This window comes from Paraburkholderia sp. JHI2823, from assembly GCF_038900695.1.
Lineage (GTDB): Bacteria > Pseudomonadota > Gammaproteobacteria > Burkholderiales > Burkholderiaceae > Paraburkholderia > Paraburkholderia mimosarum.
In genome coordinates this window covers 57,672-109,884 of sequence record NZ_JAYMRY010000028.1, presented here as the reverse complement: position 1 = coordinate 109,884, position 52,213 = coordinate 57,672, and the positions used below count along the sequence as shown (strand labels likewise).

42 protein-coding genes (1 of these 42 running past the window's edge) are annotated in these 52,213 nt (G+C 66.5%); 17 read left to right on the top strand and 25 right to left on the bottom strand.

Annotated elements, in window-relative coordinates; translation table 11 throughout:
* Positions 1-550 precede the first annotated feature (550 nt).
* Both VSR34_RS26025 and VSR34_RS26020 read left to right on the top strand, forming a co-directional pair.
* Positions 551-904 carry a BON domain-containing protein gene (locus VSR34_RS26025; RefSeq protein ID WP_342963975.1) on the top strand — a complete coding sequence of 118 codons (354 nt, stop codon included), beginning with the start codon at positions 551-553 and terminating at the stop codon, positions 902-904.
* A 320-nt stretch (positions 905-1,224) separates the two neighbouring features.
* Positions 1,225-1,485, top strand: a complete 261-nt coding sequence (locus tag VSR34_RS26020) for a hypothetical protein (RefSeq protein ID WP_028209568.1) — start codon at positions 1,225-1,227, stop codon at positions 1,483-1,485.
* Positions 1,486-1,548: 63 nt separating this feature from the next.
* Here the strand turns inward: VSR34_RS26020 and VSR34_RS26015 are convergent, their stop codons facing one another.
* On the bottom strand, positions 1,549-2,337 hold the full coding sequence (locus tag VSR34_RS26015; RefSeq protein WP_342963974.1) for a sulfite exporter TauE/SafE family protein: 789 nt from the start codon (positions 2,335-2,337) through the stop codon (positions 1,549-1,551).
* Between the two features lie 325 nt (positions 2,338-2,662).
* Between VSR34_RS26015 and rarD the strand changes: the two genes are divergently transcribed.
* The 4 genes from rarD to VSR34_RS25995 all read left to right on the top strand — a co-directional run bounded on the left by rarD (position 2,663) and on the right by VSR34_RS25995 (position 6,250).
* Entirely contained in the window at positions 2,663-3,550 is an 888-nt protein-coding gene (gene rarD, locus VSR34_RS26010) for an EamA family transporter RarD (RefSeq protein ID WP_342963973.1), read from the top strand.
* Positions 3,551-3,834: 284 nt separating this feature from the next.
* Positions 3,835-4,566: a class I SAM-dependent methyltransferase gene (locus VSR34_RS26005; RefSeq protein ID WP_342963972.1), complete on the top strand. Its 732-nt coding sequence runs from the start codon at positions 3,835-3,837 to the stop codon at positions 4,564-4,566.
* Between the two features lie 256 nt (positions 4,567-4,822).
* Positions 4,823-5,203 (top strand): DUF5594 family protein, encoded by a 381-nt coding sequence (locus VSR34_RS26000; protein WP_342963971.1) that lies wholly within the window; start codon positions 4,823-4,825, stop codon positions 5,201-5,203.
* Positions 5,204-5,281: 78 nt separating this feature from the next.
* Complete coding sequence (locus VSR34_RS25995) at positions 5,282-6,250, top strand: zinc-binding alcohol dehydrogenase family protein (RefSeq protein ID WP_342963970.1); 969 nt, start codon at positions 5,282-5,284, stop codon at positions 6,248-6,250.
* Between the two features lie 63 nt (positions 6,251-6,313).
* On the opposite strand, the gene VSR34_RS25990 is transcribed toward VSR34_RS25995, so the two are convergent.
* On the bottom strand, positions 6,314-6,769 hold the full coding sequence (locus VSR34_RS25990; protein ID WP_342963969.1) for a host attachment protein: 456 nt from the start codon (positions 6,767-6,769) through the stop codon (positions 6,314-6,316).
* 315 nt (positions 6,770-7,084) lie between these two features.
* Here VSR34_RS25990 and VSR34_RS25985 point away from each other — a divergent pair, with 315 nt between their 5' ends.
* Positions 7,085-7,777, top strand: a complete 693-nt coding sequence (locus VSR34_RS25985) for a pyridoxamine 5'-phosphate oxidase family protein (RefSeq protein ID WP_342963968.1) — start codon at positions 7,085-7,087, stop codon at positions 7,775-7,777.
* A gap of 46 nt (positions 7,778-7,823) precedes the next feature.
* Here VSR34_RS25985 and VSR34_RS25980 read toward each other — a convergent pair whose 3' ends face one another.
* Positions 7,824-8,927, bottom strand: coding sequence for a glycosyltransferase (locus tag VSR34_RS25980; protein ID WP_028209574.1), 1,104 nt, complete (start codon positions 8,925-8,927; stop codon positions 7,824-7,826).
* Between the two features lie 191 nt (positions 8,928-9,118).
* Here VSR34_RS25980 and VSR34_RS25975 point away from each other — a divergent pair, with 191 nt between their 5' ends.
* The gene (locus VSR34_RS25975) at positions 9,119-10,264 is read left to right on the top strand and encodes an acyltransferase (protein ID WP_342963967.1); all 1,146 of its coding nucleotides are present in this window, start codon (positions 9,119-9,121) and stop codon (positions 10,262-10,264) included.
* Positions 10,265-10,565: 301 nt separating this feature from the next.
* On the opposite strand, the gene VSR34_RS25970 is transcribed toward VSR34_RS25975, so the two are convergent.
* The 6 genes from VSR34_RS25970 to VSR34_RS25945 form a co-directional block, all read right to left on the bottom strand.
* The gene (locus VSR34_RS25970) at positions 10,566-11,996 is read right to left on the bottom strand and encodes a UbiA family prenyltransferase (protein ID WP_342963966.1); all 1,431 of its coding nucleotides are present in this window, start codon (positions 11,994-11,996) and stop codon (positions 10,566-10,568) included.
* Between the two features lie 169 nt (positions 11,997-12,165).
* Positions 12,166-12,591 carry a GtrA family protein gene (locus tag VSR34_RS25965; protein ID WP_342963965.1) on the bottom strand — a complete coding sequence of 142 codons (426 nt, stop codon included), beginning with the start codon at positions 12,589-12,591 and terminating at the stop codon, positions 12,166-12,168.
* Positions 12,588-13,331 (bottom strand): SDR family oxidoreductase, encoded by a 744-nt coding sequence (locus VSR34_RS25960; RefSeq protein WP_342963964.1) that lies wholly within the window; start codon positions 13,329-13,331, stop codon positions 12,588-12,590. The genes VSR34_RS25965 and VSR34_RS25960 overlap by 4 nt, the downstream gene beginning before the upstream one ends.
* Complete coding sequence (locus VSR34_RS25955) at positions 13,331-14,650, bottom strand: FAD-binding oxidoreductase (protein ID WP_342963963.1); 1,320 nt, start codon at positions 14,648-14,650, stop codon at positions 13,331-13,333. Before VSR34_RS25955 ends, VSR34_RS25960 begins: the two co-directional genes overlap by 1 nt.
* Before the next feature lie 104 nt (positions 14,651-14,754).
* A complete protein-coding gene (locus tag VSR34_RS25950; RefSeq protein WP_342963962.1) occupies positions 14,755-15,945 on the bottom strand; it encodes a glycosyltransferase family 4 protein in 1,191 nt (396 codons plus the stop codon).
* A gap of 426 nt (positions 15,946-16,371) precedes the next feature.
* Positions 16,372-17,538, bottom strand: a complete 1,167-nt coding sequence (locus VSR34_RS25945; protein ID WP_342963961.1) for a glycosyltransferase family 4 protein — start codon at positions 17,536-17,538, stop codon at positions 16,372-16,374.
* Between the two features lie 197 nt (positions 17,539-17,735).
* Between VSR34_RS25945 and VSR34_RS25940 the strand changes: the two genes are divergently transcribed.
* Positions 17,736-18,968, top strand: coding sequence for a glycosyltransferase family 4 protein (locus VSR34_RS25940; protein WP_342963960.1), 1,233 nt, complete (start codon positions 17,736-17,738; stop codon positions 18,966-18,968).
* 96 nt (positions 18,969-19,064) lie between these two features.
* Here the strand turns inward: VSR34_RS25940 and VSR34_RS25935 are convergent, their stop codons facing one another.
* Positions 19,065-20,222 carry a glycosyltransferase family 4 protein gene (locus tag VSR34_RS25935; RefSeq protein WP_342963959.1) on the bottom strand — a complete coding sequence of 386 codons (1,158 nt, stop codon included), beginning with the start codon at positions 20,220-20,222 and terminating at the stop codon, positions 19,065-19,067.
* A 299-nt stretch (positions 20,223-20,521) separates the two neighbouring features.
* Between VSR34_RS25935 and VSR34_RS25930 the strand changes: the two genes are divergently transcribed.
* Positions 20,522-21,682, top strand: a complete 1,161-nt coding sequence (locus VSR34_RS25930; protein WP_342963958.1) for a hypothetical protein — start codon at positions 20,522-20,524, stop codon at positions 21,680-21,682.
* An 85-nt stretch (positions 21,683-21,767) separates the two neighbouring features.
* Here VSR34_RS25930 and VSR34_RS25925 read toward each other — a convergent pair whose 3' ends face one another.
* From VSR34_RS25925 to VSR34_RS25865, 13 genes are all read right to left on the bottom strand, one after another.
* On the bottom strand, positions 21,768-23,480 hold the full coding sequence (locus tag VSR34_RS25925) for a hypothetical protein (RefSeq protein ID WP_342963957.1): 1,713 nt from the start codon (positions 23,478-23,480) through the stop codon (positions 21,768-21,770).
* Between the two features lie 279 nt (positions 23,481-23,759).
* The gene (locus tag VSR34_RS25920) at positions 23,760-24,932 is read right to left on the bottom strand and encodes a hypothetical protein (RefSeq protein WP_342963956.1); all 1,173 of its coding nucleotides are present in this window, start codon (positions 24,930-24,932) and stop codon (positions 23,760-23,762) included.
* 57 nt (positions 24,933-24,989) lie between these two features.
* Positions 24,990-27,392, bottom strand: coding sequence for a polysaccharide biosynthesis tyrosine autokinase (locus VSR34_RS25915; RefSeq protein ID WP_342963955.1), 2,403 nt, complete (start codon positions 27,390-27,392; stop codon positions 24,990-24,992).
* A 25-nt stretch (positions 27,393-27,417) separates the two neighbouring features.
* Positions 27,418-28,683 carry a polysaccharide biosynthesis/export family protein gene (locus VSR34_RS25910; RefSeq protein ID WP_342963954.1) on the bottom strand — a complete coding sequence of 422 codons (1,266 nt, stop codon included), beginning with the start codon at positions 28,681-28,683 and terminating at the stop codon, positions 27,418-27,420.
* 38 nt (positions 28,684-28,721) lie between these two features.
* Positions 28,722-29,666, bottom strand: coding sequence for a glycosyltransferase (locus tag VSR34_RS25905; RefSeq protein WP_342963953.1), 945 nt, complete (start codon positions 29,664-29,666; stop codon positions 28,722-28,724).
* 31 nt (positions 29,667-29,697) lie between these two features.
* Positions 29,698-31,083 (bottom strand): undecaprenyl-phosphate glucose phosphotransferase, encoded by a 1,386-nt coding sequence (locus VSR34_RS25900; RefSeq protein ID WP_342963952.1) that lies wholly within the window; start codon positions 31,081-31,083, stop codon positions 29,698-29,700.
* Between the two features lie 27 nt (positions 31,084-31,110).
* Positions 31,111-31,845, bottom strand: coding sequence for a Crp/Fnr family transcriptional regulator (locus VSR34_RS25895; RefSeq protein WP_342963951.1), 735 nt, complete (start codon positions 31,843-31,845; stop codon positions 31,111-31,113).
* Positions 31,846-32,785: 940 nt separating this feature from the next.
* On the bottom strand, positions 32,786-33,877 hold the full coding sequence (locus VSR34_RS25890; protein ID WP_342963950.1) for an acyltransferase: 1,092 nt from the start codon (positions 33,875-33,877) through the stop codon (positions 32,786-32,788).
* Positions 33,878-33,905: 28 nt separating this feature from the next.
* The gene (locus tag VSR34_RS25885; protein ID WP_342963949.1) at positions 33,906-36,431 is read right to left on the bottom strand and encodes a glycoside hydrolase family 2 protein; all 2,526 of its coding nucleotides are present in this window, start codon (positions 36,429-36,431) and stop codon (positions 33,906-33,908) included.
* 93 nt (positions 36,432-36,524) lie between these two features.
* Positions 36,525-37,571: a DUF1839 family protein gene (locus tag VSR34_RS25880; RefSeq protein ID WP_342963948.1), complete on the bottom strand. Its 1,047-nt coding sequence runs from the start codon at positions 37,569-37,571 to the stop codon at positions 36,525-36,527.
* Complete coding sequence (locus VSR34_RS25875; protein ID WP_342963947.1) at positions 37,568-38,611, bottom strand: amino acid--[acyl-carrier-protein] ligase; 1,044 nt, start codon at positions 38,609-38,611, stop codon at positions 37,568-37,570. Before VSR34_RS25875 ends, VSR34_RS25880 begins: the two co-directional genes overlap by 4 nt.
* Before the next feature lies 1 nt (position 38,612).
* Positions 38,613-39,881 carry an acyl-CoA dehydrogenase family protein gene (locus VSR34_RS25870; protein ID WP_342963946.1) on the bottom strand — a complete coding sequence of 423 codons (1,269 nt, stop codon included), beginning with the start codon at positions 39,879-39,881 and terminating at the stop codon, positions 38,613-38,615.
* Entirely contained in the window at positions 39,878-40,129 is a 252-nt protein-coding gene (locus VSR34_RS25865; RefSeq protein WP_158757133.1) for an acyl carrier protein, read from the bottom strand. Before VSR34_RS25865 ends, VSR34_RS25870 begins: the two co-directional genes overlap by 4 nt.
* 251 nt (positions 40,130-40,380) lie before the next feature.
* Here VSR34_RS25865 and VSR34_RS25860 point away from each other — a divergent pair, with 251 nt between their 5' ends.
* The 6 genes from VSR34_RS25860 to VSR34_RS25835 all read left to right on the top strand — a co-directional run bounded on the left by VSR34_RS25860 (position 40,381) and on the right by VSR34_RS25835 (position 47,074).
* Entirely contained in the window at positions 40,381-40,914 is a 534-nt protein-coding gene (locus VSR34_RS25860; protein ID WP_342963945.1) for a GNAT family N-acetyltransferase, read from the top strand.
* A 9-nt stretch (positions 40,915-40,923) separates the two neighbouring features.
* A complete protein-coding gene (locus tag VSR34_RS25855; protein WP_342963944.1) occupies positions 40,924-42,483 on the top strand; it encodes a hypothetical protein in 1,560 nt (519 codons plus the stop codon).
* Positions 42,484-42,506: 23 nt separating this feature from the next.
* The gene (locus tag VSR34_RS25850; protein ID WP_342963981.1) at positions 42,507-43,685 is read left to right on the top strand and encodes a glycosyltransferase family 4 protein; all 1,179 of its coding nucleotides are present in this window, start codon (positions 42,507-42,509) and stop codon (positions 43,683-43,685) included.
* Entirely contained in the window at positions 43,682-44,836 is a 1,155-nt protein-coding gene (locus tag VSR34_RS25845; protein ID WP_342963943.1) for a glycosyltransferase family 4 protein, read from the top strand. Before VSR34_RS25850 ends, VSR34_RS25845 begins: the two co-directional genes overlap by 4 nt.
* A 178-nt stretch (positions 44,837-45,014) precedes the next feature.
* The gene (locus tag VSR34_RS25840) at positions 45,015-46,136 is read left to right on the top strand and encodes a glycosyltransferase family 4 protein (protein ID WP_342963942.1); all 1,122 of its coding nucleotides are present in this window, start codon (positions 45,015-45,017) and stop codon (positions 46,134-46,136) included.
* Positions 46,133-47,074 carry a glycosyltransferase family A protein gene (locus VSR34_RS25835; protein ID WP_342963941.1) on the top strand — a complete coding sequence of 314 codons (942 nt, stop codon included), beginning with the start codon at positions 46,133-46,135 and terminating at the stop codon, positions 47,072-47,074. Before VSR34_RS25840 ends, VSR34_RS25835 begins: the two co-directional genes overlap by 4 nt.
* Before the next feature lie 84 nt (positions 47,075-47,158).
* Here VSR34_RS25835 and VSR34_RS25830 read toward each other — a convergent pair whose 3' ends face one another.
* Both VSR34_RS25830 and VSR34_RS25825 read right to left on the bottom strand, forming a co-directional pair.
* Positions 47,159-48,634, bottom strand: coding sequence for an oligosaccharide flippase family protein (locus VSR34_RS25830; protein WP_342963940.1), 1,476 nt, complete (start codon positions 48,632-48,634; stop codon positions 47,159-47,161).
* A 28-nt stretch (positions 48,635-48,662) separates the two neighbouring features.
* Complete coding sequence (locus VSR34_RS25825) at positions 48,663-50,819, bottom strand: acyltransferase family protein (RefSeq protein ID WP_342963939.1); 2,157 nt, start codon at positions 50,817-50,819, stop codon at positions 48,663-48,665.
* 297 nt (positions 50,820-51,116) lie between these two features.
* On the opposite strand from VSR34_RS25825, the gene VSR34_RS25820 reads away from it, so the two are divergent.
* Positions 51,117-52,213: the 5' portion of an alpha/beta hydrolase gene (locus tag VSR34_RS25820; protein ID WP_342963938.1), read on the top strand. It continues 751 nt past the right edge of the window; 1,097 of the gene's 1,848 nt are visible here — the first part of the coding sequence; it begins with the start codon at positions 51,117-51,119; the stop codon falls past the right edge of the window.

Genomic DNA, 52,213 nt, shown 5'->3' with positions numbered 1-52,213 from the left:
GGTTGGGTGATGGCGCGCATCGCGCGGCCTACGTGCGCCGATGGTACATGAGAATCGACGTTGCGGCGGCATGCGCCGTGCCTCGCCCAACACACTGCGCACACACAACGGGCGCCTGCGCTAAAGTCTTTGCGCTTGTGGCGCGGCCAGGCTAAATTGTGTCTCGCTTGCTCGCGTGAGGCTTGCGGCGGCGGCGCACCGAAAGGGCTTCGGGCGCGGCGCGAGCCACCCTGCATGACAAGCAGGAAACGGGCGTAGACCCGTCCCGGTGGGCGCAATCATTAAATCGCGTGAAGAAGCCCGCATCGTTCACGCGCCGTTCTGTGTCCTTCATCCTTGCCTCTCGCATCGCGTCCAGACCCTGGCGGCGCTTGCACGCGCGCATTGCGCCTGGCGCTGCCATCGGTGGTCGTAACGAAGCCGTCGGACCATGGCTGACGGGCGGCACTCGAGCCGTCCGCCGGCGGGGAAGGCGGTCCTATTTCCAGGCAGAAGCCCGGAAACAACCAGTGAAACAACCGGCAACAACGCGAAGACACAAGGAGAAAACATGAAATCGATCGCTATTCTGAAGACGCTGGGCGCGGCACTCTGCCTGACGGTGGCTTGCAGCGCGTCCTATGCACAGGACGAGTCGGCGAGCGCCCCCGCCGCCACGACGTCTGCCGCTCCGGCGCCGTCGGCCAAGAAGGCCGATCAAAAGCTGGGTTACGCGGTGCGCAAGGCGCTTTCGAAGACCAAGGGGATCGACGTTTCGGATATCCATGTCCGCTCGCACGGCGGCGCCGTCACGCTGAGCGGCACGGTGCCGGATCAGGGTCAGATCGACAAGGCTGGCGAAGTCGCGAAAGGCGTGGCGGGCGTGACGTCGGTGACGAACAAGCTGACGGTCAAGCAGCAATAAGCGCTCCGGTGCGCCCCGCGAGGGGCGCCAGCGGCACAGCAGCAGGACAAGGCAGCAAAACGAAGCCCCGGCTCCCAAGGCCGGGGCTTTCTTTTTGCACGCGTGGCGGGTGACTGGCTGGCGGCGGCCCGCCGGGCATCCAACTTGCGTGGCCCACTGATGCCGCCAGCTCGCGGGCGATATGCGAGTCCTCGATGGTGCATCGCCCCCATCCCGTGTGGCGTGACACACAGTTTTCCCGCAGTTCGGGGTATACCGTGGTTATCGCGCGCTTTTCCCGAGGTCGAGCGCGGCCTCTTCGCCGAAAGCAGGAAATCGCCATGACCATTCATACCTATACCGACTTGCCGCTCGTCGACCGGGCGGCCTTCGAACTGGCCTGTGCGCGGCACGGCTTCGCGCCCATGCAGTTCGACATTCATGGCGAAGCCGATCCGAACGACCCGGAGCATGGCGACGTCCTGATCGTGCGGCGCGGCGCCTGGGCGCAGGCGTACCGCATCGACGCGCGCGGCCAGTGGCTGCGCGAGTTCGAAGTCGATCTCAACGGGAAGTTCTTTCGCCAGGCTCCCCACGCCTGAGAGTGCCGGCGCGCCGGGAATCGGCGGACTTGACGTCGCCGACGTGGCCGATGTGCCCCCTGCTCAGGCAAGCACGAGCCGCACGCCCACCAGCGTGAGCGTCGCGGCGAGCAGCACGCGCAGGAGCTTTTCGGGTGCTTTCGAAGAAAGCATGCTGCCGATCACGATGCCCGGCAGCGACCCGCACAGCAGCGAGAGCAGCATCTGCCAGTCGATCGAGCCGAGCAGCCAGTGGCCCGCGCCCGCGAGCAGCGTGAGCGGCACCGCGTGCGCCACATCGGAGCCGACGATGCGCAGCGTCGGCAGCGTTGGGTAGAGCAGCAGCAGCACCGTCACGCCGATGGCGCCCGCGCCCACCGAGGTGAGCGAGACGAGCGCGCCAAGCACCGCGCCAGTCAGGATGGTGAGGAACAACGTGCGCGCCTCCCCCGGCGCGTGGCGATGGCGCGAGGCGAACGCAGCCAGTTGCGGGCGGAAGATGAGCGCGACGGCCGTGATGAGCAGCGCCACGCCCAGCACGGCCTGGATCAGATGCCCCGCGCGCGGCGTGTCCATGCCGAAGCGATGCAGCAGGATCAGCGTGATCGTCGCGGCGGGCACGCTGCCGGCCGCGAGCCGCAGCGTGACGCGCCAGTCCACCGACCCCTTGAGCCCATGCACGAGCGTGCCCGCCGACTTGGTCGCGGCCGCGTAGAGCAGGTCCGTACCGACTGCGGTGGCGGGGTGCACGTTGAAGAGCAGGACGAGGATCGGCGTCATCAGCGAGCCGCCGCCCACGCCGGTCAAGCCGACCAGAAAGCCGACGAACAGGCCGGACAGCGAATACAGCAGATCGATATGGGGGAAGGACATCGCGTGCGAGGAGGCCGGTTCGGGAGGCTTCAGTGGACGTTAGGGATTTCGGCGCCGTCCGCGCTAGCGGCCAGCGCGCGCTGTAAGCGTTGCGTCAGGCTGGACAACGGGCAAGGCTGGCGGCGAAAATCCGCTATTGTCGCAAAACCGGCGCCCAGGCGCTGGGTAAAGCAAAAACCCGGCAAAAACCCGGCAAGAACCCCGGCAAGAACCGGCGCAGCGCGGCCGCCTTTCGACTGCCTTCGCGCTAAGGACTGGCGAGTCGCGGGCCTTCAGTGCGGCGCCGGCGTGCGGCTCGCGCTCGTGCGCCATCAACAGAACCAATATGAATCCCGGCATCCTCTACGCGTTCGCTGCCTTCGCTGTTTGGGGGCTCTTCCCCATCTATTTCAAGACGCTGCACCAGATTCCCGCGCTCGAAATGCTCGCGCACCGCATGGCGTGGTCGCTCGTGTTCGTGATCGCCGTACTCGTCGTGCGCCGACACTGGCGCTGGCTCGGACCCACGCTGCGCGACCGGCGCCTGCTCGGGCGTTTCGTGGCGAGCGCCGTGCTGCTTTCGGCCAACTGGGGCATCTATATCTGGGCCGTCAATGCGGGGCACATCGTCGAGGCGAGCCTCGGCTACTTCATCAATCCGCTCATCAACGTGCTGTTCGGCTATGTGTTTCTGCGCGAGCGGCTGCGCGCGCTGCAATGGGCGGCTGTGGCGCTGGCCACCGCGGGCGTCGCGTGGCTCACCTGGCAAAACGGCGCGCCGCCCTGGATCAGCCTCGCGCTCGCCGTGACCTTCGGCGGCTATGGGCTCTTGCGCAAGACCGCGAAGCTAGGCGCGCTCGAAGGCCTCGCGCTCGAAACCGTGCTGCTTTTTCCCGTCGCGATCGTCTATCTGACGATCGTGGGCCTCGCGGGCGCAAGCCACTTCACGCACGCGCCGCGCGGGCTGCAGCTGCTGCTCGCGGCCTCCGGCCCGATCACGGCCATCCCGCTGCTGCTCTTCGGCGCGGCGGCGCGGCGCATTCCGCTATCGATGCTCGGCATCATCCAGTACGTCACGCCCACGCTGCAACTGCTCACCGGCGTGCTCATCTACGGGGAGCCGTTCGGTGCGGTGAATGCCGTGGGCTATGGCGCGATCTGGGCCGCACTCGGCGTCTATTCGCTCGAAGGCGTGCGCAGCCTCGTGGCCGCGCGGGAGCGCCGGGCGGCGTGAACGACGTGGTCACAGCAGAGGCCCTTCCATGTCTCTCGTCAAGAGCTGGCCGGGTTGGCCAAGGGTGCGGCTTCGCAACGGCAGCAGGGTGACAGGGCGTCACGGCGTCGCCTTGCCAGTGAAATCGGCGCCTGGCGGGCTGCCGGTTCCGACGGTGCGTTTGCGCACAGTGGGGCGCCGCACGACCCAATACTCTGGACCCGGAGGCGATTTTCCGGGGCGGGCCGCCCCTCCCGACTTTCCGCCATGACCACGTAGGGGACACGCTTGCCGAGGAGCAGCCAATGCAACAGCCTCAAGAGTTCTGGAACGAACGGTTTCGCGTTCGCGCCGAGGAAGAGGAGCAGCTTGTCGAACTCCCGGACCTGAATTCGCCCGTCTATCAGCGCGCAGTTGCACACTTCGGCGATCTGAGAGGCAAAACGCTGATCGACCTGGGCTGCGGAAGCGGTGCTTCGTCGCTGTTCTTCGCGTCGCTCGGCGCGGAGGTGGTAAGCGTCGACCTCAGCACGCAAGCGGTCAATAACCTCAAGCGCTACTGCATCCTGCAGCGCATCGACAATATCCACCCGGTGGTGCTCGCCGCCCAGAAACTTTCGACGCTGCCGCCGGTGGACTTCGTGTTTGGCTCGATGATCTTGCACCACATCGAACCGTTCGATCAGTTCGCCATCGCGCTGCGCAAGGCGATCAAGCCAGGCGGCCGCGCCTTCTTCTTCGAAAACAACAGCGCGAGTGCCACGATGATGTGGTTCCGCAAGCACGTCGTGGGAAAGCTCTGGGTGCCGAAATACGGCGACGACGATGAGTGGCCTCTCGCACCGTACGAGGTCGATCACCTGCGCAAGCACTTCAATGTGGTGACTGAGTTTCCGGAAATGGTGTTTGCGCAATTGGTGTCGCTGTATCTGCTGCATGGGCATCTGCGATCGCTCACGACAGGCTTCGACAACATGCTCGGACGCTACCCGGCGGTGCGCAAGTACAGCTATCGGCAGTATCTTTGCCTTGCCTGATTCGTGGCGCGCGGCGTTCGCGCGCCGCGCTCCAGGCCGCAACCTTCAGGATCGACTGCCTGACTTCGCCGGTCGTTGCCGCGGCAACGACCGGCCTGCTGTACGCATGTCTCCCGGATATGAACAGATCGTAGTCATTGGCCGAAGCACGGACGGCTTGGCAGGGTGCCAGCACGCCACACGATATTTGATATTCTTCAAATTTTCGGGCGAAGCGCTTTGCCCCGCAGCCAACTCCCGTGGAGTGCCCCCAAGCATGAGCATCGAAGCCGTTCGCCGGTTCGAAGAAGAATTCGCACCGCGTATCGCGGCGAAACTGGCGAAACAGTTCGGCCCGTCCGTGCACGTCGATGTCGTGCCGGGCGCCGGGCTCGGCCACCCCACGAGCGTGCACCTGCGCGGCCTCGCGAACGAGCACCGGCATCCGTACGTGTATCCGCTGAACGTCTCGCTGACCTGGGACACCGACGAGATCGAGAGCCTCATGGGACCCGGCGGCGAAGCGCGCTTCGAACACTACCTCGAAGCGACGGTGCGCAAGATGGCGTCGTGGGAGTCGGCGCGCCCCGTCGATTTTGCTTCGCGCACCCAGGGGGAGCCTGAGGTGCTGATCGGCGGGCTCGATTTCGAGGGCTGATCGAGCGCTGTTCGACTGACCCCTGTCACCGGGGAACCGGGGACGAGGCGCGTGCCCCTCAATCCACGGAGTCCCGCCATGAAAGCCATCCAGTTCAAGACCTTCGGCACGCCCGAGGTGCTCGAATACGTCGATCTACCCACGCTCGCGCCCGGCGCGGAAAGCGCGCTAGTGCAGATCATGAGCGCCTCGGTCAATCCGAGCGACGTGAAGAACGTCTCGGGCCATTTCGAGCACACGGTGCCGCCGCGCGTGCCGGGTCGCGACTTCAGCGGCGTGGTGGTGGCGGGGCCGCAAGCCTGGCTGGGCGCTGAAGTCTGGGGCACGGGCGGTGACATCGGCTTCACGCGCGACGGCACGCACGCCGAGTTCATCGAATTGCCCGTGGCCGCGCTCGCGCGCAAGCCTTCGGGCCTCTCCCATGCGCAGGCCGCGTCGATTGGCGTGAACTTCGTGGTGGCGTGGCTGGGCACCGTCGATTACGCGCGCCTCACCGAGGGCGAGACGATTGCCGTGATCGGCGTGTCGGGCGGCGTGGGCGGCGCAGTCACGCAGATCGCGAAGGCGCGCGGCGCGCGCGTGATCGGTGTGGGCCGCGCGGCGCCGCTCGCGGATTCACCGGCCGCGCGCCTGATCGACGCTTTCGTGGAGATGGACGAGCGCGCCGCCCAGCGCGTGCGCGAACTGACGGGCGGCGCAGGCGCGGATGTGGTCTACGACGCGGTGGGCGGCCTCGCCTTCGAACTCGCGCTCTCGCTTGCGAAGCGTCGTGGCCGCGTGGTGGAGATCAGCGCGACCGGCAAGCGGCGCGTGGAGTTCGATCTGATCGACTTCTATCACAACGAGACACAGCTTCTCGGCGCCGACAGCGCGAAGCTCGGCGTGGCCGAATCGGCGCCGCTGATGCGCGCGATAGCCGAAGCGTTCGAAGCGGGCCAGTTCGAGGCGCCCGTCGTGGCCGCGCACTTTCCGCTTGCCCGGGCGCGTGAAGCCTACGAGGCGGTCGCGGCCGGCACCCAGGGGCGCGTCGTGATCGACATGACGTGAGCGCCGGACGAACCGCAGGCCCAGCCCGCGGTTCGAGCCCGCCCTAAACCTTTGCCTGAACCGTCACGCCTCGGCCCGCACGAGCCGCTCGGGCAAGCGCGCGCGCAGTTCGCGTGCGTCGAGCGCCGCGAGATCCTTGTCGAGTTCGAGCGTGACGAGACTGCGCGTTTGCGCGTCGATCGCCTTGCGCAGCGCGCCCAGGAACGCGGGCGGCGCGGCGAGCACGAGCGTGCCGTAGCGCGCGTCGTTGCGCGCCTTCGCGAGCGTCGTCGCGATTTCCGCGGCGAACACCGTGGCTTCGTGTTCGTGCTGGGTGGTGTCGGGATCGGTCGCGCTGCGGGCGAACCCGACGCGTTCGGTGGTGCGCCCCGGCTTGTCGGTCACGAGGCTCCCGTCCGGCATGCGGCCTTGCAGATGCAGCAGCGTCTCCACTTCGTCGATGGCGCCGAGCGGGCTTTCGGCGGCGAAGATGCGCGCGGTAGCACGGTTGGCGACGACAATCCAGATCGTTTTCGACATGTTCGACTCCCTGCCATGACGCCCGGCGCAGGCGGCCCCGGGCGGTTGAGTGAACTCGCGCCACGCGGCGTGAACACCTAGGGTAGCGCGCTTCGCGCTCCATGGGGCGCCGGGTGTAACCGGGCTCGTGCGCCTTTCGGCGTTTTCGCGTGGTCTGAAAGCGCCGCGACAGCGAGTCGCGTGCCCGACAGCCGCCTATCCTCCCGGAATTCGGGAGGACGCTTCTCATTGGCGGTGGATTCTCTTCTGCGCTGGAAGACCCTACGCTTGCGGAACCGTCCATCAACCCCGCAGCCTGCGGCGAAGGAGTCCGAGATGAGCCCGAGCGCCCCGCATACCGAGCCCGTCCATCGTTATCCCAGCGACATTGCTTTCACGCCCACGGTCAAGGCGATGCAGGAGCGTCTCGGATCGCGCGAGCTTTATGCCCGCATGGAGCGCGAGCGCGGCTGGGGCGTGGCGATCACGCCCGAGATCGAGGCGTTCATCGGCGCGCAGACCAGCATCTTTCTCGGCACCGCGAACGCGCAAGGGCAGCCGTACATCCAGCATCGCGGCGGCCCGGCGGGCTTCCTGCACGTGGTTGACGAGCACACCATCGCATTCGCCGATTTCATCGGCAACCAGCAATACATCACGCTCGGCAATCTGACCGACAACCCGCAGGCGCATCTGTTTCTGATCGACTATGCGCGGCGCCGGCGCGTGAAGCTCTGGGGCCGTGCGCGCGTGGTGGATGCAGCGGACGACCCGGCGCTCATCGAAGCGCTCATGCCGGTGGGCTACAAGGCGCGCGCGGCGCGGGCGATCGTCTTCACGGTCGATGCGTGGGACATGAATTGCCCGCAGCACATTCCTCAGCGTTTCGAGGCGGCGGACGTGAAGGCGGCGCTGGACGCGCGCGAGGCGCGCATTCGGGAACTGGAGGAGGCGGCGGCGAAGCGCGAGGAACGCGTGCGCGAGCTGGAGGCGCAAGTCGCGCGGCTGAGCGCGGGCGCGTCGGCGTGAACGGGTCGTTGCGCCATGACGCGGCTCAGTGCGCGGGTGACGCGGCTCAATGCCGGCGCGTCCTGCGCACCACGAGCCACTTGGGCGAGCGAAAGCGCACGATGCTCACGTAGAGCCACACGTAGGTGAGCGCGAACACCACGACGAAGCAGAACAGATGCAGCGTGTGCCGCCAGAACAGCGTGGCGGGAATCACGGCGATCAGGCAGAGCAGCCACAAATACGGCGAGGTGAGCGAATTGCGGCGAGTGAGCTCGCGTGCGTTGCGCGCGCCCACGACCCAGCGCATGAGCCGCTTGTAGACGAGCATGTGCAGGTGCACGCCGTCGGGAATGCCCGGCGACATGCCGCGCACGAACTTCTTCCGGTAGATCGAGAAACAGGTCTCGAAGATCGGGTACATGAAGAGCAGCACCGGATACCAGGCCGACACGTCCCGGTTGCGCATGACGAGCAGGATCGACAGTTCGGCGAGCATGAAGCCGATGAAATACGCGCCGCCGTCGCCGAGGAAGATCAGGCCAGCTGGGAAATTCCACATGAAGAAGCCCAGCACCGCGCCCATCATGATGAACGACGCGGAAAGCACCACCGGGTCGTGCACCTGGAAGGCCACGTAGGCGAGCGAGGCGAACATCATGAACGCGACCATCGAGGCGAGGCCGTTGAAGCCGTCGATGATATTGACCGCGTTGGCGAGCGCCGCGACCGCGAGCACGGTGACGACGAAGGAAATTGCAGCGTAGGAAAGGAGGAAGTCGAGCGGCGGCACGCTGATGCGCGTGACCGCGATGCCGAGGAACCAGAACGCGAGCGCGGCGGCGGCCATCGTGCAGAGAAGGCGCGCGAGCGGCGAGACGCGCTTGGTGAGATCTTCGACCAGCCCCGAGCCGAACGCGGGCAAGCCGCACGCGGCGATGCCGAGGATGCCGCCCGAGACCGCCGGATACGCGCCGTGGAGTTGCGCGGCAGCCACGATGAGCCCCGCGAGAATGCCAGTTCCGCCGATGCGCGGCACGGGCCGCACGTGGAATTTCTGCACGCCGGCGAGATCCGAGTCGACGGAGAACCTTTCATGCAGATGCGCGTAGCGCACGATCAACAACGTGACCAGCAACGAAACGAGGAAGCCTAGGGCGAAACTGAGCATGAAAGGAACGCGCGACCGGAAAGTGGAATGCGCGATTATACAAAGGCGGCGGGGCGCCTTTGCGGCACGGGGTGTGTATGCGCGCGCACAGAGGACCACGCATCGCTTTGCTTAAATCGGAGGTATCTTCGGCGGCGGCGCCGGGCCCATGCGCGAGCACGCGCCGTGAAATCTACGCAAAGAGCCATCACATGAAGAGCGGGGACGGCGACAGCACTCGCAATGTCGAGGCTATGCGCGGCATCGCCGCGATGATCGTCGCGTATTTTCATTGCCGGGTCATAGCATGGGTGGGCATCCGCGAATACATTGCGGGGCACCATGCGCTGTTTTCGCTCGATACCGCGCTGGCCTACCTGACGATTCCGTTTGTCTGGGGCTCGATCGGGGTGCCGATCTTTTTCGTGATCAGCGGCTATTGCATTCATCGCAGCCACGCGGCGCGGCTCGCGCGCAACCCGCTCTATCGGCTCGACGCGGGCGACTTCCTGCTGCGCCGTTTCATCCGCATCTATCCGGTGCTGTTCTGCGCGCTGATGCTGACGTTCGCGCTAGACAGTTTTAGCGCCAGTTACTGGCCGCATAACGACCGCCTGGGCGACACCGGCCTCTTCGCTTTTGCCGGCAACCTGCTGGCGCTGCAGGGCATCACCGCGCCGACTTATGGCTCGAACGGCGCGCTCTGGACGCTCTCGCTCGAAATTCAGTTCTATGCGCTCTATCCGCTGCTGTTCGCGGTGCGGCGGCGCATCGGTACTAACTGGACGCTCGCGGGCCTGATCGTGCTGGGCGCGGTCTCGTACGCGTGGCTGGAGCGGCGCGGGATCATCGTGTTCAGCTCTTACTGGGCGTCGTGGTATCTCGGCGCGTGGATCGCCGAGCGCGAGGTTCGGGGCCAGCGAGTGCGCAAAGGCCTCGTATTCGCCGTTGCGCCCCTCATGCTCGTGCTGGGATGCGTCGCGCCGACGCAGTACGTCCAATTCCAGTTCTGGGCGATGGCATTCGCGCCGTTCCTCGAATGGATGCTGCATGCTCGCGCGAGCCGGGCCCTCGTCGTGCGCGCGCTGGAGAAAATCGGCGAATTCAGCTATTCGCTCTATATCGTGCATATTCCGATTTTCGTCGCGCTGGTTTCGTGGCGCTTTCATTCGATCAGGCCGGTCAGCATCCTGTGGTCGATGGGTTTCTTCCTGGTCGCGCTCGCTGTTGCGTATGTGTTCCATCTGCTCGTGGAGCGCCCGGCGATGGGCGTGCTGGGCAGAATGTCCGCACGGCGCAGCGCCGCTCGCGCGAGTTTGCCGCCACAGACGCCGGTGCCCGTGGACGGGCGCAGCTAATACATTTTTTTATACCGCGTTTTTTGTTCGCATTCCTATGAGCTAAGCGCATTTTGGCCGCCGCGGATGCAGATCATCTGTCGAGCTGATGCGGCTCGCTTGCCGGTAGCCAGGCAGTCGCGTGAACCGGACGGCGAAGGCCAGCGCGAGCGCGGCAGGCACAGGGCCTTTTGTCGGGCTCGAACGCAGGTTGTACAGAGGCGACGCGCTCGCGGCGCCGAGCGCGCGGCAGGCACGAGGTACAGCGGGAACGTAGTCCCGTGGGCCAACGCCTGTGGAGTCGTTGCGGGCCGGCGCGAAATTACATCGCCAGCAGCATGCTGAGCCCGCAAAGCGCGACCACGGCGAGGCTCGCGCGATCCTTGAAAGCGAAGACGATCGGGTCGTCGTGCATGTTGCCGCGAAACGCGCACATCCAGATCCGGCTTACCCAGTAGAGCGTGAGCGCGAAGGTGGCCCAGAGTGCCTGGGGATGCTGGTACAACTGCCGCATTTCGGGTGTGTTCATGTAAAGCGCGAGCACGAGAACGGCCAGGTAGGCGGAAGCCGTGCCGAACGAGCGCAGGATCGACATGTCCTGCGTGATGTAGCCGCGGCCCGCCGCTTCGGCTTTGCCTTCGCGCAGGATCATGTCGAGTTCGACATAGCGCTTGACCATGGCGAGCGAAAGGAAGATCGGCACGCAGAACAGGATCAGCCAGTACGACAGCGGAATGCCAGTAGCGGTGCCGCCGGCGATCACGCGCACCGTATAAAGGCACGCGAGCGTGAACACGTCGACGAGCGTCATCCGCTTGAGCGCGAAAGAGTAGGCGACCGTAGCGACGAAATAGGCGGCCAGCACGGCGCCGAACTTCCACGGCAGCAGCACGGCGAGCCCGGCACCGGCAGCGAGCAGCACCATGGTCAGCACGATGCCGAACTTGAGCGTGAGCCGTCCCGAAGCAAATGGCCGGGTGCGCTTGCGCGCGTGGCGGCGATCGGCATCGAGGTCGAGCATGTCGTTGAGCAGGTACACGGACGACGCGAGCAGGCTGAACGATGCGAACGCGATGCAGGCGGCCACGACCGTCCGGAGGTCCGTGAAGCGGTGCGCGGTGAGCAGCGGCACGAAGATCAGCACGTTCTTCACCCACTGATGCACGCGCATTTCCTTGAGCACGAGCGGGATCAACTGGCGCTTTTCTTCGAAGAAGATGGTGGCCGCGTTCGCCTTGCGCGCGGCGGCGGCAATATGCTTGTCGCCCACCACGATCGCCTGCCGCGCCTGGCGCCAGACCGGTACGTCAGCCCGCGCGTCGCCGCAATAGTCGAAGCCGTGGTCGCCGAACTGCTCGACGAGCGCCCGCGCCTTGTTCTTGCCGAGCAGATTGTTACTGGCAGTGCTCGCGAGCACGCCCGTGAAGAGGCCGACGTGCGCCGCAATCTGCGCAGCGAGACGCTGGTTGGTGGCCGTGCATAGGTACAGGTCGCGCCCATTCGAACGCTCGCTGTGCAACCAGGCGAGCAGTTCCGTGTTGTACGGCAGCACGCCCACATCGATGTTCACGCGCTGGGCGATCTGCTCTTTCAGGTAGGCGCGCCCGCGCAGTGCCCACGCGATGCACAGGAAGATCGATAGCGGATTCTGCTTGAACAGGACGAAGAAGGCTTCGAAGAGCAAATCGGTGCGCATGAGCGTCCCGTCCAGATCGACGCATAGCGGGACCGCGTTCGCTGCGGGCGTGGCCATCAAATTTCTCCGTGCCGGCGCCAGGCAAGGCGGGGCGTCAGCGGCTGAAGCGTTTGCCGGAGCGAGGCGCAAACGCGTCGCGCGCGCAAGTCCGGAGTCTGAGCCCATCGTAGCGACGGCGGCGCGCGGGCTCTGTGCGGCAACGCACTACCGTGCGCCGGGCAATGGCTCAGGCAAACACGAAGCGCTTGTCGAGGTGATATTTCGTGACATAGCCGATCACGAGTCCCAGCGCGCCGCCGGCGAGGCGTGCCGTTTCGTTGTGAAAGAGCGCGTCGGCGCCGAACTCCACCACCCAGAACACGAGGGTCGTGCCGAGCCCCATGGCCACATAGAGCGCGAAGGTGCGCACGCCGTGCGCGACGCTGCGGTGCTCGTAGCGGAAGATCCAGGCCTTGTCGAGCAGGTACTTGACGACGAGCCCGACTGCGGTGCCAACGCACACCGAAATGGGCACGGCATGAGCGCCCTGGTACAGATGAAACGCGAGGCTCTGGCTGCCGAGATTGGCGCCGATCGAAATAGCCGCGAACACCGCATACCAGAATACGAGCCGCGTGCGGCTGAGCGTCATGCCGGCGGCCGGGCTGCTCATAGCGAGATCCTCTTGAACACGAAGCCGGGCAGCGAGCGGATCACGAGCATGATCTCGGCCCAGAACCACGGCGTGTAGATCGAGTCCTTCCCGCGCTCCACGGCGCGCACGATGTCCGTCGCCACGCGCTCGGGCGAAGCGACGAGCGGGCCCGGCAGCGTAAGGCCGGCCGTCATCGGCGTGTCGACGAAGCCGGGCTTGATCGTGAGCACTTTCACGTTCGATTTGAAGAGGCGTGCGCGCAACCCTTCGCAGAAGGTCGTGACGGCCGCCTTGGCGGTGCCGTAGACATAGTTCGACGGCCGCCCGCGGTCGCCCGCCACGGACGAGATCACGGCAATCGAACCGCTTTTCTGCGTTTCGAACACGCCGGCGAGCAGCGTGAGCAGCGCGATGGTCGAGAGCGCATTGACGGTGATCTCGCGCACCGCGGCCTGCGGGTCGCGCTCGCATTCGGACTGGTCGGAGAGCGTGCCGTGCGCGAGCAGGACAATGTCGATGCGGCCGAGTTCGGCCACGGTTGCGTCGAGCATCGCGCGGTGCTGGTCGAAGTCGTTGACGTCGAGCACGAAGGTGCCGACGCGTCCCGCGCCGCGTACGCGCAGGTCCTGCGCGACGGCGTCGAGCCGCGGTGGGTGCCGCCCCGCCAGCATGAAGTTTGCGCCGCGCTTGATCCACTCGCGTGCGCACGCCACGGCGATGGCGGACGAGCCGCCTACGATCAGGATGTTCTTGTCCATTACCGGGTTGTCCGTTGCCAGAAGCGCGACATCAGAAGCGGGTCGCGCAGTTGTTCGAGCGCCTGCCATGCGGGATAGGCGGTGCGAAAATCCGCGCCGCTCATGTGTGCGTCCTTGGCCGGGTACTGGCGGCCGCCCGCTTCGCGCACGATCGCGTCGAGCCGCGCAAAGAGCGCGGTGTTGCGCGCCTCGTTCTGCGGGAAATCGAGTGCGAGCGAGATGCCCTGCATCGGGAACGACAGCAGGCCCGGCGAGACGAGCGGGCCGCAGCGCTTGAGGACCGCGAGAAACGAGCCCGCATTCGTCGACGCGATGGTGTCGAGGAACGCATGCAGTGCGTCGCGCGCTGTGGCGTCCGGCACGACGAGCTGGTATTGCTGGAAGCCGCGCCGCCCATAGAGTCGATTCCAGTTCTGGATGCTGTCGAGAGGATAGAAGTAGCTCGCGTAGTCGACGACGGCAGAGCCGGCCTTTGCGGCTTCGCGCCGGTAGTAGAACGTATTGAAGAGCTTGAGCGTGTAGCGGTTCACGGGCGACCACGGCGGCGCGAACGGCACCTGGCGCTCCCGGCGCCTTGGCAGGTCGTAGCATTGGTCTGTGGCGTGATCGGCGCAGACATAGATGCCCCGGCCAAGCGCCGCACCGCGGCCAAGGCAGTCGATCCACGCCACGCCGTATTCGTGCTGCGTGTCCAGTTCGTGCGAGAGCGCGAGGAACTCGTCGAGGTTGCCGAAGGGCACTGTCTCGGTCGCAAGGCGGCTGGAGGCGATCGGCGTCAGTTGCAGCTCGATCCACTCGATGATGCCCGTGAGCCCGAGGCCGCCAATGGTTGCGCGGTAGAGGTCCGTGTTTTCGCCGGGTGCGCATTCGAGCGGTTCCCGGTCGGAGCGCAGCAACGAAAAGCGCCGCAGGTGGCGCCCGAACGTGCCGCGCACGTGGTGGTTCTTGCCATGCACGTCGTTGGCCACGGCGCCGCCCAGCGTGACGAATTGGGTGCCGGGCGTGACGGGCAGCATCCAGCCGCGCGGCACGCAAAGCGCGAGCACTTCGCCGAGCGTGACTCCCGCCTCGGCGCGCAGGACGCCGGTTTCCCAGTCCGCTGCAATGAAGCGGTCGAGCCCGCGAAGCGCGACGACGTGATCGGTCGCGGCGAGACAGCTGTCACCATAGCTGCGCCCGTTGCCGAACGGCAGCGTCGTGCCGAAGCGCGTGCCCGCGTCGCGCAGCGCGCCCTGCACGCCTTCGCGCCAGCCGGGCGACGGGCCCGTTTGCGGCGCATAAGGATAGTGGCCCCAGGAACTGAGCTTCGCTGCGCTCATGATATGCGGATCGATGGGCAGTGGAGTGGAAATGATCCCATCTTAGGCACGCCACGTTCTGCCGACCGTTAGCAGAGGCACACAACGCGCACGCGTTTGAACATTCACTCGCTGACGTTGGAAATCATCTGCTTCATCTGGTCGATATACGCCCCGACTGAAAAACGCTGCGCGACATCGTCCAGCGCCTGCGTGGCAAGGCGATTCGCCATCTCGGGCGCGGCGCGCAAGGTTTCTATCGCGTCCGCGAGTGCTGCGACGTCGCGTGGCGGCACAAGCCACCCATTTATCCGGTGCTGCACGATCTCGGTCACGCCTCCGGCCGCTGCCGCGATGACGGGGCGGCCCGCCGCCATGCCCTCGATGATCACGCGGCCAAACGGTTCGGGCTCGGTGGACGTGTGCAGGATCACATCGACGGCCTTCATCCATGCGGGCATGTCGTCGCGAAATCCTGCAAAGATCAGACGATCCTCCACGCCAAGGCGTGCGGCCTGGCTGTGCAGCGATTTCACATATTCCTGTTCGCCGAAGAGCGCCGAGCCGACCAGCACGAGATGCAGGTCCGGCACGCGCGCGAGCGCTTCGAGCGCGATGTGCTGGCCCTTCCATGGCGCGAGACGCCCGAACAGCCCGGCGAGATAGACATTCTCCGGGAGTCTGAACTTGCGGCGCAGTCCCGTCATGTCCGGCGCGTCCTTGCAACTGAACTCGTCGAGATCCACGCCGTTGTGCACGACCGGCACGTCTTCGGGCGCGCAGCGCGCGAGCGCGATGAGCGAGTCGGCCGACGCGCGCGAGTTCGCGATCACGTGATCGACCGCGTAGCGCGTGAGCCAGCGCACGACGAGCCGTTGCAGCGGGCCGAAGTGCTCGGTCGACATGATGTCGTGCAGATGCCAGACGATCCGCTTGCGATGCAGCGGCTTGCCGAGCGCGCCGAGCACGAGCGCCTTCTGTGTGTTGAGGAACAGGATGTCGAATGATTCCGCGTGGCGCGCGATGGCGCGCACCTGGCGCAGTATGCCGGGCAGCGCGCCAAGCCAGTGCAGACGCAACGTGTCCTTGCGGATATCGGAGACGCTGGCCTCGCATGCAAGGCTCACCGGCACGCCGAGCGATTCGAGGCGCGCGCGAAACGGGCCGTCCGAAAGCAGCAGCACTTCGCGGCGCGCACCCCACGTGGCCGCGAGCGGCATGAGCGAGAACTCCGCGCCGCCAAGTTGTCCGCTCTGGTCGACGAACAAGATGCTCGCAGGCCCTTGCTGTGCGCGAGTTTCAGCATACGTTTCCACGTACACATCCCCGTCGCTTAGCAGGCCTGACGCCAGAATGGGCGGGGTTGCCTGCGTGGTTTCCTCGAACATGATTATTTAGCCAGCAAAAAGGGGTTTTTTATGCTGGCTATTATTCGCGGCCAATCACTTCGCATGCGTGCCCCTCCGCACTTACCCCAACTGACATCGGCATTACATTTGCATGCGATCTTTTCGATCGTCGTTAGCTAACTGAATGGATGGCTGCGATTCACATACGCTCGAAGGCGCAAAGGAGGCGCGCATCGGCAGATACGAGGCGCGGGAAGGCAAAGCGTAGCGACGCTGCTTTACGCTAATGCGGGTGATACGAGAGGAAAAGAGGAGGCGCGCCTCACACAGGGCGGGCGCCCCAGACTGACAGCCGCGGCGACAGGTCTCGGCGTTCGTTGGCGGAAACGCGCACTACCGCACGCCCAGGCGCATTCCTTCTTCGGTGTGCGGCGTGTCGCGAAGCACGCTCTGTGCGGCGATGGTTCGCATCACTTCCATCATGAACGTGCGGCGGAACACGGCGGGCGAGAAGCGTTCGGCGTTTTTGCGGCACGCCTGCGGAGTGAAGCTGTCGATGCTGCGGTCGAACGCCATGACCGCGGCGCTGAGCGACTGCACCGTCTGCTCGGGAAAGTAAATGCCCGTCGGTTCGGGTTCGCCGAGCGGTACGACGGTTTCCAGCACGCCGCCCTTGCCATAGCAGATCACGGGCGTGCCGCACGCCTGTGCTTCGAGAATGGCGATGCCGAAGTCTTCCTCGGCCGCGAAAACGAAGGCCTTCGCGCGCTGCATGTGGTCTCTGAGGACTTCGAAAGGTTGATAGCCGAGAATATTCACATTGGACGTGGCCTTGGCGCGCACGTCCGCTATCTGCGGGCCGTCGCCGATCACGACGAGACGGCGTTCGGGCATGGCGGCGAAGGCCTCGACGATGAGGTCGATGCGCTTGTACGGCACCATGCGCGACGCGCACAGATAAAAGTCTTCTTTTTCCGCGCGCATCTCGAACCCCTGCACGTCGACGGGCGGGGCCACGACGCAGGCTTCGCGGCGATAGGTTTTCATGATGCGCCGCGCGACGAAGTGCGAGTTGCACAGCAACTGGTCCACGCTGTTGGCCGAGCGCGAGTCCCAGTTGCGCAGATAGTGCAGCAGCGCGCGCGCGGCCCACGAACGCATGCCGTGCGTGAGGTGCGATTCGCGCAGGTACTGATGCTGGAGATCCCACGCGTAGCGGATGGGCGAATGCACGTAGCTCACGTGGGTCTGGTCGGGGCCGACCAGCACTCCCTTGGCGACGGCATACGAACTCGTGATGATCAGATCGTAGGTGGCGAGATCGAACTGCTCGATGGCGAGCGGCATGAGCGGCAGGTAGCCCCGATAGCGGCGGCGCGCGAACGGCAGGTGCTGAATGAACGACGTCTGCACGGCCTTCTCGCGCACGATCGAGCGATCTTCGAGAAAGTCCACGAGGCTGAACAGGTCCGCGTCGGGGAAGCATTCGATGATCTGCTGCAGCACTTTTTCGGCTCCGCCAGAAACGACGAGCCAGTCGTGCACGATGGCCACCTTCATGACTGCGACTCTCCTCCTGGGGGGTGCTAGTGCTCGAATGCATGAACAGGCATTTCTACACAGCGTAGAGCCACGTTCATCGCGCGTAAGTGCGGCCGGCCACACTGCTCCACGCGAGCCGCGTGAATAATGTCGCCGGACGTACACGGTAACGCGCCTCGCCGCGAGGCATCGATCAACCGAGTGGATCCGCCGCCATGCATACTCTCGCGACCGTTGCTGTTTCCTCGGATCAGGTGCCGCCGTCCGCTCGCACGAACGTACCCAGCGTGCTGTTCGTCGACCAGAGCGGACAACTCGGCGGCGCGGAGTTCTCGCTCATGCCGCTCGCAGCTACCTGGGGCGCGCGCCGCGAAGTGCTGCTGCTCTCCGACGGCCCCTTTCGCGCGCGCCTCGAATCGCTCGGCGTACCGGTGAGCCTTGCATGCGAGGCGAGTGTCTCGGGCATTCGCAAGGACACGCTGCGTCTTAAATGGCTCGGCGCGCTGCCCGGCATCGTGCGCCAGGTGCGCGCGATCGCGCGGCACGCGGAGTCGTTCGACGTGCTGTTTCTCAACACGCAGAAGGCGCTCGTGCTCGGTGCGCTCGGCAAGCCGCTGCACCGCAAACGGATCGTCTGGTACTTGCACGACGTGATGTCGTGCGAGCACTTCGGCCCGCTGCAACGGCTCGTCGTGCGCTGGCTAACGCGCTACGCGGTCGATCACGTGATCGCGAACTCGCGTGCATCGGCCGACGCGCTCGTCGCGCTCGCACATTGCGCGCCGGAAGACGTGCCGGTCGTCCACAACGGCATCGATCTGGAGGCGTTCAACTCCAGGCACATCTTCGATATCGGTGCGCTGCGCCGCCGGCTCGGACTGCCGGAGAACGCCTATCTCGCCGGGCTGTTCGGACGTCTCGCGCCGTGGAAGGGCCAGCACATCGCGCTCGAAGCGCTCGCGCGCGTGGCGGACCTGCACCTCGTGCTGGTCGGCTCCGCGATGTTCGGCGAAGACGATTACGAGAAGGCGCTCCACGAACAGGCCGCACGCCTTGGCGTGGAGGATCGTCTGATCTTTGCAGGGTTTCGCGACGACATGCCCGCATGGATGAAGGCCGTCGACGTGATCCTGCACACGTCCACCGAGCCCGAACCGTTTGGCCGCGTGATCGTGGAGGGCATGGCGGCGGGCCGCCCGGTGATTGCGTCGGCGGCGGGCGGCGTGACCGAGATCGTCAGTCATGGACGTAACGGCTGGCTGGTGCAACCCGCCAATCCTGTCGCGCTAGCCGAAGCGATCGAAACCGTGCGCCGCGCGCCCGAGATGGCGCAAGACGTGGCTAACCGCGCACGCGACGACGCGGCGCAGCGCTTTTCCGTCGATACCTATCTCAACCGTATGACGAGCGCGATTGCCGGTTGTGCCGCTCGCGCTCATGACGCGTAGCCGCGGCATTGCCGTTCAAACCGCGACCCGCGCTCGCGGCGCGTGAAGCGACCGCGGCACGAACGCGGGCGACCATGCAGCGAACCCGACTGTGGACTACACGGCGGCGACGCCCGGATTGTGCTGGAAATGCGTGGCGTAGATCGCCTCGAAGCGGCGCGCCAGTTCGTTCCACGAATAGCCTGCCGCGGTTGCGAGCGCAGCGCGGCGCAGCGCGCGCCAACGCGCCGGATCGGCGATCAGCGACTCGAGCCCGGCACTGAGCGCTTGCGCGTCGCCCGGCTGGACGAGCACGCCGTTCTCGCCATTGCGGATATAGGTGCGCAGCGCGCCGATGTCGGTCGCCACAGGAACGAGACCGCAGGCCATGGCTTCGAGCGGCGAAAGCGGAAAACCGTCGAAACGCGAAGGGTAGGCGAGCAGCTGACAGTCAGCCAGAACCTCGTGAAGGCGCGCATTGTCGTAGCGCGGCACGACGATCACCTGGGCTTGCACGGCCGCCTCGAACCGCGAGCGCGTGAGCTCTTCCGGCTCGCCGGCGCCGAGCACCTTGATGGTCGCTTCGGGATGGCGCGCGAGCAGCATCGACGCCGCCGCGACCAGGGTGTCCATGCCTTTCCAGTAATTCGCACGCCCCATGAAGGCGATCCGATGCGGACGCACGGCCGCGTCGTCTTCTCGCTGCAGCGTCAGACTCGCGGCTGTGGCGAAATGTTCGTCGATGCCATTGTCCACGACGGCCACGCGCCTTGCCGGCATGCCAAGCTCGCGCATCGCGTAGCTGCGCTCCGTATCGTTGAGCACGAGCGCGAGGTCGGCCCACACGAACGATTTCGTGCATTCCCAGATGCGCAGCCCGCCCCAGTAAATCGGGTATTTCCAGTTGGTCGTGAGATGGCCGTGACGGCGCGCGTCGAGCAGGGCCTGGTGCACCATGGGCTCCATGCCGTGGCTGCGCGTGGCCGACAACTGCCGCGCTCGCCAGCCGAACGCGCGGCGCAGCAGATTGATGACCCACCCGTCGCCGGCGGAAAGGTCGAGCACGTCATAGTCGGGGCGGCGCACGACGCGCGCGAGGACGAACCACGGAAAGAGCAGATTGATGGCAATCGAAGGCAGCGCGGGCATGTCGTCGTAGGACATCAGCTCGACGTTGTGGCCGCGCGCGCGCAGCGCACTGGCGAGCTTCAACGTGACCCCCGGTGCGCCGGCGTTTGTATCGAGTCGGTGGTGGATGGTCATCAATATGTTCATCGCGTCCTCATTGCTGTGGGGTGGCTGCGCGCCGCGCATCGTGCGCGAACGCGCGCCCCACGTCTTTCGTTTTTATGACGGTGTGGTGCGCGGCACTGCTGTGCATTCGGAGAGTGACGCTCGGCGCGTGGGGCGTCTGTGCGGCATCGCGCAATTGCACGGACGATGGGCGGCCTGCACGGGTACACAGAAACGCAATGTTGCCCTTCGAACGGTTTCGGGCGGCCTCGCGCGGGTATCGTCGGACGAGGTTCGAGATCGGATAACGCGCCCGCGAACGCGGCGCCCGGGAGCTGGCAATGACCAATATGGAAGCACCGGATAGAGGGGCGTCTTCGCTGACGCACGGCGTCGTGCTGCTGTGCGTGTACGTGCTCGTCGCCGCGGCGTCGTACTGTGGCTTCTTCGCGAAGTACGCGTTCCGCGACGATTCGGTGCACGACTCGATGGTGCGCATGCTCGACGCCACGGCCGATCGTCCTTATGTGTATCGCCAGCTCATTCCTTATGCTGCGAACCTCGCTCAAAAGGCGATGCCCGCCGACGTTGCCGGGCTTCTGGTCGAGCACCTGCAGCAGGAGTACCCGAAGCACAACTGGCTTGCCAACACTTTCGCGCGCGCCACCGACGCGGGCAAGCCCGCCTATACGCTGCGCTACCATCTCGTCTACTTCATGGACTTCGCGGCGCTGCTGGCCGGCATGCTGATGCTGCGCGCCGTGTGCCTCGAACTGACCGGCCACGTGGCCGCTGCGACGCTCGCGCCGCTTGCTTTCGCACTGGTCATGCCGGCAGGCAACTTCTGGGACTTCCCCGAGCTGTTTTTCATGGCGCTCGCGGTATGGCTCGCAGCGCGGGGCAAGGGTCTCTGGCTCATTCTGCTTACGCCGCTTGCCACGCTCAACAAGGAGTCGTTCCTGTTCTTCGCGGTGTGCCTTTATCCATTTCTTCGCGAGCGCTTCAGCCTGCGTCACGCGCTGGCCGTGGTGGGCGCCTGTGTATTCACGGCCGGCGTCGTCAACGCGGTCATGAAGCTGCGCTATGCGGGCAACCCCGGCGACGTCGCGCAGTTCAACCTGATGACGAACCTGCGCTTTTTCGCCGATCCGCGCAATTACTTCCTGAGCGACTGGACGTATGGCGTCCTGCTGCCGAAGGGCTTCAACGTCGTCATCCTGTTCGTGCTCTTTACGATCGTGCGCACGGGCTGGAAGCGGCTGCCGCGCGCTGTGCGCCAGCACGCGTTGATCGCTTGCGCGATCAACGTGCCGCTCTATCTGCTCTTTGGCTGGGGCGACGAAGTGCGCGCGCTCAGCATGATCGACGTGACTGCGGCGCTACTGCTGTGCGAGGGCATTGCCGTGTACATGCAGAATGCGCGGCGCACCGCTCCGGCGCTGACGAGCGTGCCGCGCGCCCGTTGCGAACCGTCAGCGACGCCTTCGGTTGCGCGGCAATAACTGGCGCAGTCGGCACGCTCGAGGCGCCGCGAATGGCCGGCGGCGTCAGTGCGCCGTCAAGGCCGGCAACGTGGGTCAATGCCGGTCAATGCGTATCCCGCCGCAGCGCGAGCAGTTTCGTGCGGAAGTTGGGTAGCCAGCCGTGCACATCGACGCTGGCGATCGTGTGGTAGCCGTCCTCTTCGCCGAACTGCACGATGTACTCGTCGTCTATCACCCACCAGAAACTCTTCGACGGCGTATCGACATACTTCGGATCGTACGTATACGTACCATTGAATTCCTCGCCGCCGTCTATCTGCGCCGGCTTCACGCCCTGGCTAAGCAGCGCGTCGAGCAGGGTCCAGCGTGCGCGGTTCCAGCTCATGTAGTCATGGGTGCCGGCCACGGCGTAAGCGCTCGTCAGCAACAGAACGAACACGGCTGCCGCGGCGAAACCGCGCGCCGGCGGGCGCGCCTTCCCGGTGTGTTGCGCGCTCGCGCTGGTTTGCCACTCGATGGTGAACAGCGCGAGCAGCGCAAAGGTCGGCACGAGCAGATAGCGGTCGAAATAGCCCGCCAGGAAAAGCGGTGCGAGATAGATGAGCGCGTTGAACAGCAGGAACGCCCGCACGGTCATCGACGTGTCGAACTGCCGCTTGCGAGAGGCGCCCACGAGCCTGGCGGCAACCAGTCCCAGTTCCAGCAGCAAGAGCGTGGCGCCGCCGACCGCGATCAGTGTCACGAGGAGCCAGAAAGCCTTGGGCAGCGGCTCGGGGCCGGGCAGTGTGCCGGGCGCGTTGTGCAGCCTGACGGGGCCGAGGCCGTTCTCGTGGATCGTGACCCAGTCGAGCGGCATCGGGCGAACGGCGGCCATCAGCGCGAACCAGACGAGGCCGGTTACGGCGGCAGCAATGAGGATTGCGCGGCCATGGCGCAGGCGGTGGTAGCGAGCGATCATGGCAGGCGCACGCCAGAGGAGAACCGGACAGAGGAACCAGCCCAGGTGCACGAGCATGCCGCGCGTATATTGCTCGACCTTGATCCCGAGCGTGAGCGCGGAGGCGAAATTGCGGGCAAACGAGTCGGTCGAGTCGCTCGCCTCGACCGGGAGAGCGTGGCGAGCCTTCAGCCAGAGCACGAGACCGACGATTAGCACGACGCTCGCGACGATCCCCAGGGCGCTCATGACGAGAGCCCGCTTGTCCTTGCGCGACTCGAACACCAGCGCGGCAAACATCGCCATCGCCAGATTCAATCCGAGCTGCCGCACCGAAACCGCGGCGAGCGCGAAGGCGATCGCTGCGAGCAGCGTGACGGTGCTGCGCGTGTGCAGATAGCGGCAGAAAATCGCCGTGGCGACGATCGAGTACGCGGCGAACTCGATATCGGTCATGAACGACACGGAGAGCACGAGCCAGATCGGATTCAAGCCCAGCACCAGCGTCGCGACGATGGTCTTGCGGCGGTCGCACCCCGCGTCCTGCAGGAGCAGCGCCAGCGCGGCGAGCGCGATGGCGGCAGCCGCGAGTGTCGAGATGCGTAGCGCCGTATGCGAGAAACCGAAGGGCAGACAAAAGAGCGCGCCCCAGAGCGTCTGCCCGATCAGCGTCATCGACGTGTACCCGCCCGGCGTGAACTGTCCGGTTTCGAGCAGCGTGCGCACCGGGATCGAGTACGACCAGTCGTCGTTGAGCGGGATATTGCCAACCGGATTGACCAGGATGACGGCGACTAGCCAGATGGCGAGCGGTATCAGGATGGCGGCGTAATCACGCCGGCCCCTGACAAGCGGTTTGGTCGAGAAAAGCGTATCCATGTCTGCAAAGGCCGAGTGAGGTTCCGGAAGCCGGGGGATCGGCGGCGAGAGGACGACGGAGCGTGCGTTGCGCACGCGCGGGACGCCCACGAAGCCTGCGTTGCAGCGGGCACGGCCGGCTCTCGCGCGGCTGCGGCGTCTTGCCGGGGCCACCCGGCGTCGTCTGGCGTGATGCTACGAGCGAGCGCCGCGCTGCTCTGTACGGCAGCGCACCATCCGGCGCGCATCGGCTCGAATTGATCAGGTGCGGCGGCTGAGCGCCTGCCGCCAGCAAAGTGCCTAACTATCGTTGACCGCCCCGGCGGATCGGACCGGCAGCACTCGGCCTGTGACGGCTGGCGAGTCCTCGGTTATGACGGTCCCGGCGTGCCGCCGGTTTGCCGCGCTGGCGAGATAAGCCGAAATGGAGGTGCACAGCAGCAGCGCAGCGCTCACGTCGAGCATGCTCAGCGCACGCACTTCGTCGACGTAGCCGAGCACGAGAAAGAGCGGCACGTTGCACGCGGCGGCCAGCAAGGCATGGCGGCGCGCACACTTTGGCAACCCGCGCCAGCCCTTGACCACGAGCAGTGCGAGCAGCGCGAGGATCACGATGTGGGTGGGGCGCGGCAGCGGAATGCCATACGTCCACGCGGTCAGAAAGTAGTTGCGAGGGTTGGCATAGAAGTGGAGATTCACCCAGAGATTGAACAGCGCCGGGCTCCCGACATTGCCTGCATAGCGGTATTTGATCAGCGCATTGACGAGCGCGCCTGCTACGACGCAGGCGCCGACGCGGGCCGCCGCGGCGCGGCGCGAGGCTCGCAGGCGCAGGAATGGGTAGAGGGTCACCGCAAAGATCAGGAACGACTCCTTGTTGAACGTCGCCACGAGCGCGATGGCCACGAGCCACACGAACTTTGCCCGGCATGCGAGCCATACGGCGATCGTCATGAACATCATCTCGGGAAAATCGTAGAAGTACGTAGCCGGTACGGCGATGGCAAACAGGAGGGGTGCCAGCGTGGCGGCCACTTCGTCGCCGACGAGGTCGAGGCAGACGAGCCGCAGCATCAGCATGGCGACGAGCAACGCAAGGAAGGAGAGGCCATACACGAGGTAGTAGGGCAGCGCATAGGCGGGATCATCGGTGCTCGTGGCGCGCGCGAACGTCGCGCGCAGCGGGTTGTGCGCCGGGGCGTCCCTGGCAAGATGCTCGAGAACGTGCGTTCTCACGGACCCCGGCAGCAGCTTCGCGCCTGCGTTCGCGATAGCCGGCAGCAGTTGACGGTAGACGTACGGCTCTTCGCCGGTGCCGTCCAGGATCGCCGCGAGCGAGGTTCCCTTGTTGCCGTCACCGAAGCTGTGCGCGGCGTAATTCCCGCAGAAGGCCGCTGCCGCGACAACCAGATAGGTGCATAGGAGCATCACACTGCGAGTCACGCGCGCGCCGAGTGGCTGCTGCCGTTCCATGGGACACTCCGTCAGGAAGCGCGAGGCCGCACCTTCGCACGGCCCCGCGGGCTCGTGTCAGGGCTGGGAATAGTCCGTGCCGGACGGATCGCTGGTGTACGTATAGGCGTACGCGTAGTCGTAGTGTCCGTAACGAGCGCCGCGCTTGACCTCCACCGCATTCAGGACACCGCCCACCACACGCGCCCGTGCCCGCTGGAGCTTCTTGAGCGAGGCGCCGATTTCGCGCTCGGTATGCGCGCCCGCCCGGATCACGAGCACCGTCGCGCCGGCGATGTTCGCGACGATCGACGAGTCGGCCACGGCGAGCAGCGGTGGGGTGTCGACGATCACGAGATCGAACTCGTCGGAGAACCGATGCAGCACGTCCGTGAAGCGGCTCGAGGTCAGGATCTCGGAAGGATTCGGCGGGTACGCCCCGGCCGCGATGAAGTGCAGTCCCGAAACGCCCGTTGCGCGCGCGGCGATATCGAAGTCGACCTGGCCCGTGAGCAGCTCGGTCAGGCCGCCTTTGGGCGACTTGCCGAAGTATTGCGCGAGGCGGCCGCGCCGCAGGTCCGCGTCGATCAGCAGCACGCGCTTGCCCGATTCGGCGAACAGGGCGGCGAGATTGGCGCACAGGAAGCTCTTGCCGTCGGCGGGCGTCGGGCTGGTGAACGCGACGATGCGGTTCGGCGTATCGACGAGGCCGAATTGCAGCGTTGCGCGCAGGCCGCGCAGACCCTCAACCGAGGTGTCGAACGGATGCGTCTTCGCGAGCAGCGCCCGGGTGGGCGCGTAGGGCGCCGGGATCGGCAGCATGTCGGCCGCCGCCGCGTGGCCGCGCTGGCCCACGCGCGCACCGGTGCGTGCACCGTGCGGGCGGAACAGGCGCGCGACGCTGTGGGGCAGCGCACGCATGATGCCGCTGCGTTCGGGCGCGGGCAGTGCGGCTTGCTTGCTGTTGGCGAGCTGCAGATCGCTGCGCGTTTGCTCCGACGAAAGCGGAATCGAGCCGAAGATTGGCAGCGAGAAGCGCCGCTCGATCGTCTCGGGATCCGAAATACCCGTGATGAACATATGGCGGCAGAACGCGAAGCCGATGCCCGCGAGCACACCGAGCAGCGCGCCCGCGGAAATGATGAGGCCGGCCTTGGGCGCGACCGGCACGGTCGGCACGAGCGCCTGGTCGATGATGTGCACGTTGCCGACCGTACCCGCCTTCTGGATCGACAGCTCCTGGGTGCGGTTGAGCAGGGCAACGTAGATGTCGTTGGCGACCTTCGCGTCGCGCTGCAGCGAGACGGCTTCGCGCTCCGACCCCGGCAGGTCCTTGAAGTGATCTTCGAAGCGTGCGCGCTCGGCGGAGAGCGCCGCGAGCTGCGCATCGGTCTGCTGAACTTCGGGGCTGTCGGTCGTGAAGCGGGTAAGCAGTTGCGCGCGCGCGACGCGCAGCGCCGCGATCTGCTTTTCATATTCGAGGCCGCCCTGGAGGTACACCGACGCTTCCTGGGTGGGCTGGAACGTGCCGGCCCGCGCCTGGTACTCCGAAAGCGCCCGCTCGGCGCGTTGCAGGTCGGCACGCAGCCGCGGCAGTTCGCTGTTCAGGAAATCGAGCATCTTGCTCGCCTCTTCCTGCGCGCGCGTCGTGCGCTGCGCGAGGTAGGACTGCGCGACCGCGTTGGTGATCGCGGTGATCACCAGCGGGTCCGTGCCCATGAACGAGAGTTGTACGATGCCGGTGTCGTGCCCGCGCTCGCTGACTTGCAGGCTGCCCGCGAGACCCATGACGGCCTCGAGCTGATTGGCGCGCGTAACGAAGAACTCCGTGCCAGGGCGCGCGACGAGCTGGTTGACCGTGATGCTCACGCCATTGCCTTTGGCCGGCATGCCGGCCTCGCCGGTGAGCAACTGGCGGCCCGCTGGATCGACGAGCTCGAAGCGGCCCTCTCCCAGTGCGCGGAGCGTGAGCTGCACCCCTTCCAGCGACTTTGGCACGTTGATCGAATCGACGGCGAATTGCTCCCCGCCCCATGCATACGAGCGCATGCCAAACCAGGCCGGCATTGGGCGGCCCGGCCGCGCGAACAGCTGCGAGATGCGCGAGAGATAGGGCACGGACTTCGGGCTGGCGCTGAAGTTGAGCTTGAACTGCTCGACCACGGGCTCCACCACGCTGCGGCTCTTGATGATTTCGATTTCGGCGTCTGTGTGGATCGTGTTGCCACCGGCGAGCGAGAGCGAGCCGAGCGCCGCGGCGGAGGCCGAGCCTTGCTGCGAGGGGTCGATCTGCAGCATGGCGTCGGCGGAGTAGATGCGTGTGGCGGTCTGGGCGTAGAACACGGCGCCCGCGAGCACGATGGCCGCGATGCCGATCACCCACCAGATCTGGTCGACCACCATGCGCACCAGATCGCGCATGACCTCGTCCTCGTCGCTCCCGCGGGCCGGCGAGACGTCTTCAATGTCGTAGGTACTCATTGTCAGGTTCTCTCGGTCGCGATCATCAGGGGTGAACGAGTTCTTTCGTGAAGAAGATCGTCTGCAGCGACGGGGTGATCAGATCGAGCAGGCGGTTAAAGCGCGCCGACTGGGCGATCTGCACGTACACCACATCGCGCGGCTCCAGCTCGAACCGGGTCATCAGCATGATCGAGTCGACCTGGGTCATGTCGAGGCGGTACACCTCGGGCGTGGCGAGCTTCGTCTTCACGGTGTGGTTCGGGCCGGGCTCCGGCTCGATGCCGCGAACCACGTAAATGGCGTGCGGGTTCGACGTGCGGTTATCGATGCTGTTGGCGTTCGCGATGGCGTCGGCGAGCGTGAGCTTGCCGCGATTCATCGGCACGATCGAGGGGTGTGCGATCTCGCCCAGTACGAACACGCGGCTGTTGGAGCGATCGGGCACGTCGACGATGTCGCCGTCGTGCAGTATCACGTTCTGCTGGACATTGCCGGTAGAGACCAGCGAATCGACGTCGACCTGATGACGCACGCCGTCGCGAGTGACGCCGACGTTCTGCAGATCCGCATCCTGCTGCGCGCCGCCCGCGCGGCTGATCGCGTCGACGATGGAAAGCGGCATGTCGGTGATTGCCTGGCCCGCGGGCTGACGCACGTCGCCGAGCACCTGGATCTGCTTGCTGTTGAAGCCCGTCACGCGCACGTCGAGCTGCGGGTTGCGGATCGTCCTGCTCAAGCCCTGCGTGAGCTTTTGCTGGACCTGTTCTGCCGTCAGGCCGAGCACTTTCACGCGGCCCACGCGCGGAAAGAAGATCGTGCCGTCGCTTGCCACGCGCAGCTCGAGGCCGCCGATCTGGCCGCCGCCGGTGGTGCCGCCGAGCGCGCCGCCGCCCACCCCGGCGCTGCCGGGTGAACCGCCGCCGGCGGTCGCCGTGCCGGCGCCGCCGCCCGCCGCGCCGCCAGGCAACGGCGGCGTGCCCGTGCCGGCCCCGCCCTGCGAGGTCAGCTCGGGGTGATCCCAGACGATCACCTGCAGTGCATCGTTGATGCCGATGTGATAGACGTACGCCGCGCGCGTGGTCGGTGTGAGACACGTGAGAGGGCAGGTGCGCAACGCGGAATCGTCGTCGGGATGCTGGGCGAAGTACTGCGCGTTGATCGGCTGCACGTCGTAGACAGGCCCCGCCGTCTGCTGTGCGGGCGGAGGGGGTTCGCGCAGGTTGCTTTCGTCGAAGAAGCCGCCGGGCGTGAACGCGCATGCGCACAGCGACAACCCTGCCAACCCGGTGATGATCGTTCTTGTCTGCATGGTCGGTTTCCCCGCGTTACACGTGCGCGCCGATCTTTTCAGCGTCTTTCCTGCTGCCAGGCGCCTAAAAGTGCGCATACGCCAATCCACCACTGCTGCATGGCCACCGACGGCCCGGTCCGGCCGAATGCCAGCGTGAGCGCGCGGCCAAGCCCCGGGTCCGCGCGCGTGCCAATCAGCGTGGCGTAAAAGATGAAAGCCCAGCGACCTGCCGGTGAGAGGTGGTCGCGCATGATGAAACGCAGATTAAACGAAGCGTTGTAAAACGCCGTGCGGTTGAACACATAGCGCTGATCATCGTCGCTGCGCGGGGCCGGATAGTGATCGACGAGGATCGTCGGGTCGTACATCAGCTTCCAGTTGCGCCGTACGACGTCGAGGCTGAACAGCATTTCGCAGTGCACCTGGGCGCCGCTGCCGCGCAGCCGTTCGTCGAAGCGCACGCCTTCCACCGCGGCGCGCCGGAACGCCATATTGACGGCCTTGAGCACCTGCACGCGGCGTGCCGAGCCCGCGCCGATATGATGATTGCCGACCGGGCGCCCGTACCAGCTGATGAGGCCGACATTGGGCGCCGCGCCCACGAGGATCGTGCCGAGCTGGTGCACGATGTCGCGCCCGCCGATGCCGCCGAGCGTGCGGTCGCACGCGAACGCCTCCGCGAGGCGCTGCGTCCAGTCGCGATGCGGTGCGGCGTCGTCGTCGGTGAAACAGAGGATGTCGCCGCGCGCGGTTTCGATGCCGAGGTTGTATGCGGCCACGACGCCCGACCGCGTGACGCGCGCGACGCGCAGGTTGCGCGTGCCCGGCCCCGCCGGGCGCGCGGCGAGCAGCGCGTGCGTTGCATGATCGTCGTCGCGCGCGACCACGATCACTTCGTCGGGCGTGCGCAGCTGCGCGTCGAGCGCTGCGAGGCAGCGTTCGAGATCGGTGGGCCGGCGGTAGGTCGGCACGATCACGGACAGGCTGGTTGCGGCGCTCACGATTGCGCTCCCCGATGTTGGCGTCGATGGATCAATAGGCGTTGCGGCCGACGAACCCTTTGACGAGGGTGATCAGCACGATCTTGATATCGAACCAGAACGACCAGTTGTGGATGTAGAACAGGTCGAACTTCACGCGCGCCTCCATTTTTTCCACCGTGCGCGTGGCGCCCCGGTAGCCGTTCACCTGCGCCCATCCGGTGATGCCGGGCTTGATACGGTAGCGGTGCATGTAGCCGTACACGAGATCCTTGTAGAGGTCGTCGTGCTCGAGCGCGTGCGGGCGCGGTCCCACTACCGACATCTGGCCGAGCAGCACGTTGAAGAACTGCGGCAGCTCGTCGAGGCTCGTGCGGCGCAGGAACGCGCCCACCTTCGTCACGCGCGCGTCGTGCTGCGACGCCTGGGTGACGACGCCGGCAACCTCGCGGTGCACGGTCATCGAGCGGAACTTGTAGATGTCGAACGTGCGGCCGTCGATGCCCTTGCGCTTTTGCCTGAAGAACACCGGGCCCGGCGAGTTCAGCTTGATCGCGATAGCGATCACCGCGAAGAGCGGCATCAGCAGCGTGAGCGCGGCGAGCGCGAACACGCGGTCGAACACGAGCTTCGGCCACATTTGTGGCGTGGGGATCGGCATGCCGGTCAGGCTGATCGTGGGCAGGCCGAGCACGTCGACGAGCGTGTGGTTGAAGAGCGCGAGGCTGCGTGTATCGGGAATCAAGCGCAGATTGACGAAGTCGTTCTGGAACGCGCGCGTGAAGCGGTAGATCGTATGCTCCTCCGAGAGGGGCAGCGCGAGCCAGACTTCGTTGATGTGCTCCTCGCGCACTTTCTGCACGAATGCATTCATGTCCTCTAGCGTGGGCAGGCCGTTGATGCTCAAGTGCGGAAGATCGCTTTCGGCGTTGGTCGTATCGAATACGCACACGGGCTTGAAGCCCGCATGCGCGCGCTGCTCGAGATGCGCGAGCAGCGTGCGCGTGAAGCCCGGCGCGCCGACGAGCGCGACCGTGCGGTAGTTCAGGCCGCGCCGCCGCGCCACGCGCAGCAGCAGATGCGCGATGAGCTTCGTGGCGAGGATCAGCGCGCCCGAGATGAGCGTCGCGTAGGCGAACCACAGCCGCGAAATCGAGTCGGCGCGGTGTAGCGTGAAGACGAGCATGAGGCCGCTCACCACCACCACGAGCCAGGCTGCGGCGACGCGCGCGAGCATCGTCGGAAGCGACTTGCCGCGCCATGTCTCGTAGATGCCGAACACGGGGAAGAGCAGCAGCACCAGCGCGCAGTTGAACGCAACCAGCAGCCGCTGGGTGTCCTCGAGTCCGATAGCCGTCGAATAGCGCACGCCGTGGGCGAGCAGACCGCCCGCGATCACGAAGAGCGCATCGAAGACCCGGGCGGTATTGCGGAACATGTTGAATCCCTGGCTTGTGCGGCCCGCTTAGGCAACGGTTTCGGCTTGACGCAATCGCGGCAGCAGGCGGTCGAACTCGCACCGTACGAGCCGGTAGCATTCGCAGGCGCGCGCTTCGAGCCCCTCGCGGTCGAGCACCTGGATGCGCCCGCGATTGTGATGGATGAGGCCGAGGTCGTGCAGCTTCCCGGCCGCCTCGGTGACGCCCTCGCGGCGCACGCCGAGCATGTCGGCAATGCGCTGCTGCGTGACGGCCAGCTCGTTCGACGCAACGCGGTCCGTTTCGCTCAGGAGCCACCGGCACAGCTGGCTGGAGAGCGAATGGTGACGGTTGCAGGCGGCCGTTTGCGCGATCTGCGTGAGGAGCGCGTGCATGTAGAGCATCATGAGCCGGCGCAGCAGGTCCGAGCGCGCGAAGTGCTGGCGCAGCGCCTGGGCGCTCATGCGGTAGGCGAAGCCCGCATGCTGAACCTGCACGCGGCTCGGCATGGTCTCTCCGCCGGTGAGGATCGGCACGCCGGTCATGCCTTCGCGGCCGACCGCGGTCAGTTCGACGGAGCCGCCGTCTTCCATCGTCGACATCATCGAGATGACGGCCGTGGTGGGAAAGTAGACGTGGTGGATCCGCTGGCCGGAATCGCAGAGCAGCTGCTCGGCACGCAGATTGACGAGCTCGAGATCGGGCGCGAGCGCCTGCCACTCGTGCGACGGGAGAGCACCAAGCAAATGATTGCCGTGCAGATCGGATTGAAGAGTAAGCATGACTGGTCCTCGCACGAAGCCGTGTTGAACACGGCGTTCTGTTTGTTTCCCGCCACTTCGTCCCATGTGCCTTCGTGTGCCGTCGTGCGGCCTTGAGCGCGGCTTGCGGCCATAAGTACGTCGTGTGGTCCCCGTATACCCCCGGATGCGTCGGTCCTTGTTTAGGATGACCCGCTACGCGTCGGTATGGTCGGTCACATAGCGAGGAGCGTGCCAGCGGACCCTAAAGCGAGCGGTGGCGCGACCCTTGAGCGCATATGGCGGATCGCAATCTGGAAAAGTCCCCGTTTTTGTTTCAGTTCTGTACAGCGAAAGCGGACCGGCCGGACGTGCCAGGCAGACTCGTTTGGGCGGCAATGCCTTGATTTGATGGGCTCGATCGGCGCACACGCGTGATCCTGAGCGCGCTGCGATGGCTGAAACTCCGTGCCAGCGCACGCGAAACGAAATTGATTCAGATGTGTTCCATGAGCAGCGTGGGTTGGCGCACGGAATGTTGGGACTGCGCAAACAGCCGCCGCGAGCGCGTAAGCGAAAAACCGACAGGCCCCGCGCGCGCCGTCTTTGCAAGAACAAGCGTCCATGCAGGTTTGCACGGCGTGCGCGGCGATAGCCCATGGCTTCGCGTGCGGCGCCACACGAGCGTGGTTCGCGACCCGTGACCTTCTCGCTTCTGCACGCGCGCACAGCGAACGTGTTTCGTTGTTGTTGCATTGCACTTTGCGCGTTTCACGACCCGGTAGATGGGCCTGCAAACACCTTTGCGCGCGCCTCTCGAAGCGTGCGCCGGCGTACATATCGCGCTCTTTCGATTGTCTAGATTTTCTGTTTGGGCTACTGCGCCGTGCGTCTGCAAATGGCATGCAGCGGCTCATTATTGGCATGAATATTCTGCGCGGGCCTCGCAGGCGTGTCGGCGCGAGCCGAACTCAGCTGACGATCAGATGGGCGTGGTCGCGGCGGGCGGCAGTGTCGCAGCCTGCGTGCGGCGTGCGCGGAAGAACGCGCGACGCAGCTTCTCGGACGGCTCGTCTACCCAGCGATAAATGAGCAAGGACAGCGCCGCGACAACGACCAGCATCAGCGCAGTCCACGGCAGTCGCGCCATGCGCGGGAGCTGATGAAAATGCTGCAGAAAGACGGTGAACGCCGCGCCATGCACGATGTAAACCTCATACGAGAGATTGCCGAGCATGCGGTCGAGGCGCGTGCCCGGCTCGCGCACCGTGGCGAGCGCATAGGGAATCAGCAACAACGAAAGCACGCAGTTCGCGGCGAGCGTGTAGCGGGTCAGCGGGCCTGTGAAACTGCCCCACAGGAATAATTCGTGCGCGCGAGGGAGTGCCAGGCAGCCGAAGAAGAACAGTGCACCGGCGGCGAGACTCGCGTGAGCCGTTCGCTTCGACGGGCGCCAGTCGTGGCGGGCGGCCAGCATGCCGGTGAGAAAAAAGATGAAGTAGAGCGGCAAGATCGAATGGGATGGCCAAGGCCCGAAATTGCCGAACAGCACGACGAAACCTGCCAGCGCCACGGCGATGATGGCTGCCTCGATGGCGGTGCGGTTCGTGTCGCGTGCGAGCAGCCAGATCACGATTGGCGCGACGACATAGAACTGCAGTTCGATGTCGAGCGACCAGACGGTGGGGATCACGTTGTCGGGGGCATCGAGTTGCGCGTAGCCGAAGATGGCCAGATGCGACTCGTAGAAGTTGAACGCCGACGGCGTCCATTGCGCGGGCAGGCGGAACGTGAAAATGCCGAGCGGCCAGACACATAGCGCAAGCAGCACGAGCGTTGCATAGAACACCGGCAGAAGGCGCCACGCGCGCGAGAGCACGAACGACGCGTAGGGGCGCGGCAGCGGCGCGTATTCCGCGTGCCACATCTGGTAGATCCAGTAGCCGCTCAGCGCGAAGAACAGATGCACGGCGGCGGCGCCGATCGAAACAGGCAGCACGTGGCCAAGGCAAACAGCGCTCGCCAGCATGAGGCGGAATGCGCCGGGCGGCGCGATCAGGTTGCGTGCGTTCATGGCCTGACTTTGTTCGATGTGAGTCTCGTCACGGATAAAAGACCGTTGCGGACGCATTGATCGTACGAATCTCGCCCTCGGGCGGCGCATGCCGCGCGGCGTCATCGTGCACTGTGAGCGCAACCGTGCGCGGCCTGCCGGGCACGAGATGGAACCAGTTCGGCGTCGCGATGTAATGCGCGTCGGCCACGTGCACGTAGCGCGCGAAACGCTGCGCTTGCAGCACGAGCTGCCATCCTCCGGGCGTTTCTTCGAGTCTCGCGGCGATGCCGAGCTCATGCCGGTCCAGCGCGCGCTTCTCGGGCAGATGGAACGCCTCCGCGAGAATCGCGCCGCTCGCGCGCTCGCGCAGCGTCGCGATCGTGACGTCGTGCGGGCGCGGACCGAAGCGGTACGCGTGCGTGAAATCGAAGAAGCGTCCGAGCAGGTCAGCCGCGCTCACGGTGAGTCCACGGCGAGGCGCTACGTCCAGAGCGCGGCTCGCCTCGGCGACCTTCACTGCGCCATCGCGCAGGCACAACAGTTCCAGCGTCGCGTCGAGCGGCTTCGCCGTCTCGTTGACGACGTGGAGATCGAGTCCGTTGAGCCCTTCGTCCGTGATGCCGAGATGCACGGGCCTGAAAGCCTGGGCGAGCGCGTGCCACGCGCTCTTGGGTCGGCGCAGCGCGTCGATCACGCCCCAACCCGCGCCCGCGCGCAGGTCCTGAAACTGCCACACGAGCGCGCCGCCGCAGCGCGAGCCAGCGCGACGCCATTCGGCAAAGACGTCGGTCATCAGCTCGGCCACCACGGCGCGCGAAAGGTCCAGAAAGCGTTGCGGATCTTCATAGCGCAGCCGCGCGGCCTCGTGTCCGTACACGGCCTGCACGTAGTGGTCGCGCACATCGTCGAAGTCCCAGCCCGCGCCGGGGTCGCGCGGCACGGCGGCCTTCCAGCGCGGGTCATGGCAATGGATCGTGCCGAGGCCGTCGTGCAGCGTGGCGTCGTCGGGGATGTTGGCGAACGCGAGACATTCGGCCGCGAAGCGCACGTCCGAGCGCCGCACGTCGCTCATGGGCCGCTGGTACGCGCTCACGCCGTAGTAATGGGTGATGCCCGCGCGCGTCCCGAACGGCCACGAGCCGCCCGAGGGCGAATTCGTCACGTACTGGATGTCGGGGCGCTCGCGTGCGACCAGTTCGGGCAGCAGCTGGGTAAAGAGCGGCTGCTCGCGCTGGTCGGGTGTCAGGCCGAACATTGCGGCCTGCTGGTCGATCTCGCTGCCGCCGCACGTCACCGCGAGCGCGGCATGGCGGCGCGTGCGTGCGAGAAACTGCGTGGCTTCGCGCGTGACCGAGGCAATGAACGCTTCGTCGGTCGGGTAATCGAAGTTGGCGAACGCGAAGTCCTGCCAGATCAGGATGCCGTGCTCGTCGGCGAGACGGTAGAACGCATCCGATTCGTAGACCATCGTGCCGCTCACGCGCAGCATATTCATGCCGGCGTCGCGCGCGAGCGCGAACCACTGTGCGAGTTCGACGGGCTTGCCCGCGAGCGTCACGAGGTCGGCGCTCGTCCAGCACGCGCCGCGGCAGAACACGGGCACGCCGTTGACACGGAGTGCGAAACCGTTGCCGTCGTCGCCGTGGTCTGCTTCGATGGTGCGAAAGCCCACGCGGCCCAGCTCGAAGGTTTCGTCGCCCAGCTGCAGCGCGAGTGCGTGGAGCGCGGGCCTGCCGTGCGTGTGCGGCCACCAGCGCTCGGCGTGGGGCACGCGCAGCCGGCCAGTCAGCGTGCGCGCGTCGCGCCAGGCTAGCGCACCTTGCGCGCCGCCGCATGAAAGCTGTGCGCTCGCCTGCGCCATTTGCTCGCGTACGAACGTGAGCGTGAGAGAAACGATGCCGTCGTCGCCTTCAACCGAGGTGGAGACGTCGATCGTATCGAACGCGTGTGGCGCGTCGCCGAGCCATTCGATGGGCCGCCACGGGCCCACGGCCTCGACGTTCGGACACCAGCCCGGCATGTGACCCAGCAAGGTGGTGCGCACGTTGCGCAACGTGGGCGGATTGACGAGGCGCGGCCGCCAGCGCGCCCGCCCGCGCCGTGCCGCGAGCAGCGGCCCGAGCGAGCGGAAGCACAGCGCGAGCGTGGCGCTGCCCGCGAGGGCGATGTCGAGATCGTGCGCGACGAACATCGAATCGGAGTCGAGCAGCTTCGTGCCGTCGAGCCAGACTTCGGCGAGCGTCGCGAGGCCATGCAGGCGCAGGCGCTGCACGCCGTCGCCTTCGATGCGCACGCGATACCAGTGGTCGTCCTGCTGAAACGGCGGCGGATGGCCGATGTCGAGCCGCCCGGCGTCGTGCCACGCGGCCGCCACGGTGCCCGGCACCGTCGCGGGGAGCCAGCCCTCGGCGGGCCAGCCGGCAGGCGACGCGCAGGCCCCGGCGCGCGTGGTGAGGTATTGCCAGCCGGTATCGAGCGCGCGCGGCCAGACGGAGGCCGCGCGCCGCGCGGCTTCGGTTGGCTCGGCCGGTGCGCCGGGGGGATCGAAGGTATCGGTTGGCAACGACCGCACGGCGGCTCCTTTCTTGAACGCGTGGTTGCCGCCCGGTGGGCGCGCAGCCCCGTCAGCTCCCTCGCCGGTTATCGGCCCCTCGGAGCGTCAACGTCAGCCCATCAGCCCGGCAAGCGGCGGCAGCGTGCTCTCGTAGGCCGCTTCGAGCGTATCGAAGCAGTCCGCGCACAGGTCGGGGCGCTTGCGCGCCATCGCCCGCACGAGCCGGAACTGCATCACCATCGACTCGGACGCGATGGTCTGCGCTCCCGCCACGATCGATTCCGGCATGTCGTAGCCCTGTTCGCCGAGCCACAGCAGGTACCTGGAGAGGAACTCGAAGTTGGCGCCCAGTTGCCGCATGAGGTTGAACGAGTACAGGTGGAAGAACCGCTCGCCGCGCGTGAGCACGGCGTCGAGCTGCTCGGGAAACACCTCACGCCACTGCGCGATGGGGTTGTGACGCGGCCTGCGCGCGAGATGGCCGCGCAACAGTTCCGCGGAAGCCTCGGCGAGCTGCAGCCCATGGAGCGGCTCGCGCGCCTGCTTGCAGAATTCCACATACGGAAACAGCAGGTCGGGCTGGTCGAGAAACTGCGGCAGCTTGCGGAAGATGCCGTCGTAATCGACGCCTTCCAGCCGGTGGTAGCCCGTGTTGTGGAAATAGCCCAGCCGCCTGCCTACGGGGTCGATGAAGTCGATGCCCACCGTGGTTTTCGGGTGCTCGCGCCGGTACGACGTGGCGCGCGTGTTGGGCAGGTAGTAGCCGTCCACTTCCACGAGCACCGTGTGGCCGCGCAGCGTTTGCGCATGCACGCGGTCTTCGAGCGAGTCGTAGATCGCCAGTTCCTGCACCTGGGTGCCGTAGAGCGTTTCGAGGTCTTCGAGCGGAAACTTGAAGAACGTGAACTGGTCGCCCTCGAAGTCCTGCGTCACCGTGAACGCGAAGCCGGCGCGCGGATCGAGGCCAAAGCCGTGCAGCACCTCGATCCACAGGTCGACGTAGCAGTTGGTCTCCACCCACACCCGCTCGCCCTGGTGCAGCGCGTGCGGTGCATGCTCCGCGCGCGGCGCGTGCAGCGGCACGACCACGGCGGGCGCCGCGGGCGCGTCAGGCGTCGCGGGCGCGAGCGACCCGGCGGTCGTGAGCGGCGCGCTCATGCGTGGCCCTCCAGCGCCTGCGCGATGCGCGCGCGCGTGTCGCCCCAGAGCAGCGCGCGGACCTCGTCGGGCCACGCGTTCACATCGAGGCCGTGGTGGCGGAAAAGCGCGAGCGTGATGCGCTCCATGCCGAAGCCGACGCAGCCCGTGTGCGCCACCGAGCCGTCGGCGCAGGCGATCTTCCAGATCGCGCCGAAGTGGTCCATGTGATAGTTGAACGACAGGCACGCGGTCTTGCTTTCGGGATTCGCCACCGGAATCAGCAGCTCGAACTTGAGCGCGAGCGTGCGCTGGCTGTCCGCGACGATCTTGCCGCCGCGCCCGAAGAACGGGTCGTTGGCGAGATCGACGTCGAGCGGCAGGTTCAGTGCGCGCACGAGCGCCGAGCCGCGCTCGATCCACATCTGGCGGAACGCCATGACCTGCTCCGCGTTGCCGAGGCGCACGTATTCGCGCTGGCGGAACATCTGCATGCGCGCCGGGTCGAGCGAAGGCTCGTGGCGGAAACAGTACGACAGCACGTCGATGGTCGCGCCGCCTTCGGGCAGCGGGCCGCGCTTCGCAATCACCGGATAGATCGGGTAGCACGCGGCCGGCGTGAGCACCACGCGCGTGGGCTTCTGCTGGCCGAGCCAGGCATCGTCGCGGTTGTCATCGCGCTCGGCCATGGCGTCGTCCAGCGCGCGCAAGAGGCGCCGGTGGCCGCCGTCGTCGCCGCAGAACGAGTGGATCGTGCCGGCCAGTTGCGGGAAGTTCTTCAGGTACTCGCTGTCCTCGAAGTCCGTGCGGCGCATGGCGGGCGGAAAGCGCAGAAGCTCGGGCTGCTGGTCCGCGCCGAGGTGCGAGATCGCCACGTTCAGACGGTCGACGATGTCCTCGAAGATCGCGCTGCGCCCGTACAGCCCGTTTTCGCCGGTGTCGATCAGGATGCCCTTCGCGAGCAGGCGCTCGCGCAGCGTCGGATCGGCTTCGAGTTCGGCGGCCGTTTCGCGGGCCGCGGCTTCCTGGGAGGCGGCGGACGTATCGGTGATCGTGCTCATGTCAGACTCCCCCAGGAGCGGCCGGACGCTGGGCCAGCAGCAGGCTCGCGGTGTTCTGCGCGATGCGGTCGTTGTTGATCATCAGCGGCGCCGAGTAGAGGTCGCGCAGGTGGCGCGCCACGCTGTAGTCCGTGCCGTTCTTGTAGCCCGCCATGCCGACGATCATCAGGACTTCCTGGACGACCTCGAGCGCCGTCGACGAGATGCTCGTCTTGAGCGTGTTCATGTCCGAGGCGAAGCCGAGCAGTGCCGAGAGCGGCAGATCCGCCTGGTTCGCGCCGTGCTTGGCGTGGTGCGCGGTGCGCGCGGCGTCGAGCGCCACGGCGAGGCGCGCCTGCATCATCTGCAGGAGGCCCGTGGCTTGAGCCAGGCGCATGCCGGCGGGCGGAACGAAACCGGCCGGGGCGGGTTTCGCGCGCGCCTGGGCGCGGAAGAACGCCTTGGCGCGGTTCACGGCGTCGGCCGCCACGCCGGTCCAGACGGCCGACCACAGCGTGTGCGAGACCGGCAGCATGGTCTGGTCGGCGATTTCGCTGAACGGCGTGGGCAGGATCTGCGCGGCGTCGCCGTTCGCGATCAGACGAAAGCCTTCGCTGCAGGTGCCGCGCATGCCCATCGAATCCCACACGCCGCGCTTTTCCAGCGTCGTCTGCTCGCGCAGCGTGACGATCATGACCTGGTCGGAGGCGGCCGCTTCCGCGCTGCGGCGCGCCGTCACCAGAATGGCGTCGGCCTGCGCGCCGTAGGAGATCGTCGGCGCCAGTTTCTCGATACGGAAGCGCTCGCCTTCCACCTCCACCGCGCACGCGCTCGTGCGCACCGCGCCGCCGATGGTTTCCTCAGACGTGGCTGAGGCGAACAGCAGCTGCTCCGCGACGAGGCGCTCGAGCAGCGCCTCGTGCCACGGCGTGCCGCTGCCGTGCTCGGTGACGGAAGCCACCTGGATCTGGTGCATCGCATAGACCATCGCGGTCGAGGCGCAGCCGTGCGCGAGCGTCTCGCAAATCGTCGCGACGTCGGCGAGCGAAAGGCCCGCGCCGCCGAAACGCGTCGGCACCATGGCCGAGAGCAGGTGCTCGCGGCGCAGCACGTCGAAGGCTTCGGTCGGGAAACGCGCTTCGCGGTCCACCGAATCGGCGTGCTGCGCGGCGACCTCCATGGCGCGCTGTGCAGCGGCGCGCCAACTGGCGGCCGGCTCGATCGCGGCGAGCGGGGCGGCTTGTGCTTCGCCGGCGGCGAGCGCGGCGTCCTGCATCAAGGGTGCGTTCATACGGCCGCCTTTGCCTGCTGAAGCTCGGTCACGGCCGCGGCAAGCGAATCGATGCTGGAAAAGAGCCGGCGCGTGAGCATCCGGTCGGGAATCTCGATGCCGAATTCGTCTTCGATCGCGAGCATCAGGTGCACGGTCGCGAGCGACGAGAGCCCGGCGGCGTAGAGATCGGCGTCGTCCGCCAGGGTGTCGGGCGGCACGTCGAGCCGGGCGGATTCGGACAGGATGCGGCGCAGTGCAGTTTTCATGAAATTGCCCCCTTCTGAGGAAAGGTCGCGTAGACGCTTCGGGTTGTTTCTTCGCAGGTCGGGTCCCGGACTGCCGTTGCGCGGCGCTACATGACGCGCGGGCAGCCGGGCGTGCCGGTTCTGCGTATTAAACGGATCGCGATGCAGCATCGTCGGTACGCTTCCGCACGGAGATCGACGGGTCGCGAGGCGTAACGTGTGGCTATGGCGGCACCGCGTGTCGCGACGCAATAAAAGCTTGAGGAGGATCAATGAACTGGAAAGCGCTCGAATTCGAACAGTTCACGGCACGCGAGCTGTATCTGATCATGCGCGCGCGCAGTGCGGTGTTCGTGGTCGAACAGTCCCACGTGTGTCTCGACGCGGACGGCCATGACGACCGCGCGCTTCACGTATTCGCCGTGGAGGACATGAGCAAGCCCATGCCGGTGGTCGCCTATGCACGTATCCAGCCCGGCGATGCAGAAGACCCTGAAATCACGCTCGACAAGGTGCTCACCAGCCCCGCGCGGCGTGGCGACGGCACCGCCGAGATGCTCATCGAGCGCGCGCTCGCGGCGATTGCCGAGCGCTGGCCGGGACGCGCCGTGCGCGTGAGCGCGCCGGCGAGCTTGCGCGGCTTTTACGAGCAGTTCGGCTTTCGCAAGACGGAAGGGCCGTTTCTGGAGCATGGCGTGCCGTTCATCGGCCTCGTGCGGCAGATGCGCGGCGAGCACAGCACGTTCGCCGCGCGGCGGCGCGAGCGCGGCGCGGTTTCGGCCGCGAGCACGTTTGAGCTGCTCTGAGGGCGCGCGATGAGCGAGGCCACAGCGATTCCGGGCTCGTTGCCTGGCTCGGCAACTGGCGCGTTGCCCGGTCCGGCCCCGTCGCGCGGGCCGCTGCGCGCATCGGCTCGCGCGCCGCGCCGCGCCCGCTCGCGCTCGATGTCGAGCTATCTGATCGGTCCTTTCGCGACGCCATTCGCGGTATTTGCGATCACGTTTGTCCTGATCCTGGCGCGCCAGGGGCGGCTGCTCGAGATGACCTTCATGCCGATGGGGGTCGGGGTCGCGTACTGGCTGTACCGGCGCTATCCGGCCCACTATCTCTCGTTCGTGTGCTGGCTTTTCTTTCTCACGCCGGAAGTGCGGCGCTTCGCGGATTACTACAAGGGCGTGTTCAACCAGACCAGCATCATTATGGCGACGCCGCTAATCGCGGCAGGCCTGAGCGGCATGTCCATGCTGCTCAATTACCGGATGCTCGGCCAGCGCCGCGCCGCGCCGCTGGTCATGATGCTGATCGCCATCCTGTACGGCTACGTGATGGGCGTGGTCCAGTTCGGGATCATGCCCGCGACCTTCACCGTGATTGCCTGGCTGCAGCCGCTCTTCATCGGCTGGTACATCATGCTGAACTGGCGTCTTTACCCGCTCTTTCGGCGGGTGCTGTTCAAGACTTTCGTCTATGGAACGATCCTGATGGGCTTTTACGGCATTTACCAGTACGTGTTGCCGCCTCCCTGGACCGTATTCTGGCTGGTGCAATCAGGCATGGGTACGTCGTCGGGCAGCCCGGTGCCGTTCGGCATGCGCATTAGCAGCACGATGAACTCCACGGGGCCGTTCGCAATGACGATAATGGTTGGCCTCCTCATGACGCTCGCCTCGCGCAGCAAGATGAAGATCGTCGCGGGCCTTGCGGGCGTCCCGGCAATCATGTTCACGGCTGTGCGCACCTCATGGGGCGCACTCATCATCGGCCTCATCTATCCGCTTTCCATGCTCGATGTGCGAAGCCGTTTGCGGCTCGTCATGGCCGTCGTGCTCTTCGCGGGCCTGTGCACACCGATGCTGATGATCGATCAGATCAGCGCCCCGCTCATCAAGCGCGTTTCCACGATCGGGAACCTGAGCGAGGACAACAGTTTCCAGGCCCGGCAGGGCTTTTATACGAACTTCGCCGCCATCGCAGAAGAGAGCTTCGCCGGGCACGGCATGGGGTCGACGGGGCTTGCGTACAAGCTCGCCGACCCTCACGCACAGATCATCGCGTCGCTCGATAGCGGCGTGGTCGACATGTTGTGGGTGCTCGGCTGGCCCGGCATGATGCTCTACGTGGGAGGATTGTTCGCGTTGCTCTGGCGGGCGTTCACTGCGAGCCTCGCGCGGCCGGGAGATCGCTTCGCGATCAGCGGTGTGGGCGCGGCGATCGCGATACTGGCGATCATGGTCATGCTCGATACGATGCAGGGCATTACCGGGACCTACTTCATATTCGGCGTGGTGATGCCCGTGATCGGCGTGCGCTATTCGCGCGAACAGCAGCGGCGCAATGAGGCCATCGGCCGCGCGCGCCGGCAGGGACTCGCATGACGACCGCAAACGAACACAAGGCACTGCGCGTGCTGATCGTCACGCACGTCGTGAGGGATAACGACGGGCAAGGGCGCGTGAACTACGAAATCGCGCGTGCGCTGCTGGCCGCGGGTCATCACGTCACGATAGTGTCTTCGATGGTGGCGCCGGAGTTGCTCGCGCATCCCTGCGCGCGCCATGTGCTGATTCGCGAAAGCCGTCTGCCGAGCCGCCTGCTCCAATACCAGATGTTCGCGTTGAAAAGCGGCGCGTGGATCCGGGCCCACCGTCGGGAATTCGACATCGTGCATGTCAACGGCTTCATCACGTGGGCGCGCGCGGATGTCAACGCCGTGCATTTCGTGCACGACGGCTGGTATCGCTGCGGCTTCTATCCGTTCCGGCTCGCCAGCGGGTGGTATGGCGCCTATCAGGTCATCTATACGCGCCTGAATGCATGGTGCGAGCGCTGGGCGTTTCGGCGCTCGCGCGTCGTCGTGCCGGTTTCGCACAAAGTGGGCGAAGAGGTGCGCGCGCTCGGCATCGAGTCGTCGACGCTGCGCGTGATCCACAACGGCGTCGATGCCCGGCAGTTCTCGCCGGGCGCCAGCGAGCGGGATCGCTTCGGACTTCCAGGCGAACCGTTCATGCTGCTCTTTGCGGGCGACCTGCGCGTGTCGCGCAAGAATCTGGACGCCGTGCTGCGCGCGCTGGTCTCGACGCCCGCGCACGTGCATCTCGCCGTGGCGGGTATCCTGCGCAACAGCCCCTATCCCGCGCTTGCGCACGAACTGGGCGTGGGCGACCGTGTGCATTTCCTCGATCTCGTGAAGGACATGCCCGCGCTGATGCGCTCGGTCGATGCCTTCGTGTTTCCTTCGCGCTACGAAGCGATGAGCCTCGTTATGCTGGAGGCGCTGGCGGCGGGTCTGCCCGTCATCACCGTGGCGACGGCAGGCGGCTCCGAGGTGATCGACAAGCGCTGCGGCGTGGTGCTCGAAAGCCCCGAGGATATCGAGGGCCTCGCGCTCGCCATCGAACGTGTCGCGCACGACAGGGCGTACGCGCGCGAGATGGGCCGCGCCGCGCGCGAACTCGCCAGAACGCTGACGTGGCAGGCCATGGCAGAACGCTATCTCGCGCTGTACGAGGAGCTCGCGCGCAGCGGCGAAGCGAGGCGAGGGCAGGTCTCTGCCCCCGCGATGTCGGCGCGATCATGACCGGGCGCATCGACTCGCTGCAGATCGGCATGCACTGGTTTCGGGAGCGTCCAGGCGGACTCGACCGGATGTTCATGGCCTTGATCGAATCCCTGCCGGCGCAGGGCGTGGACGTGCGCGGCCTCGTGGCCGGCACGGAGAACGTGCAGACGGAAACCAACGGCGTGGTTCAGGTGTTCGCCGGTGAGCGCGACGGTCTGGGCGCGCGGCTGCGCGGCGCGCGCCGGCACTCGATTCGCCTCAAGCGCACCCGCGTGCCCGACGTCGTGGCCAGCCATTTCGCGCTGTACGCGGCGCCCACGCTCGGGGTGTTCGCGCGAGTGCCGCGCGTCGTGCATTTTCACGGGCCTTGGGCCGCCGAATCGTCGGCGTCCGGCCGCGGCAAGCTATCGTATGCCGTGCGTCACGCCATCGAGCGATCGGTCTATCGCGGCGCGAGCCGGCACATCGTGCTCTCGCGGGCGTTTTCGCGCGTGCTGCAAACCGACTACCGCGTGCCGGAGGAGTCGATACGGATCGTGCCGGGCTGCGTCGACGTCGCCCGTTTCGACACGCCTCATACGAAAGTGCAGGCGCGCGAGCGTCTTGGCTTGAGCCGGGACCGGCCGCAGCTCTTCTGCATTCGCCGCCTCGTGCCGCGCATGGGACTCGAGGATCTGGTCGACGCGATGTTCGTGGTCAAGCAGGCGGTGCCGGACGTGCATCTCACGATCGCGGGCAAGGGGATGCTCGAAGGCGCGCTGCGGGCCCGCATCGCGGCGCGCGGTCTGGAGTCGCACGTCACGCTCGCGGGCTACGTGCCCGACGAGGATTTGCCCTTGTGGTACCGCGCCGCCGATCTGAGCGTCGTGCCCACGGTCACACTCGAAGGCTTCGGGCTGACCACGGTGGAATCGCTGGCCGCCGGCACGCCGGTGCTGGTGACGCCGGTGGGCGGGCTGCCCGAGGCCGTCGCGCCGCTCTCGGAAGGGCTGGTGCTGCCCTCGATCGGCTTCAACGCGATCGGCCGCGGCATTGTCGACGCGGTGCTGGGCACCCACCCGCTGCCGAGCGCCGAGAGTTGCCGCCAGTACGCGCGCAGCCGTTTCGATCATGCCGCGATGGCCGCGCAGGTGGCAGCGGTGTATCGCGAGGTGCTGGGCGAGCGCTGAGCGAAGTCGGTGCGGTGCGAACCGGGGCGGCGCGCGATGGAGCGCGGCCGCACAGACGCGCGCGCGCGCCGCTTTCAGGATCGGGGTGTTGCCGGCGCGCTTCGTTGCGCGCCGGTTGTCAGGCGAAACGGCGGCGCGCAAGCCGCTTTTCTCACCACGGGACAGCCCTGGGCGCAGCATGAAAATCATCCATCTGGCCAATCACGCACAGCTGATCGGCAACGGCATCGTCAACATGATGACGGACCTCGCCTGCCTGCAGGCGCAGGCAGGCCACGACGTGGTCGTCGCGACCTCGGGCGGCGAGTTCGAAGCGCTCTATGCGCGCTACGGCGTGCGTCATGTCACCGTGCCGCAGTCGCGCAAGCTGCGGCGCGCGCCGGCGATGCTCTCGCGCTATCGGCGGCTGGTCCGCGACTTCCAGCCCGACATCGTGCACGCGCACATGGTCACGGGCACGATGCTCGCGCGTTTCGCCTGCGCGCGACGGCCCTATGTGCTGTTCGCAACAGTGCACAACGAGTTTCAGAAGAGCGCCGTGCTGATGCGGTTTGCCGACCGTGTCGTCGCGGTGACCGGCGTCGTCGCGAAGTCGATGGAGGCGCGCGGCGTGCCGGCGAGCAAGCTGGCAGTCGTGCGCAACGGCACCGTGGGGTCGCCGCGCCGTGTCGGCTTGCCGCTCGGGCCCGCGCCCGAACTGCATCGTCCGTCCATCACGACGGTCGCGGGCATGTACGAGCGCAAGGGCATTCATGACCTGTTGCGCGCGTTCGCCGCGCTGCCGGAGCGTTTCGCGCATGTCCATCTGTATCTCGTCGGCGACGGGCCGGATCGCGCGATGATGGAGGCACTCGCGCGTGAGCTCGGCGTGGCCGACCGCGCGCACTTCACGGGTTTCGTCGCCAACCCGACGGGCTATCTCGCGCAAACGGATGTGTTCGTGAACGCCGCTCACCGGGAGCCGGGCGGACTCGTGCTGTGCGAGGCCCGCGAGTCGGGATGCGCCGTGGTTGCGACGCGCGTGGACGGCAATCCGGAGATGGTAGGCGGCGAAGACGCCGCGCTGCTCGTGCCGGCAGCGCAGCCGCAAGCGCTCACGCAGGCCATCGTGCGCCTGCTTGACGATCCCGCGTTTCGCGCGCAACTGGCCGAACGCGGCCAGAGCAATCTCGGGCAGTTCTCCGCGCAGACCGTATGCGACGGCTATCTGGCGCTCTACGACCAGGCGCTCGCGTCGCTGCGTTCGCCTCGCGGCCGGGAGGCCGTTGGCGCCGCACCGTCGCACGAGGTGTCGTCATGAGCCGCCGGGCGCAGGCGGGTGCTGCCGGGAGGCCATGCGGAGAAACGCTCGCGGAGCCGCGCTTTGCGGTTTGCGTGACGACGATGAACCGCGTCGAGGTGCTGGCCGCCTGTCTCGCGCGACTCGCTGAATGCGATCCGCCGCCGGCGTGCATCGTCGTGAGCGACGACTCGGCGGACCCGGCCATGCGGGCGGCGAACGAAGCCGTCGTGCGTGGGGCGGGCAACTGCGTCTATCTCGCCGGGCCGCGGCGAGGCGTGTGCGCGAACCGCAACAACGCCGTGCGTCACTGTCTCGAGCATTGCGCCGGTTGCACCCATGTGTCTTTCATCGACGACGACATCCTGGTCGAGCGCGACTTTTTCGCCGCGGCCGGGCGCCGTCTCGCACAGATCGCGCCGGAGCGTCGCGCAAAGACGATGCTCACCGGCGGGGCGTCGAGCGGGCCGAACCTGCACGAATGCCGCTCGCTGCGTCTGTCGTTCGCCTGCTATTTCGAAGAGGGCGACGAGCCGCAGTGCGTGAACCTTCACGCTTCGGTGTTTCCGCTCGGGCTCTTTTCAGGTAGCGGCTGGGACGAGAATATCTTCTTCGGCACCGAGGACGCGGAACTCGCCTTGCGCGCGCTGCACCAGGGCTACACGATTGAACTCGAGCCGGCGCTGCGCTCGCGCGACACGATGCCGGGCGATGGGGTGCTCAAAGGCGATGAGCGGCGTGCCGGCCTCACGCGCTATCAACTGAGCTGCGAGGCGGCTAGGCTCTATATCGGCGTGAAGCGCTATTGGATCATCGAGCCGAGCATACTGCGCTGCGCCGCTTTTCTCGCCGTCTATTTCGGCAACCTGACCGTTTTCCTGGCGAAGCGCCGCGCGCTTTCGCAGCTTGGGCCGATCGTGCGGCTTTCGAAAGTCTGGCGCGTGGGCGCGGCCGGTTAGCGCGTGCCGCAGGCGGCTCACGCGCGCCCGCGCGAACTGCCACAGGCCGCTGCCCGCTAGCAACCTCCCTCATCTACCGCTAAGTCACGTCAGCCGATCCTGACCTCGAGACACGCGCGCACGCATGAAGAAGCGTCGAGCGAGGTTGCGCAGCTGCGCCGATTGATGCAGCGACAGCGCCAGATTGGCCGCGACGGTGGCGAACGCAATCGCCGCTGCGGCCGCGATGCCGAGCGGTAGACAGGCGAGGGCGAACGCGACCACGAGAAACGCGAGATGCGTGAGCATGTTGCCGACGATGTCGCGCGTCTGCACGCGGGCGAAATACGTATAGGCGGCGTAATCGCACAGCGCTTTCGCCACGACCACGGCGCCCGTGCCGACAAGGCCGAATGCCTGCGTCGCGGCCCATAGCGCGGCGGCGAAGAAGGGCAGTAGCAGCCAGCTGATGCGCGCGACGCTGCGTGGATTGGCCTGGGCCTGGATCAGTATCCCGAGTATGCCCGACTGCCCTGCAAGCCATACGCCGATCACGAGCACGCGACCGACGGGCGCCGCGGCGTCCGCGATCGCCGCGCCGAGCCAGAGTTCGAGGAACGGCTTGAGCGCGAACAGGGCGACGATCATGCACGGCGTGAACACGCCATTCAGGAACGCGAGCGCGTCGCGCGCAAGCTTGTGCGCATCTTCGTGCGTAGCCGCGGAGAGGCGCGGGAACAGCGTGCGCAGCATCGCGGAAGGCAGCATGTTCAGCCGTGTGACGAGGTTCTGGGGCGCGGCGTAGTAGGTCACGTAGCGCGCGCCCAGAACCGCACCGACGAGCACGCGATCGAGCGTGCCGGCGATCGCGCCCGCGCCCGAGAACAGCAGCGTCCATTTGCCGTAAGCGAACAGATCGGCCATGACCTTGCGCTCGGGCATGCGCAGCCGCGTGATGCCGAGCGCGCGGAAGGTGGCGACACCGAGCAGCACGCCGGCGATCAGGCGCGCGATGACGGCGGCCGGAATCGCCACCGAAAGCGTGGGCGCGAGCCACCAGGCGGCGGCGAGCGGCAGCAGCTGGAACAGGAACGTGCCGAGCGTCTGGTTCGTGTTGTAGCTGCCGAAGCGCTCCACGGCCGTGATCGCGCCCGCGAACACCCACGTGACGTTGGCGAGCGGCACGGCCACGGCGATCCACGGCAGACTGCTCGTCAGCTCCTGGCGGAACACCGGTTCGACGTGCATGCCGTACGCGATGTAGAACGACGCGCACGACCACACGACGAGCCCGCCCACGATGCCGGTGCAAAGGTTGAGAAAGCACGCGCCGAAGAAGATCCGCTCGACGGCATCTCCTCCGGTGTTGCGCACCTTGGCGATCTGGTTTTCGGTGGCGAGGCTCGTGCCGAGATCGAGCAGGCTGAAGTAGCCGATCAGCGCCCACACGAGATTGATGACGCCATAGCGCTCGACGCCCAGCAGCCGGATGTAGGCCGGCACGGTCATCAGCGAGACCAGCGTCGGCGCGACGAGCCCGGCGAAGTTGATGACGATGTTGCGCAGGACGGCTTTTTCCATGAAGGTGGCGATCGATGGATCAGGAGAGTCACATGGCGTCGAGAATGGCTTGCTTGAACAGCAGCGAACCCTGCGCGCTCACGTGGTTGTCGTCCTCGTACACCGGCACGCCGTCGATCACGGCCTGGCAGGTCGCGCCCGCGCACAGGCGCGGCACGGGATCGAACACGCGCACATTCGGTATCGACGCGGTCGACTGGACGAGCTTGCGCTCGAACGCCTCGGTCTGCAGGTTAGCGGCCGCCGATGGCTCGATGCGTTCGGGGTCCGCGTAGAAGCGCGGCAGCAGCTTGCCTTCGAGCACGGGTGGGTTCTGGAAGACCACGAGCCGCGGCGTGCTCGCGGCGAGCGCCTGGACGGTGAGCGGAAGCTGGCTCGCGAGCGCCGCGCGCGAGGTGGCGAGCGTGGCACGGCCGTTAGGATCGGTGGTCACGAAGTGCGTCGCCTTCTGCAACTCGCGGAAGAGCGACCAGCCGTTGCCGTAGAGGCTCCAGCGCGCGATGTAGAACACCACGGCCGGCTTGAGCTGCCCGATGGCCGAAACGATCGGTTCGGCGAGCCCGAGGCGGCTGCAGTCGCACCCGCTTTGGGCGCCGTCGCTGCGGCGCGAGCGAGTGAGCGGCGGACAGCCGACGTGCACGAACGCCATGAGACGCATGTTGCGCTCCACGGCGATGCTATGCAGCACGGGCAGCCAGGCGCCGCCGTGCGAGTCGCCCCACACGACCATCAGCTTCCCGGTGGCGGTCGTGTTGTAGGCGGTGCAGAAGTTTTCGGCTTTCGGGTCTGCGAGATGGCAAGGCTCGGGCTGGAGCGCGATCCGCATCTGCTCGTTCTGCGAGTAGAGCGCGAAGCCGCGATTGTCGGCCGCCGCGCGCGTGGGCAGTCCGGCGCGTGCGAACAGCACCGCGCCTGCCGCGCCCAGCGTGGCCAGCATCAGGCACAGGGCACCGATCTGCCGACGATTGGCCCTTTTCGTGCGGACTGGCAGCTCGACGTAGCGGTAGGTCAGCGCGGCGAGCACGGTGCTCGCGAGCGCGAGCGCGACGCGCATCCACACCGGCACGAAGAGGCCGCCGTACAGGATGTTCGCGAAGGAGAGCAGGGGCCAGTGCCAGAGATACAGCGGGTAGCTGATGAGGCCGATCGAGACGGCCATGCGATTGCCGAGCACGCTCTTGTTGAGCCAGGCGCCTGGCCCCGCGCAGATGACGAGAAACGCGCCGACGGTTGGCAGGAGCGCGCGCCAGCCGGGGAACACGTCGTTTTCATTGATCAGCAAAACCGCTGCGACGATCAGCAGCAGGCCCGCCGCCGAGAGCATGTTCGACGCGCCAGGCCCGTGCTGTACGAGATTCGGGCGGTGCAGCAGCAGCCAGGCAAGCGTGCCGCCGATCATCAGTTCCCAGAAGCGCGAGAGCGGCGAGTAGAACGCCGCCGTCGGATTCGACACCGAGGTTACGAGGCTCAGCGCGAACGAAGCCGCGGCGATGCCGCCGAGCAACAGGGGAAAGCCGAGCCGTCGGCGGTACGCGAAGCTCGCGAGGAGCGGCCAGAAAATATAGAACTGCTCTTCCACGCCGAGCGACCACAGATGCAATAACGGTTTGGACGCGGCCGTATCGTCGAAATAGCCGGCTTCACGCCAGAGTGCGATGTTCGAGAGAAAAGTTGCGCCAGCAACGAGATGCTTGCCAAGCTGCTGGTACTCCTCGGGCATGAGCAGGAACCAGCCGGCCACGAGACAGGTGGCGAGCACGACGAGCAGCGCCGGAAAGATGCGCCGGATGCGCCGCACGTAGAATTCGACGTAGCTGAAGCGGCCGTCTTCGATGCTCTCGAAGATGATCGTGCTGATCAGGAAGCCCGAAATAACAAAGAAAAGATCGACGCCGACGAAGCCGCCGCGCAAAAGCGACGGAAACGCGTGAAAGGCCAGCACGGAGAGCACGGCGACGGCCCGCAGCCCGTCGATATCGGGCCGGTACTTCGGTGCCCGCAGGTGCTGCGGTGCCGAGCGCGTCGGGGTCGGCGCAGTTCGTGCCGGATGAGCGAGCGCATCGGCCGCTTCGCCCGCGTCGCGATAGAGCGCGCCGGCGCCCACGAGGACGCCGGACCCCTCGATGCTCGATGGCGCGCCGCCGTCGCTTGCGGAAAGAGGGGCAGCCTCGTTGGTCATTCGCATGGCGGACTCATGCTGGGCGGATCCGGTGGATGGGCAGCGCGTGCCGGCGCGCGCCGCAGGGCCGCGATTCATGACTGAAAACGGCTGTTCCTTGCTGACCCAATTGTGCCGCTGGAGCGCGGCATGCAGTGTGGCCGGGCGTACAGATACGCCGATAGGCGTCTGGTTAAATTCCCCCAACCAGGTAAGGGTTTGTCCCACACCATTGCGTTGCGCCGGTTCGCCGGTTCATTCAGGCGACGCGCCCGGGCGGCTGTCATTGTTCATTCTTGCCGCGTCATCGCATAGGGATATCCGATGGAACCTGTCGTCTTCGACGGCTGCTTTGGCTGGCTTCATCCGGCGACCGGCCGCCATGGGGTGGTCTTGTGCAATCCATTCGGCTATGACGCGCTCTGCACCCATCGTGGCTGGCGGCGTCTCGCGGAGCGACTCGCGGCCAGCGGCATGCCCGTATTGCGCTTCGACTATCCCGGCGCCGGCGATTCGCTCGGCGACGAGGAGGATCCTGGCCGCATCGAGGCATGGATCGACAGCATCGCGGGCGCGGTGCGCCATCTGCGCGAGCGCACCGGCGTCGGGCAGGTTTCCCTGTGCGGCCTGCGCCTGGGCGCGACGCTGGCGGCGCTGGCGGGCGAGCGCATCGGCGATATCGATGGCCTCGTGCTGCTCTCGCCCGCGTTGTCGGGCCGCAATTATCTGCGCGAATTGCGCGCGCATCGGCAAAGCTGGCTGAGCACGCCGGCCGGCATGTCGGCCGATCCGATTCCCGAAACGGCCGCCTATGTCGAGGCGTTCGGCTTCGGCCTGCATGGCGACGATATCGCGCGGCTTGGCGCAGTGGATCTGCGCGCCGACACGAAAGCGCCCGCGCGGCGTGTGCTGCTGCTCGACGCGAGCGACCGCGTGCGCGCCGGCGCGCTCGTCGATCATTACGCGGCACACGGCGTGGCCGTGGAGCGCCAGTCGTTCGGCGAGGCCGATCGCTTCATGGTCGAAGCGCTGTACAGCGAAGAACCCGTCGTTGCGTTCGACGCCGTGACGCAGTGGCTCGCCGATGCCCCGCCGCGCGAGGATGCATGTGCGGCTCCCGCGTTCGCGCCGCGCGTATGGGAGGAGCCGCAGCTCGCGGCGGCGGACTTTGTCGAGCAGCCCGTAATCTTCGGCGACTACTTCGGCGTGCACTGTGAGAGCGCCGCGCCGCGCGCGGATGCGCCCGCGGTGCTGTTTCTCAACACGGGCGCGAGTCACCATATCGGCGACGGGCGCATTTTCGTGCTGTTCGCGCGCCGGCTCGCGGCGCTCGGCATCACGTCGCTGAGAATGGATCTGGGCGGTCTCGGCGACAGCACGCCGGCCGCGCGTTCGGTCACGCTCGACACGATCTATTCTCA

Coding starts and splice junctions, on each gene's coding strand:
- VSR34_RS25845 (WP_342963943.1), top strand. CDS start 43,682: ATGACCGGGCGCATCGACTCGCTGCAGATCGGCATGCACTGGTTTCGG.
- VSR34_RS25860 (WP_342963945.1), top strand. CDS start 40,381: ATGAACTGGAAAGCGCTCGAATTCGAACAGTTCACGGCACGCGAGCTG.
- VSR34_RS26015 (WP_342963974.1), bottom strand. CDS start 2,337: ATGTCCTTCCCCCATATCGATCTGCTGTATTCGCTGTCCGGCCTGTTC.
- VSR34_RS25920 (WP_342963956.1), bottom strand. CDS start 24,932: ATGGAACGGCAGCAGCCACTCGGCGCGCGCGTGACTCGCAGTGTGATG.
- VSR34_RS25975 (WP_342963967.1), top strand. CDS start 9,119: ATGAAGAGCGGGGACGGCGACAGCACTCGCAATGTCGAGGCTATGCGC.
- VSR34_RS25910 (WP_342963954.1), bottom strand. CDS start 28,683: ATGCAGACAAGAACGATCATCACCGGGTTGGCAGGGTTGTCGCTGTGC.
- VSR34_RS26025 (WP_342963975.1), top strand. CDS start 551: ATGAAATCGATCGCTATTCTGAAGACGCTGGGCGCGGCACTCTGCCTG.
- VSR34_RS25935 (WP_342963959.1), bottom strand. CDS start 20,222: ATGAACATATTGATGACCATCCACCACCGACTCGATACAAACGCCGGC.
- VSR34_RS26000 (WP_342963971.1), top strand. CDS start 4,823: ATGAGCATCGAAGCCGTTCGCCGGTTCGAAGAAGAATTCGCACCGCGT.
- VSR34_RS25955 (WP_342963963.1), bottom strand. CDS start 14,650: ATGAGCGCAGCGAAGCTCAGTTCCTGGGGCCACTATCCTTATGCGCCG.
- VSR34_RS25965 (WP_342963965.1), bottom strand. CDS start 12,591: ATGAGCAGCCCGGCCGCCGGCATGACGCTCAGCCGCACGCGGCTCGTA.
- VSR34_RS25980 (WP_028209574.1), bottom strand. CDS start 8,927: ATGCTCAGTTTCGCCCTAGGCTTCCTCGTTTCGTTGCTGGTCACGTTG.
- VSR34_RS25870 (WP_342963946.1), bottom strand. CDS start 39,881: ATGAACGCACCCTTGATGCAGGACGCCGCGCTCGCCGCCGGCGAAGCA.
- rarD (WP_342963973.1), top strand. CDS start 2,663: ATGAATCCCGGCATCCTCTACGCGTTCGCTGCCTTCGCTGTTTGGGGG.
- VSR34_RS25880 (WP_342963948.1), bottom strand. CDS start 37,571: ATGAGCGCGCCGCTCACGACCGCCGGGTCGCTCGCGCCCGCGACGCCT.
- VSR34_RS25995 (WP_342963970.1), top strand. CDS start 5,282: ATGAAAGCCATCCAGTTCAAGACCTTCGGCACGCCCGAGGTGCTCGAA.
- VSR34_RS25830 (WP_342963940.1), bottom strand. CDS start 48,634: ATGGAAAAAGCCGTCCTGCGCAACATCGTCATCAACTTCGCCGGGCTC.
- VSR34_RS26005 (WP_342963972.1), top strand. CDS start 3,835: ATGCAACAGCCTCAAGAGTTCTGGAACGAACGGTTTCGCGTTCGCGCC.
- VSR34_RS25865 (WP_158757133.1), bottom strand. CDS start 40,129: ATGAAAACTGCACTGCGCCGCATCCTGTCCGAATCCGCCCGGCTCGAC.
- VSR34_RS25915 (WP_342963955.1), bottom strand. CDS start 27,392: ATGAGTACCTACGACATTGAAGACGTCTCGCCGGCCCGCGGGAGCGAC.
- VSR34_RS25835 (WP_342963941.1), top strand. CDS start 46,133: ATGAGCCGCCGGGCGCAGGCGGGTGCTGCCGGGAGGCCATGCGGAGAA.
- VSR34_RS25840 (WP_342963942.1), top strand. CDS start 45,015: ATGAAAATCATCCATCTGGCCAATCACGCACAGCTGATCGGCAACGGC.
- VSR34_RS25925 (WP_342963957.1), bottom strand. CDS start 23,480: ATGGATACGCTTTTCTCGACCAAACCGCTTGTCAGGGGCCGGCGTGAT.
- VSR34_RS25945 (WP_342963961.1), bottom strand. CDS start 17,538: ATGAAGGTGGCCATCGTGCACGACTGGCTCGTCGTTTCTGGCGGAGCC.
- VSR34_RS25930 (WP_342963958.1), top strand. CDS start 20,522: ATGACCAATATGGAAGCACCGGATAGAGGGGCGTCTTCGCTGACGCAC.
- VSR34_RS25890 (WP_342963950.1), bottom strand. CDS start 33,877: ATGAACGCACGCAACCTGATCGCGCCGCCCGGCGCATTCCGCCTCATG.
- VSR34_RS25895 (WP_342963951.1), bottom strand. CDS start 31,845: ATGCTTACTCTTCAATCCGATCTGCACGGCAATCATTTGCTTGGTGCT.
- VSR34_RS25990 (WP_342963969.1), bottom strand. CDS start 6,769: ATGTCGAAAACGATCTGGATTGTCGTCGCCAACCGTGCTACCGCGCGC.
- VSR34_RS25855 (WP_342963944.1), top strand. CDS start 40,924: ATGAGCGAGGCCACAGCGATTCCGGGCTCGTTGCCTGGCTCGGCAACT.
- VSR34_RS25960 (WP_342963964.1), bottom strand. CDS start 13,331: ATGGACAAGAACATCCTGATCGTAGGCGGCTCGTCCGCCATCGCCGTG.
- VSR34_RS25940 (WP_342963960.1), top strand. CDS start 17,736: ATGCATACTCTCGCGACCGTTGCTGTTTCCTCGGATCAGGTGCCGCCG.
- VSR34_RS26020 (WP_028209568.1), top strand. CDS start 1,225: ATGACCATTCATACCTATACCGACTTGCCGCTCGTCGACCGGGCGGCC.
- VSR34_RS25985 (WP_342963968.1), top strand. CDS start 7,085: ATGAGCCCGAGCGCCCCGCATACCGAGCCCGTCCATCGTTATCCCAGC.
- VSR34_RS25900 (WP_342963952.1), bottom strand. CDS start 31,083: ATGTTCCGCAATACCGCCCGGGTCTTCGATGCGCTCTTCGTGATCGCG.
- VSR34_RS25970 (WP_342963966.1), bottom strand. CDS start 11,996: ATGGCCACGCCCGCAGCGAACGCGGTCCCGCTATGCGTCGATCTGGAC.
- VSR34_RS25875 (WP_342963947.1), bottom strand. CDS start 38,611: ATGAGCACGATCACCGATACGTCCGCCGCCTCCCAGGAAGCCGCGGCC.
- VSR34_RS25825 (WP_342963939.1), bottom strand. CDS start 50,819: ATGCGAATGACCAACGAGGCTGCCCCTCTTTCCGCAAGCGACGGCGGC.